Origin of the sequence: Pseudoalteromonas sp. SWN29, assembly GCF_015864465.1 — a bacterium.
Taxonomy (GTDB): domain Bacteria; phylum Pseudomonadota; class Gammaproteobacteria; order Enterobacterales; family Alteromonadaceae; genus Pseudoalteromonas.
Map to the genome: position 1 here is coordinate 1 of NZ_JADYXE010000042.1, position 46,075 is coordinate 46,075.

Genomic DNA, 46,075 nt, shown 5'->3' on the forward strand with positions numbered 1-46,075 from the left:
CATTAAGCTAACTTGTACTAATTACCCGTGAGGCTTAACCATACAACGCCAAACGCGTTTTATGTGATAGTGAAACACGCGAAGAAGTTAATATAACTAAAGTAGATATTACTTAGAAAGACTTAAAAAATATTATCAGATATTTTCCAAATTCAGTTAGTGCGTAGAAATACGAATTAACGCCCAAATTTGCTTGGTGACAATAGCGTTTTGGACCCACCTGACTCCATGCCGAACTCAGTAGTGAAACGAAACAGCGCCGATGATAGTGTAGCATTTGCTATGTGAAAGTAGGACATTACCAGGCTTCAAATTGTAGAAAGCCCGAATTTAACGATTCGGGCTTTTTTACGTCTGCAGAAAAGTGAAATGTGCGCAATTAATGCACTCTCATCCAATACCCATCACGTAGGTCGGGCGAGCGAAGCGACTCCCGACGCTTAAAATACAATAAAATCACAATAAAACCCCTCAATATTTCAGCTCTATAAAATAATAAAAACATATTCTCAATATCCCTTTTTTAAAATACGTTTTTCTAACTTTAGAATAATACCTTTATTTATCGACTCTGATTAGTTATTGCTCTAATCTCAATTTATGATCTGTTCAATTATATAGTTTATAAAATGTGACAGAGCTCGTTTAAATAAAATTAGAATAATAAGGGCTTAATAATGAGTAAAATTGAAAATCATCCACATGGGATTTTTTGTTGGTCGGAACTTTGTACGCACAATTGGAAAGAGGGTAAGGCGTTTTATACCTCATTATTTGATTGGGGATATGACGATCAGCCTATTGGGGAGGATATATATTACACTATGCTACAAAAGCAAGATGATGATATAGCCGCTATGTACGAAATGCCTGAAGAGCAAATTAGTGCAGAGATACCAAGTAATTGGTTGGCCTATATTGCAGTCGATAATATAGATGACTGTGCTGTAAAAGCGAAAGAACTGGGTGCTGAAATTATTGCAGGTCCGCATGATGTTATGAATGCAGGACGAATGTTGATGCTAAAAGATCCTGTAGGTGCAACTGTTGCACTATGGCAAGGAAATGAGCATAAAGGTTGTAAGCACTTAGGGGAGTTAAATACGCCTTATTGGCATGAATTAGCAACCAGAGATAGCAAAGTAAGTCGGGACTTTTACTGTGCTTTACTAGGGTGGGAAAGTGAAATAAAGCCTATGGATGGTATGGATTACACTTTATTTTTAGTCGATGGGCAGCCTATTGCTGGTATGCTTGAAATGACAAGCGACTGGCCTGAAGATATTCCTGCTCATTGGATGATTTATTTTGCAGTAGAGAGTTGCGATACAGCAATAAGTAAAGCAATTAGTTTAGGTGGGCAAATATGTGTCCCTGCCACAGATATCCCCGATGTTGGCCGCTTTAGTGTTATATGCGATCCACAAGGTGCTGTATTTTCGGTACTTCAATCAACGATGAATGATACACCTATAGATTGTAAATAAGGAAAGGCTTAGATAAAAAACAATTTAAAGTCTGCATTGGTTCAACCAGTGCCTTAGACTGTTCATTATGAATTAATGTTCAATTTTTCTTGCTATAATATTACAATTAAATAGTTAGTCGCACTGTGAGCACAATGGAAATCGAACAAGATAGTAATTTAACACTCCCTTTATTTCTCCTTGATGAAACATTAAATGAAAGAGATTTAGAGCAACCTGATTTTGAAATTTCTATTTCTCTAAATGATGAGTTGCTGGCCCAAATTTGCCAAAACCCTAGTGAAGATAGCAGTATTGCTATTACTTTAAGTAACTATCAGCTGTTAATCTCTGACTCTATATTCTCAAATGTATTAGAGCAAGAGCATGATGCACAAATAACGTTAACTCATGGGCCACTTTTAAGCGTTGTGCTTAATACCTCAGAGCTGCAAACGTTTGTTTCGCCACAAATGGATATGATGCCTACCTTTGATTTAGGTGATGAGGACGACGAATGAGAAAAATATTAATAAGCGCTGTAGTTCTCATTATTTTAAGTGGTTGTGCATATTTGGGAAATGCTCACTACGATGATCTTTTTGGACCTGAACAAGCACAAGAGCGAATGGTTCCTCATACTACAGGTGCAGGCGCTGATTTTTTACAAAACGTGAAACCAGTACTCGATACCCGCTGTGTTGTTTGCCACGGTTGTTACGACGCACCTTGTCAGCTTAAGCTGTCATCCCCTGAAGGTATTGACCGCGGTTTGAGTAAAGAGCTTGTTTACGATGGCACTCGTTTATTGGCAACAACCCCAAGCCGTTTATTGTTTGATGCAACAAATACTAAGCAATGGCGAGAAAAAAACTTTACCCCAGTGCTTAATGAACGCATGCAAAGTGAAGAGGCTAACTTAGCGGGCAGTGTGTTGTTTAACAGCTTGGTATTAAAGCAAAGCTATGAATTACCAGTTAATGAAGTTTTAGATGATGAATTTGATTTTTCGTTAGGGCGTTCACAAACCTGTGCAACAATGGGGGAGTTTGATAGATTAGCAGATGATCAGCCTCATGGCGGCATGCCTTATGGTTTACCAGGTGTTTCGCGTGAAGAGTTTAATCACTTACAGGAGTGGCTTAAAAATGGCGGTAAAATGTCACACATTAAGCCGCCAAGTAAATTTGATCAGAATAAAATAACGGGCTGGGAAGCATTTTTAAATCAAGATAACTTAAAGTATCAGTTATCAGCACGTTATATTTATGAACATTGGTTTTTAGCACATATTTATTTTACGTCAGAAAACCCACAAAGTTTTTTTAAACTAGTTCGCTCGAGTACGCCTCCTGGTGAAATAATAAAATTAATAAATACGCGTCGTCCATATGACGATCCTAAGGTTAGTCGTGTTTATTACCGATTTATGCAAGAGCGCACAACAATATTATCTAAAACGCATTTACCGCTAGAGCTTAATGAAGCTAAATTACTGCGCTTATACGAGCAGTTTATTGCTCCTGATTATACTGTTACTCAAATGCCAAGTTATAAACCAGAATCGGCATCTAACCCATTTAAAACTTTTGAAGTTATTCCTATTAATTCAAAATACCAATTTATGCTAGATGAAGCTGAATTGATTATTATGGGCTTTATTAAAGGACCTGTTTGTCGTGGTCAAATTGCGTTAAATGTAATTAATGATAATTTTTGGGTGGCATTTGCTGATCCAAGTAAAGTTGCTACGCCTGCTGTAGGCGAAATGCTAATGCAGCATGAAGAAGCTTTAGAACTTCCTGCCGCTGAGGAAAGTAATGCCCTACCTATTTCTAGCTGGGTTAAGTATTCAGTTCGTGAAAAAAAATATTTACAGGCAAAAGTTGAGCTTGCTAACGAAATGTTTAAAGGTGGTGAGCATCTTACAACCGACTTACTTTGGAAAGGTGATGGGCATAATAAAAATGCGGCACTAACTATCTTCCGCCACTTTGATAGTGCAACCGTTGTTAAAGGCTTTATCGGTCAAGAGCCTAAAACCACGTGGATACTTGATTATGCGTTATTTGAACGTATTCACTATTTGCTCGTGGCAGGCTTTGATGTGTATGGCAATATTGGCCATCAAATGGTTACACGGCTATACATGGATTTTTTACGTTTAGAAGGGGAGCAAAACTTTTTATCGTTACTTCCAGAAGAAAAGCGTAATCAAATTAAAAAGCAGTGGTATCGTAATTCACCACCAGACTTATCTAAATTCTTTAAAAATAATCGAGAGTTTAGTCAGCCAAGTGGTATCAATTATAAAACTGATGATCCACAACATGAACTGTATACCTTGATGAAAGAGACCTTAGCGCCAGTTTTAAGTGAACGCTACAACTACACTGAAGTGCCAAAGCCGTTAAATGTAATAAGTAAAATGCCAGCAAAAGCGGTTAACTTATTACCTCAGCTTTCTTTTGTACTTGTAAAGCAAGAAGATAATAGCCATAAGGGCTACACTATTATTCACCATAATGCGCACTATAATATATCTAGTTTATTAAACGAAGATGGCCAGCATGCTTATGATGAAGATACAGCAACAATCGTTCCTGGCTTTATCGGTGATTATCCTGCTGCCATTTGGTATTTAAGTAATGAGCAACAAGTAAATGCTTTTGCTGAGCAATTACCAATGATGCAAATTGAAGCTGATTACCGCGCTTTAAAAAGTAAATATGGTATTCGTCGTACTCACCCACAGTTTTGGCAATACAGCGATATATTGCACGAAACGGCTAAAAAATATCGAGGAATAGAATATGGAATGTTTGACTATAATCGATTAGAGAATCGTTAACGCTTACCTTTATATATGCCCAGCTTTTGCTGGGCTTTTTATTGCTTATTAACTTAAAAACATAATTACTCTGACTGATTTTTTGTTTTATAAAATTAGTCTACACTTAAATAAAAAACAGGCTTTTGCATGTTCGATATTATTAAAAGTGTTAGAAAGCGATATCGATGGGCGTTATTGACTATTGCTCTTTTAATCAGTGGTTCTGCTCTATTGTTACAATATAGTTTTTCCGTTCAAAAATATGATGCAAAAGTTATTAATATTGCTGGTAAGCAAAGAATGCTGTCGCAAAAAATAGCGTGGCATAGCAATGCCATACTCAACATTAGTAATTATTCACCACTTCATACAGAATCGCTTGAGAAATCTCTCAATACATTTAAAAAATCCCACCAAACACTATTAACAAAAAATTCTGATGATGAATACATTTATTTAGATTCAGCATTAGTTGATTTATATTTTGGTGCAACTACTGGCTTGGATAGCACAGTATTAGAATATGTAGAACAAACTGAGAGGCTTTTGTATCAAGAAGGTGAGGTAAACCAGTCTCTTTTTTCAATAGGGCATGTTGAAACGCTATTAGCTAAGCTTGATAAAGCGGTTAGCTTATTTGAGTCCCAAGCTGTTAAAAAAATTAACAGGGTCGCCAACCTAGAGATATTATGTTGGTTATTGGCAATGGTGCTGCTACTTGTTGAGCTAAGATTTGTTTTTATGCCAATGGAAAAAGAGGTTTCAGATACGCTTATAAAACTACAAAAACAAAAAGATTTTGTTCATCAAACAAGCCAAAATAAAGAGCACTTTATTGCTAGAGCAAGTCACGAATTTAGGACACCTTTGCAAGGGCTTATTACGTCTATTGAGGATCTGGAGGTTTCTGATGCTCAGCAAAGTGTTAAAATCCAAGCTAATTATTGTGCGCTTAGGTTAATAGCTATATTAGATGAGCTACAGGACTTACAGGCTTTAAGCGCAGGTAAATGGATACCGCATTTAAAAGATGAAAACCTTTTAGAGTCATGTAACAAAGTAGTAATAGCTTACGAGTATGCGTGTCAGCAAAAAGGCCTAAAACTAGTTAGTTATTTAGATGAATCGTTAAATTGTGTATGTAAATTGGATCATCAACGTTTGCAGCACACACTTACAGAATTAATTAGTAACGCTATTAAGTTTACGACAGAAGGTGAAATTACTGTCTCTGCAAAGCTTTTTAATGATGAATTTCATCTAACGGTGAGTGACACTGGCAGTGGCTTTTCGAAGAAAATTACTGATCTGGAATTTGACTCATTTAAACAAACCAATCACTTTCAAGGGTTAAGAACAGGCCTAACCCGGGTTCAATACGTTGTAAAAGCACTGCATGGTGAAATTACCTTTAAAAATAATGAAGTCCATGGTGCTTTGGTGTCTTTGTATTTACCAGTGACAATAAGTAAAGCCCTCCCAACACCTTTTAAAGTAAACGACAAGCTAACGTGTTTAGTCGTTGAAGATAATCCATTAAACACCATGTTATTAACCCGCATACTTAGTTTATTAGGTTTCAGCTATGATTGCGCAGAAAATGGAAAAGTCGCGTGTGATATGGTGAGTGAAAATCAATATGATATTATTTTTATGGACTTAAATATGCCAGTAATGGATGGGTTTGAGGCTATAAAAAAAATACGATCAGAGCTTAATAAAGTAATGCCAATTATTGTTATAACAGCAAACACCTCACAAAATGATATAGAGCGAGCTTATAAATACGGCGCTAACCTTCATATTCATAAACCAATAAGTCAGCAAGCAATTAAAGACGCATTAAATAGTATTAGCGTTGTGAGTGAAATAAATTAATTTTGCAGATAACAAGCTTGCTAAGCACTTTTAATATGCGTTAATTTACTGTTTTAAGGTCTATTAGGGAAAGTTAGTGCAGTCAATTACGCTTGAGCAATTTAATGGTTACTTACAAGGGCAAGGCAAAAGTCGTTATGATATATGCAACCTAGATTGGCAAGTGAATCTAGGAGAACATTGGTTGCTTCTAGGTGCTAATGGAGCCGGTAAATCTGCATTAACAGCGGCGTTAGTCGGCGAAGCTAAGTGCGAAAGTGGTAAGCGTACAAGTAGTATAAATAAACTTATGCTCGTGTCTTCTGATTCGCATAAACAGTTACTGGCCCAAGAATTAGAGCATGAAAAGCATAGCCTCGTTAAAGACCTTATTTTTACAAAGCATAGTAATAGTGGTGAGTTATTAGCGCAGCTAATAGAATTATTTAAATTTAGCTCATTACTGAATAGGCATTTTAGAGATCTTTCAACCGGTGAAACTCGTAAACTCCTACTTATTAAAGCACTCAGCTCCCAGAGCGAGTTAGTCGTGCTTGATGAGCCATTTGATGGACTCGACGTACAATCTTGCCAGCAGCTTAATAAAATACTGATAGCGCTTAGCCACACGGTTACTTTTGTTTTTGTACTAAACCGCCTAGACGAAATCCCTTCATTCATTACTCACTATGGTTATGTAAACCAAGGCAGCTTGTTACATACTTTAGCAAAGCCAAGTAGTGAGCAATTAAGTGACTTACTAAAACTACTCCATTTAGAACATACTTCATTAGATGTGCCATCTCCTGACGCCGAGCAAGAGCAAAAGGCATTCACTGGTAATACCTTAGTTAAATTGAGTAATGCTAAAGTTAGTTATAGTGACGTAAGCATATTCAAAAATCTTAATTGGACTATAAAAAAGCATCAGCATTGGCAGCTTAGTGGGGCGAACGGTTCAGGTAAAACCTGCCTATTAAATTTAATAACAGGTGATAACCCACAGTGTTATAACAACGACATTGAAGTATTTGGTTTTAAACGCGGAACCGGGGAGAGTATTTGGGATATAAAACAGCATATTGGTTTTATATCTAACGCGCTACACATGGATTACCGCGTAAGTATATCGGCTTTAAATACTGTTATATCTGGTTTTTATGACAGCATAGGTTTATATCAAAAGCCGAGCGACGCACAAGTTAATATTGCTCAACAGTGGCTGGCATTTATTGGTTTAAGTGACAAGCAAAATACCTCATTCACCCAGCTTTCGTACGGCGATCAACGTATGCTGTTAATTGTACGAGCTATGGTAAAGCATCCAACGTTACTTATTTTAGATGAACCTTGCTTAGGATTAGATGAAGCAAACAGGCAACGTGTACTGCTACTAATAGAGAAAATTTGTGCTGCCAATACAAGTACTGTGATTTATGTAAATCATCATGCGGCAGACAAAATTAAAGGAATAGAGAACTACTTAAAAATGGAAGACTTTAATTAAAAGCGGTGAGAACATTTGAGCGATACTTCGCTCAAATGTTCTTTATTTTAAAGACGAGTAACGCTAAACCCTTTATCTCGTAGCTGTTTAAGTAACCCGTGTTTTTCAGGCAAATGTAGCGCACCCACAGCAATAAATAGTTGCTCGTTTGCTAAACGCGGTGTGAGTTGTTTAACCCAGTTATTATTGCGATTAGTTAGCATTACTTGCTCGCTAATTTCACCGTAGTTACTGTCATCAAAACTCATGTTGTAGTAATCGGTTAGTGTGTCCATGTCACCGTTTTTCCAAGCATTAACTAGTTTGATGAAGTAAGTATTAATATCGCTTAGCTGCTCAAATGTTTCTTCAATCATTTCATTGCTAAGTAGCGCCATGCCATCAAACATCTGTAGTTGTTGCTCTAGCGTTTCAAGCTCACCTATTTTTATTTTATGCTCTTTAGCGTAAGCAAGTACTTGTTTATCTATGCCTGTTTTATCTGAATATCCTGCATTTTGAAATTCAATTTGCATCATAGTCACCATAACAGCCCATGGTTTTAAGCCATTAAACATAGCAATATCAATCGACTTTTTAGCAAAGTAGTCTTTTAGCTTGGTATAGTTTTGCTTTGAAAGCTCAGTTTGCAATGTTTTACCGTTGCCTAGCATCATAAATGGCATTGAACGCTGCTGCATTTCAAGGGGTGTAAGTTTGCTTATATCAACCTCAACAATCACTTCTTTGCTTGCGCTAATTGCTTCGGTTACATTTTTAGGTAAGCCTTTCATGCTGGCATCACCAACATGTACAGTGCCAAATAAGTAAGAGCTGAGGCCATTTTTTTCTATTTTATATAAGGCAGGAGCTGCATAGCTGTTAAGGCTAAATGTTATAAGTAGCGCCACAATAAAAAAGTGGCTAACACGGATAAGAGCATTCATGGTTTGTCCTTAAATCTCAAAATTAGTAATGTAAATACTAACCTAAATTTACTTCAGAGGTAACGTTAATATAAACGTTAGCGTATTGTTTTCGGTATTACTGGCCGTAATAGTAAAGCCATTTAAGTTGCATAAGCTCTGCACAATAGATAACCCTAAACCGTGGCGCTGGTTATTAGTTCTAGATGAATCTAGCTGATAGAGCGGGTCAAAAATAGCGGTTAGCTGTTCATTACTTAATGGTTGATTTACTTTGTTGCTAACAGAAATGGTCATGTTTGTGTTGTTATTTACCGCAGTTAATTTAATTGGCGCCTCAGGGAGTCCATAAAATAGTGCGTTATCGATTAAGTTACACAAAATGGTATTTAAACTAAATTCGTCAGCATTAAGTGTAAGTTCGTCACTTATCACATTATTTAAACGCGCTTTAATACTTGGGTGCTTAAAGGTCAGCTCATCAACAATTTGATTTACTAAGCTATTTAGAATGATATTTTGTGCATTTAATTGCATTGTACTGCTACTTGAGCGCTGCAATAATAATAGGTTGCTAACAATTGTTTTCATGCGCTGTGAAATATTAAGTACATCACTGGTATAGGTGTCGCTAATACGTTTATCGTCAGGATAACGAATAGCTACCTCTGAAAGGCTTATAAGTTCAGCAATTGGGGTTTTTAGCTCATGTGCAATGTCGCTTGTTAGGCGTTTTTCATTACTATAGAGTTGCTGATTAACGGTAATAAACTTATTTAGCTCGTTACGTATGGGTTCTATTTCATCTACTTTAAAGTCGCTTTCTATTGTTTGCGCAACACCGGTAATATCGAGTAACTTAATTTGGTCGTTTAAATTGTGTAGCGGGTGCAGGCCTTTATTTACAATACGCGTCACTAAATAGCGCACACCAAACACACCAAGCACACAGGTTAAAATAAAGACCACATCAATAATAATAAGTACTTTATTAAGTTCCGCTGTCGGCGCAGCAATCGCAAGAGTCATGGTATTAAAAACAGCAGAATGAGTGGGATTTTTATCATCTTTTTGGGCTACAAAGTGACTTATAAGTGCGCGGCCATCACGCCCGTTAGGAAGCTCGTAATCTATAATTTTAGATTCGTTTATCGGCATTTCTAAAAAAGGCAGGTTAGCATTTTTATAAAGTTCTAATGAGTCTGAGCGCTCAAACACATCACGGCCATGCCATAACTGGTAAAACTCCGTGGCATCGGCTGCTTCATACTCCGACATAAACTCACCAGCAAAATCAAATTCAACCACGTTGTTGTCATCTTCAACTAAGGTTTTTAAGTAGTTAGCTTTGTTAGTTAAAGACTGATTGAACTGATCTTCCACCCAAGTATCCACACTTAAATCAACGGTTAAAAATATGGTGAATAAAATCACCGAAAGTACCGCGCTAATATTATTAACCAGTTTACGTTTTATTGAGTGACTTTTATTTTGTTGTTGCGACATAACCAAATCCACGTTTGTTTTTTATAGGGAGCTCGCCATCAAACTGTCTTACTTTTTTTCGTATAGTAGATATGTGTGCTTCAAGCGCATTTTTAGAGAGCATATCGAACTGACCTACTACTGCTTCACTTATAAACTCTAGTCCTAACACCCGCTCAGGAGTATTAAATAAGCATTCTATTATTTTATATTCATTACGCGTGAGCTCAATGGCATGTTGCTTGTAATGAAGCGTTTTAAGCGAGAGATCTAATACGCAGTCGCCTACGGTCAGTGTATTTTGTTGGTTTTGCAGTGAACCACGGCGAAGCAATGCAAGGACACGAGCATGGAGTTCTTCAAACGAAAATGGCTTAGTTAAATAGTCGTCAGCGCCTTTCATAAGGCCGTTAATTTTATCTTGAGGTTCACTTCGTGCAGATAAAATAAGCACACGGCTTTGGCTATTACTGCTACGTAGTGCTTGTAAAATACTCATGCCATCAACACTCGGCAGCATTAAATCAAGTACGAGGAGGTCGTAGTTTCCAGTCAGTGCCATGCTTAAACCTTGTGAGCCATCACCGGTTTCATCTACGGTAAAGCCAAGGTTGCTAAGGCCAACTTGCAAGCTGCGTCTTAGTGCTTCGGAGTCTTCAATAACGAGGATTTTCATGTTTACTCGGTTTATAAAAATAGCCTTGTTACTTTAACAAGGCTTTATTATCAAGTCACTTGGTTAATGATACCAACCGTTTGTATAAGCTAAGTTACCTAAGTTCGCGTGGGCGAGAGCTTTTTTAATCAGTTGCTCATCGTTTTCACATGGTACAAGCTGATTATTACTATACGTATAGGTGGTTGCTGGTTTTTGTGGTTGCAACACCACCACTTTATTACCGTGCATATAGGCAAAGTTTTTGTCGTATTGCATCATGGCGCGTTGTTTATTGTTGCTAATTGGCTTTGATAAATCATGGCCTATCATAGGGTGCTTGCCACTTGCACCAATTAAAGACAGTAAAGTCACGGGAATATCGAGTTGGCTGGCTAGCTGGTCATCGCGTTTATGGGGAATGCCTTTACCAAAAATAACGGCGGGAATTTTAAAGTGATCAACAGGAACTAAGCTCGAGCCCGATACGCGTGAATCGTGATCTGCAATAACTATAAATACAGTGTCGTCCCAGTAGCTCGATTTTTTAGCTTTTTCGATAAACTTACCTAGTGCGTAATCGGCATACTTTGCAGCATTATTTCGGGTTTGCTTTTGCTTGTCGTACAGCGTTATTTTATCGTCTGGAAAGTCATATGGGCTGTGATTAGAGCTTGAAAATATAAGGCTCAAAAATGGTTTATTCTGTTGTTTAAGTTTAGTGAGTTCGAGATCTGCTTGGTCGTATAAGTCTTCGTCTGATGCGCCCCACGAGCCATTAAAATCTATTTTATTAAAGTTATTAGTATCTACAATATCTTTAAAGCCATTACCTAAAAAGAAGCTGCGCATGTTATCAAAGTGGCTTTCGCCACCATAAATAAATTGTGTGTTGTAATTTTTCTTCGCTAAAAAGTCAGCAATAGTAAAAAAGTCACGTTGTGATTTATCAAGCTTAACAACCGCACGCGATGGTGTGGGTGTAAATCCTGTAATTACAGCCTCAATTCCACGTACCGAGCGTGTGCCTGTTGCATATAAATTATCAAATCCCCAGCCTTGTTTATAAAGGGCGTCGATATTAGGTGTAAGCGGTAAACCGCCCAGTGTGCCTACGTAACGAGCGCCTAAACTTTCTTGTAAAATAATGACTAGGTTTTTTGGCTTACCTGTATTGCTTGCTTCATGGAACGTATTTGTTGGGGCAGCTGAGTCGCTAAATTTGGCCTGCGTATTTTGCATGTTACTGCGTACAATACTAAGCAATTCATCGGTAGGCATTTTGCCATAATACTCTTGGCTTGATTGCTCGTTAGAGAGTTGTTTTACCGCAAACGCGACGCTATAAAGTGAGTTAAGGGTTAAATCGTTAAGTAAGTGATCAGTAGAGAACGAGACCATAGCGGGGTTTAGCGGCCTGTGCCCTAATGAATTACGCGCGCCTAAAATAGTTAAGCACACTAAAACAAGCGCTAAAATTGATTGGTTTAGTCTCGTTAGTGATGACTTGCTTTGCCATTGATTGCTAAATACTTTACTTGCAAATTTACAGCTTAAAATAAGTGCTATAAAAGCAATAAGTACCTCTAACTTATAGCCCGAAAAAATCATTTTTGAGACTTCTTTAGGGTAAATTAAATACTCTATAAATAAGCGGTTAGGGCGTAAATCGTATTCGTTTATAAATGTAGGTGTAATCACTTCAAAAAAAACAAGTAAAGCCGACATAGCCACTAAGTAAATTTTAATTAGGCCGCGTACTTTATTTTGCCACCCTATGCTTTGCATAACTAAAGTCAGTAGTAATGCGGGCATAATAATGTAGCTTAAAGTGGCTATATCTACCCTTAAACCACCTATAAATATAGACAACCACGCATGCGATCCAAATACACGCTCACCTTGCCAAACACTCAAACCAAAGCGGGCAAGTGTTAAAAAACTCAGTGCCAAAATAGTAAATACAACAAAAATCCAAACAGGACCAAGTGCTTGCTTGACTGTAAAATTATTACTTTTAAGTGTTAAGCCCATAATACAGCCCACCAAATAAGAGCAGTAATTAGCATGGCTATAAACACACTGGCTGAGGCAATATCTTTAGCAAGACCCGAAAGCTCATGGTATTCGCTGCCAATCCTATCAACTACAACCTCAACGGCTGTATTTACCAGTTCAGCAAACAATACAAAAAGCAGGCTGGCTATAAGAAGTAATTTATCGCTTAGTGCAATTTCTTGTAGCCACACAAACACACCGAGTAACGAAAACAGTACTAGCTCTTGTTGAAACGCGGCTTCAAATCGGCTCATCCATTTTAAGCCGTTAAAAGAATGGCTTAAGGTAAAAATAAGGCGCATTAAGCCTTGGCGTTTTATAACGGTTTTATTACTCATAGTTGTATTTCGCTTGATGTTGTTTGACAGCTAGCAAGTAAATCGAGCGATGCCTGATACGTTTTGCTTTTAATGCCAATTAAATTTAAAAGGGTGTGAAAAATATTGTTGTGTGAGCGTGCAGCAGTGGTGTCTAAATTAGCTAAGCAGGTATTGGTAATACGCTGATTATGCTCATCAGCCCACATATAAAGGGGGACGTGTGTTTGTGTGCTAGGTGCAAAGCTATACGGAAAACCATGTAAATACGCACCGGCTTCGCCAAGTGATTCACCATGGTCAGAGACATATAAAAATTGCTTATCTATGTTGTTTGGCAGCATTTTTAATTGATCAATTACTTGGGCGTTAACAAAGTCGCTGTACGCAATTGTATTGTCGTAGGTATTAACTAATTCATCGAGAGAGCAGTTTTGAATGTCGCTTCTGTCGCACGTGGGCGTAAATTGCTTAAACTTTTCTGGGTAGCGCTTAAAGTAGGTTGGTCCGTGTGAGCCCATCATATGTAGGACGATAACGGTATTAGCTTGGCTTAAATTAGCGAGTTTGCGTTTAAGTGGAGCAATAAGTGCTTCATCAAAACAATATTTTCCATCGCAAAGCGCTGATGGGTTGGGCGGGATATCAATGTTAACAACACGGGTGCATACGTTTTTACAGCCGCTGTTATTATCAACCCACAGCACATCGCTGCCAGCTTGTTGTGCTAGGTCAATCAGGTTTTGTTGGTTGTCGGCTGCTAATCGATCAAAGTTATCTTGTGTTTGCAATGAAAACATACACGGCACAGATACAGCTGTTGCCGTACCGCACGAGGCGACATTATTAAAATACGTTACATTATGCTTTTGTGTATAAGGGTTGGTGCTGCGTTTATAACCTTGATAAGCAAAGTTTTCTGCTCGTGCGGTTTCGCCAACAACCATAACGGTTACGCTGGTGGTGTTAGGCGCAATAAGAGTGGGTGTTGCATCTATATTTTTAAACTTTATATTGGTGTACAGCAGCTGATCGCGCATATATTTATAACCGCTAGAGAGATACTGAAATGGGATAATTTCTTTTTTCAAAATGCGGTTATTACGGCCAGTAGCTGCGTAGTCGGCGTAAAAGTTCACGACCACTAAAACAATTAATGAGCAGCACGCTACAATAAGTTTTATACGGCTAATCGCTTCTTGATGGGGGCGAGTAAAGTGTATTTTCACTTTGCTTAATATAAAAACAGGTAGCGCACAAAATAGCAGTAAAAAGCCTATGAGCTGTGGATTTAAATAGCTCAGCGCTTCGCTTGAATCCGTTTCGAATGTGTTTTGAATCATTGAATAGTCAAACACGACGCCGTAATTTAATGAGCCGTAAAGCACGGCGCTAGAAATTATCAGTAAAAGGTAATTAAGTGGCTTTAGTAACCACCTAACCGACACTATCGAAAAGAAAATAATTAAAAGGCATAGCAAAAGCAGAGGCACTGAAAGTAAAAACAGCCACGAAAAAGAAGCAAGGGAGGTGATGGCACTAAACGAACCTTGAATAAAAGGAATGTTTATAACTAAGCAGTAATAACAGGCAATCATCACTACAAAGGCGTTTGCACTACAGTGAATGTAAAACCGTTTACTACGATTTGGCTTTTTTTGTGTTGGTGTTTGGCTAGTTACGTTCATATTTAGGCTCGTTTAAAATAACAACGCCATGCTATGTAACAACACTTAAGAGTCGCTTAAGAGAACCTACGCATTACCTGAAGGTGATAAATAATTTTATTTATCAAAATATTCTTAAAAATTAATCAAACCTTAAATAAGGTATATAAGAATAGTGAATTTCTGAGAATAAAATTAGAGCATAAAAAAACCACTACCAGCTTGTATAATGAATTTTAAAACCTGATAAATTGCCTTTTAGTCTTTTTGTTAGATTAACTTTGGTGTTGACTTAAAGGGCCTAGCGCGGTACTAATATAAAAAGAGAGCGAAGGAATAACCTTCGCGATAATTGAACAAAATTTGGTATTAATTACATGCTTACAAATGCACTTAACCTAGTCCTGATTATTATCGTGGTGATTATTCCCGCGAGGGCTTCGTAGTGCTTTAAAAACTTAAGCATTAAAAAAGCCCTCCGCACCTAACCGTTCGGAGGGCTTTTTAGTTTTAAGCCTAAAGTTTTAAGCGTAAAAATGTAATTGGGTTGTCACTGAGGAATGAGGGTTTTATTAATGACAGGCGCAGAACTAACAATCGACTTATTGGCCAAACACGGCGTAAATGAAGTATTTGGCTACCCAGGCGGAGCTATTATGCCAATTTACGATGCGCTGTATGGCGCGCCAGTCAAACACTACCTTACTCGTCATGAGCAAGGTGCAGGGTTTGCAGCTGTTGGTTATGCTCGCAGCACGCGTAAATTAGGTGTGTGTTTTGCAACATCGGGCCCTGGCGCAACTAACTTAATCACTGCCCTTGCTGATGCGATGATGGACTCAGTGCCATTATTGGCGATCACCGGCCAAGTGCCTACTGCAGCCATTGGTTCAGATGCATTTCAAGAAATAGATGTACTAGGTATGTCGCTTTCGTGTACTAAGCACAGCTACATGGTTGAACGAGCTGAAGACTTAGCAGAGATACTACAAGAAGCAATTCATTTAGCGCAAAGTGGCCGACCGGGTCCTGTACTTGTCGATATCCCAAAAGATATTCAAATGGCGCAAGTACCTTTTAAACCTTGGCTTGCAGCTGATGAATACTTACCACAATTAGATTTAAATCAAGTTGCTATTGCTAATCAATTACTTAGTGAAGCAAAACAGCCTGTAGCGTACGTAGGCGGTGGTGTACAAGCCGCTGATGCGCAAGACGAGCTAATGCAGTTTTTAAATAAAACGCAAATGCCGGCTGTATCAACACTTAAAGCATTGGGCAGTGTACTACCAGATTACGAACATTACTTAGGTATGCTAGGTATGCATGGTACTCAAGCGGCTAATATTGCTGTGCAAGAATGTGATGTGCTTGTATGTATAGGGGCGCGCTTTGATGACCGCGTAACGGGTAACTTAGCTAAATTTGCAGCTAAAGCCAAAGTAATCCATTTAGATATAGATGCCGCTGAAGTCGGTAAGCGAAAACCTGCTAAAGCCTCATTAATTGCTGATTTAAAAACCTCTTTACCAGCGCTTGAGTGCTTTGTAACACCTAAAGCTTGGTGTGACACAAATAAAGAAATGAATATTAAGCACGCGTGGCGTTACGACTACCCTGGTGAGAAGGTTTATGCACCTTATTTACTTAGTCAGCTTAGTGAGCGTATGCCAAAAACTGGCGTTGTGTGCTGTGATGTTGGCCAGCACCAAATGTGGGTCGCGCAGCATATGAAATTTAGTCATCCGAGTAATCATTTAAGTAGTGGTGGCGCAGGCACAATGGGCTTTGGTTTACCGGCTGCTATTGGCGCACAAGTAGCACGCCCAGATGACTTTGTAATTACCGTGTCGGGTGATGGCTCAATCATGATGAATATTCAAGAGCTTGCCACTATTCGCCGTAACAATTTACCAGTAAAAATACTAATATTAGATAACCAGCGTTTAGGTATGGTTCGCCAATGGCAAGAGCTGTTTTTTGAAGGGCGCTACTCTGAAACTAACCTTTCAGATAACCCTGACTTTGTTCAACTAGCTGCAGTGTTTGGTATTCCTGGGCAAACAATTACCCACGCTAACCAAGTTGATGATGCTATTACAGCATTAGTTAACAGCAAAGGTCCGTACATAGTACATGCCTGTATTGATGATAAAGAAAATGTTTGGCCACTTGTACCACCTGGGGCTGCTAACGACGAAATGATGACGGAGAAAGCAAAATGAAACATAGCCTAACTATTGCATTAAAAAGCCAAAGTATAGCGGTAGAGCGCTTTTTACGAGTGGTGCGTCATCGTGGTTTTAACCTAACGCATTTTCAGCTCAATATAGATGATGGTTTATATAACGTAGCCATGACGGTAGATAGTGATAAACCTATTCACCTATTAACTAGTCAGCTAAATAAGCTGGTGGATGTTAAAGAAGTCACTTTACAAAATTTACAGCACCAACAGGCTGTGTAATTACGAATTAAAAAATAATTTACGAGTAACTGAGTCACTCGGTTATTCACCAATTTTAGAATGAGGAATGCCCGCTTATATTGCGGCAAACACTGAGGTAACTATGGCTAAATTAAGAAGTGCAACAACAACTGAAGGACGTAAACGCGCAGGCGCAAGAGCATTATGGCGCGCAACAGGTATGACAGACTCTGATTTTGGTAAACCGATTATTGCCGTAGTTAACTCGTTTACACAATTTGTACCTGGGCATGTACACCTTAACCAGCTTAGTGAGCTTATGGGTGAGACTATTAAACAGGCTGGTGGCGTTCCTAAAGAATTTAATACCATTGCGATTGATGATGGGATTGCAATGGGTCACGGCGGCATGCTTTATTCATTGCCTTCGCGCGATTTAATTGCTGACTCGGTTGAGTACATGGTAAATGGCCATTGTGCTGATGCGATGATCTGTATTTCAAACTGCGACAAAATCACCCCAGGGATGATGCTTGCAGCGCTACGTTTAAACATACCGGTAATATTTGTATCGGGCGGTCCAATGGAAGCGGGTAAAACTAAACTTGCTAACATCGACATTAAACTTGATTTAGTTGATGCCATGGTTAAAGGCGCAGATGAATCGGTAAGTGATGCAGATTCAGAGCAAGTAGAGCGTTCTGCGTGTCCTACATGTGGTTCGTGCTCAGGTATGTTTACGGCAAACTCAATGAATTGTTTGTTAGAGGCAATAGGTTTAGCACTGCCGGGTAACGGCACAACGCTTGCCACTCATAAAGACCGTAAACAGCTTTATGTTGAAGCGGGTGCTCGTATTGTTGATTTATGTCGTGAGTATTATCAAAAAGATAATCAAGAAGTATTACCACGCGCTATTGCTAACAAAACAGCTTTTATGAATGCAATGGTTGTTGATATTGCAATGGGCGGCTCATCAAATACCGTATTACATTTACTTGCAGCAGCCCAAGAGGCAGGCGTTGATTTTGATATGTCGCACATTGATGCGCTTTCTCGTAAAACACCGTTTTTATGTAAAGTGGCGCCGGCAACACCAGAGTACCATATTGAAGATGTACACCGTGCTGGTGGCATGATGGCAGTTGTACGCGAGCTTGGTAAAGCGGGCTTGGTTGATATGTCAGTGAATCACGTCGCTGGATCAACAATGGCTGAGCTTGTTAAAAAATGGGATGCAACAGACCCGACTAACGAAGTAGCGCGCAAGTTTTATCGTGCGGGTCCTGCGGGTATTCGTACTACTAAAGCCATGAGCCAAGAGTGTCGTTGGGATGAAGGCGATAATGACCGCGTCAATGGTTGTATTCGAAGCGTTGAACATGCTTTTCGCCAAGACGGTGGCTTAGCTGTACTTTCGGGTAACTTAGCCGTTGATGGTTGCGTTGTTAAAAGTGCTGGCGTAGTTGACGAAATGCTACATTTTGAAGGCACCGCCATTGTATACGAATCACAAGATGATTCAGTAGAAGGGATTTTAAATAACGAAGTAAAAGCCGGCGATGTTGTTGTTATTCGTTATGAAGGCCCTAGAGGCGGCCCAGGTATGCAAGAGATGCTTTATCCAACAAGTTATTTAAAATCAAAAGGCCTAGCTGAACAATGTGCGCTTATTACTGATGGTCGCTTTTCGGGTGGTACTTCGGGTTTATCAATTGGCCACGTGTCACCAGAGGCAGCAAGTGGTGGCGCAATTGCTTATGTTGAAAATGGCGATAAAATTATTATTGATATCGCAACACGTGAAATCACATTAGCGCTAAGCGATGAAGAACTTGAGGCACGTAAGCAAAAGCAATTAGCACGCGGAAAAATGGCGTACAAGCCAGTTGATCGTGAGCGCTATGTGTCGTCTGCTTTAAAAGCTTATGCATTACTTGCAACGAGTGCTGATAAAGGCGCAGTGCGCGATTTAGCTAAATTGGAGGCGCTTAGTTAATTATGGTCTCTCAAGAGCTCGATTATTTTCGCGCTATCATTCAAGCAAACATGGAGCCTTTGGCTAAAGTTACTGAGGTCAGCGAAATGGCTGAACTCAGTAAAAAGCTAGGTAACCATGTTTGGTTAAAGCGTGAAGACCAACAGCCCGTGTACTCGTTTAAATTACGCGGTGCGTATAACAAATTAAATAAATTACCTAAAGGCTCGGTGGTTATTACGGCTTCTGCCGGTAATCATGCTCAAGGGGTTGCATTAAGTGCATCTCACTTAGGGCACCAAGCTACTATTGTAATGCCAGTTACAACGCCTGAAATAAAAGTCAGCGCAGTGCGTGCACTTGGCGGAGAGGTGGTATTACATGGGCATCACTTTGATGCTGCAAAAGCACATGCACTTGAGCTTACAGAGCAACGAAAAGGCATATTTGTTCCACCGTTTGATGACCCTGACGTAATTGTTGGTCAAGGCACTGTAGCACGCGAGCTAATGCAGCAATTAAACGAGCTTGATGCTGTGTTTATTCCTGTTGGCGGCGGCGGCTTACTGGCGGGAATGGCGGTTTATATTAAATCGCTGCGTCCAGATATAAAAGTAATTGGCGTAGAAGCCGACGAAAGTGCATGCTTACAAGCAGCGCTTAAAGCAGGTAAACCGGTAGAGCTTGATCGCGTTGGCAGTTTTGCCGATGGCGTAGCGGTTAAAATTATTGGCACCGAAACCTTTCGTTTAGCGCAAAAGTTTTGCGATGAGGTTGTTACAGTAACTAGCGATGAAATATGTGCAGCCATGCAGGATATTTTTGTATCTACCCGTGCAATTGCAGAGCCTTCAGGTGCACTTGCAACGGCAGGGCTTAAAAAGTGGAGTCAGCAGTCGGGGTTAAAAGGGTTGCATTTAGCGGCTGTGCTTTCGGGTGCTAATTTAAACTTTGATCGCCTGCGTTATGTAGCAGAGCGCACTGCGCTGGGTGAAAAAAACGAAGCGCTATTAGCCGTTACTATTAAAGAAGAAAAAGGCAGTTTTAAACAGTTTTGTGCTTCTTTAGGTGGCCGTGCTATTACTGAATTTAACTACCGTTATGCAGGGCCTGGTGAAGCACAAATATTTGTAGGTATTGCCCTGCGCCAAGGCGAGCAAGAGCTTAATGAGCTAAAACAAGATTTAACTAACAACGACTATCAATTCTGCGATCTGTCGGATAACGAACTCGCTAAATTACATGTGCGTTATATGGTTGGCGGAAAAGCACCAGAGCAATTGCATGAACGTTTACTGCGTTTTGAATTTCCTGAATATCCGGGCGCACTTGCGCGATTTTTAGATACTTTAGGCAGTAATTGGAACATTACCTTATTTCATTATCGTAATCACGGTGGGTCAATGGGGAATGTACTAGCAGGTTTTGCTATTGAGCCGAGTCAGTATGAAATGTTTAACGAGCATTTAAATCGCTTAGGTTACAGTGTACAGGATGAAACACAAAATCCGTGTTTTACCCAATTTTTAACATCAAAATCGCAAGCAGAAAAAGTCGAAAAACGAGCCTCAGTATAACCTTTCTTTAAAGGCAGGCACCTAACTAGGGTGCTTGCTTTATCACACGTTTTACATATAGTTACAGGTAATCGTCACACTTTTTGAGGTCACCTAGTTGCTATTTAAAGGATTAATCATTGGATTGTGCTTTTTTTGTAGCCATATAATGGCGCAAGAATCAGTCACATTACAGCTAAAATGGACACATCAGTTTCAGTTTGCCGGTTACTATATGGCAAAGCAAAAAGGCTTTTATAATGAAGTTGGCCTCGATGTAACCATTAAACAAGCTAATCCAATGAAACCTGACACCTTTGGTCCTGTCGCTCGTGGCGAAGCGCAATTTGGTGTAGGACATTCTGGTATTTTACAGCAACGTATTGATGGTCAGCCCTTTGTTGCAATGGCAGCTTTACTGCAGTTTTCTCCTTATTGCTGGATGGTAAAAGACACGTCTGATATTTTTCATCCACGAGATTTTGTAAATAAACGCATCACTGCTGTGAGCAAAAATGACGGCACCGAGCTACTTATTATGCTTAAACGCAGTGGTGTAGAAGTGGATAATCTTAAAGTTTACGACGGCGAAAATCCAGGCCAAGCTTGGATTGAAAACAAGCTAGATGCTATGCAAGTTTATGTTACTACAGAGCCTTATTATATGACTCAGCAAGGCATCGCTCATCGGCTTATATGCCCACAGCGTTATGGTATGGATGTATATGGAGATATTTTATTTACCAGCGAAAGTATGCTTAAAAAAAATCCGCAAACGGTCGAAAAATTCTACCAAGCGAGTCTAAAAGGCTGGCGCTATGCAATGATGAATATGGATGAAGCCATTGCAGTCACCCAGAAAATATACGCACCGAGTAAAAGCTTTCATCAGCTCGCCTTTGAGGCCGAAGTACTAAGGGATTATATAACGCCACCTACCACCAGTTTAGGGCATATGTCGATAGCAAAGTGGCGCTTAATTGCTGACTTATATGGCATACAGCAAAACGAATTTGACGAAGTGAAATCTCATTTTATTTATAAATACCAAGAGCCTGAAAAAATGCAATTATCGTGGATGCTTATAGCGGCTATTTTGGTGAGTATTATTTCAATCCCTTTGTATTTGAGGCTGATTTTTAGTAAAAATTAACTGTTTAGTGAGATCTCACTGAGCTGATATAATTAATTGTCTTTTTTATACTTTAAGCAGTTATGACTTTAGCCGAGCAATTTTTTGCACTTGATTCACTTTTAATGCGCCATCGTCAGTATTGGCAGTGCACTGCATTTGATTTTGACACTATTCCTTGGCCAGAGCTGCAAGGCATACTTAACGAACTAACTGATGATCAGGTAACCGTTCTTGATAACGATCAAAATCAGCTATACCAATTTTTTAGCCAACACATAAACCAACTTGATGAACTTGCTAAGCTATGTGAATTACCTAGCTCTGCACACTCTCGAGCTGATTATCCATTTTGGATAAGTAACGGCATTAAAGGTCGTAAGTTTGATCAGTTACAAGATTTTGTATCTGCACTACCTAATACTAAGCAACCAGTTTTAGAGTGGTGTGCGGGTAAAGGACACTTAGGGCGAATGCTTGCTTTTAATGGCGCAAGTGATGTGCATAGTATTGAACTGCAACTAAGCTTATGTGAACAAGGTCAAAAAAGTGCACAGCAACAAGGCTTGGCAATGCACTTTAGCCAAGCAGATGTATTAAAAGACGATATCACTCAATTTTTTAATGCTGATATGCATGCTTTAGCGCTCCACGCATGTGGCGGTTTGCACCAAGCATTTATGCGCCAAGCAAGTTTGGCAAAAGTACAACAAATTAGCTTTTCACCTTGTTGCTATCACTTATTTACGGCTAATGAGTACCTTGCAATGAGTGAGGTTGCAAACCAAAGTGAGCTTAACCTAACGCATCGCGATCTAAAGCTCGCCTTGCAAGAAACCGTTACAGCGCCTTCTCGTCTGGAAAAAGTACGTAAAACAGAACTTGAATGGCGACTCGGTTTTGATGCACTTAGAAAATCGATTACTGGCGAGCAATATTATGTAAGCGTACCTTCGGTTAACAAAGCTATATTCTCAGATTCGTTTAAATCATTTTGTGTATGGGCTGCAGACAAAAAGGCAATAAACCTACCCCAAGATACTGATTATAATAAATATTTAGATGTTGGTGTTGCTCGAAAAGAAATAACTGACCGAGTTGAACTGGTTCGACATGTGTTCAGAAGAGCAATTGAAGTTTGGCTTGTGCTCGATCGTGCTTTATATTTGCAACAGCAAGGCTATCAAGTAAGCGTTAAAACATTTTGTGAAAAGCAGTTAACGCCTCGTAATATATTGATTCTCGCTAATATCCATTAAATTTCCGTCCTCGACTTAATAAGAGATGCAATGAGAAAGTTAAAAAATTTATTCGATAACAATAAACGTTGGGCTGCTCGCACAAGTGAAGCTGATCCTGAGTTTTTTAAAATTTTATCTATGCAACAAAATCCAGAGTATTTATGGATTGGTTGTTCAGACTCTCGTGTACCTGCTAATCAAATAGTTGATTTATTACCAGGCGAATTATTTGTGCATCGTAACGTTGCCAACGTGGTTGTACACACTGACCATAACTGTTTGTCGGTTATGCAGTACGCTGTAGAGGTTTTAAAAGTAAAACATATCATGGTAGTTGGTCACTATGGTTGTGGTGGCGTACAAGCCGTTTTAAACAATGCAAAATTTGGCTTTATTGATAACTGGCTACGCCATGTAGGTGATGTAAAAGAAAAGCATCTTGAACAACTTGATGCAATGCCAGAAAGCGAACGTTTAAGCCGCCTTATTGAGCTAAATGTCATTGAGCAAGTACGTAATGTATGCCGTACTAACATTGTGCAAGATGCGTGGGAACGCGGCCAAGAGCTAAGCGTTCATGGTTGGGTTTATGGTTTAGAAAACGGCCACCTTCATGATTTAGAATCTGTAGTAACGTGCGCGAGTGAAGAAACGCAAAGCTACAAAAAAGCAGTGCAGCACGTACTTAATAAAGTGGGCGAGAATAAATAAATTTATGACTAAAACGGCGATATTAATAGGTGCTACAGGTTTGGTCGGTAATGAGTTGCTACATAAGCTACTTAATAGCGATCGTTATACCAAAGTGGTTACGTTAAGTCGTCGGGCTTTGTCTATTACACACGCAAAGTTAGTTAATCACGTTATTGATTTTGAAAAATTAACTCAATACGTTGAGCTTTTTAAAGGCGACGTATTGTTTTCGTGTTTGGGCACAACCCGTAAACGCGCGGGCTCTACACAAGCTCAGCGTAAAGTAGATTTTGATTATCAGTTTATAGCAGCGCAGTTAGCGGCATGTAATGGTGTTACGCATTACTGCTTAGTGTCATCAAGCGGGGCGAACACGCACAGTAATAGTGCTTATTTAAAAATGAAGGGTGAGCTTGAGCAACATATTAAAGCACTCCCTTTTGGTAAAATAAGTATTTTACAACCGTCTTTATTATTAGGTGATCGTGAGCAATTTAGAGTGGCAGAAAAGATAGGCAGTATTATTTTTCCAGTTATTACACGATTTGCGTTTTTAAAGCGTTACAAACCAATAACTGGCGAGCAAGTTGCACAAAAAATGCTGAGTGTGAGCGCAGAGCAACAGGCTAAGTTATCTTATTATGTACTAGATGAGTTATTTGAATAAATCCAGCTCAAAATTACATAGTAAAAAGGCAGCTTAAGCTGCCTTTTTTGTACACTAAATTAATACCAATTTTATTAAAAAAATAATCATTCTAGCGTATTAAATAACTCACTAACTACGTTAAAAATTATTTATATAGAACAACTATGTACCATAATTTTAGCCTTGTTATTGAGCTATTTTCTTATCGCTATAATAGAACACTAATTTAATGCAATTGGTATAATTATTCAGCGTCAGTTTTAGCGCTGAGTTGTTGCTCAAGCAAGGCAACTTTAGCTTCAAGTTCGGTTAGTTTTTCGCGAGTACGAATAAGTACTTGGCTTTGCACATCAAATTCTTCACGGCTCACAAAGTCCATCTCAGCAAGCTTGTTTTGTAAAACTTGCTTTGTTTTACCTTCGAGTGTGTCTGCTAGGTTTTTTACACCTTGTGGCATATTGCTAGTAATTTGCTTAGCAATTTCTTCAAGTTTTGCTGGGTTGATCATATTTGTCCCTTCGATGCGGCCTAAAATAATAATAACTAATATTACCTTATACCTATGGTATTTAACACATGATCATCTTTACCTTAATTAATTAAGGCAATTGCTATGCTCGCTGTAATGGTTACGTTAAAATTACGCGTCTTTTAAATTTCTTTGGTCGTTATGAAACTCAATCCTAAACAAGATGAAGCCGTAAAATATATTAGTGGTCCATGCTTAGTACTCGCTGGCGCAGGCTCTGGTAAAACCCGTGTTATTACTAATAAAATCGCTTATTTGGTAAAAAAATGTGAGTACAAAGCGCGAAATATAGCTGCCGTTACCTTCACCAATAAAGCCGCTAAAGAAATGCGTGAACGAGTACTGCAAACACTTGGTAAACAAGACGCTAAAGGGTTATGGGTATCAACGTTTCATACACTCGGTTTAGAAATAATAAAAAAAGAGTTAAGCACATTAGGATTTAAACCCGGCTTTTCGTTATTTGATGATCAAGATACCAATCAGCTTCTTAGTGAGCTGACCGAAGATGAACTAAAAAAAGACAAAGACTTACTCAAACTACTTAAAATGGAAATTGGTAGTTGGAAAAACGAATTAGTACTGCCAGAGCAAGCAATACGAGAAGCCCGCGATGCGCAAAAGGCGTTGTTTGCACAGCTTTATGCTCGTTATCAAAATCAGCTGCGCGCTTATAACGCATTGGATTTTGATGATTTAATTATGATCCCTACTTTGCTACTTACTAATAACGCAACGTCGCGTGAGCGCTGGCAGCAGCGCTTTAAATATTTGCTGGTGGATGAGTATCAAGATACCAATACGAGCCAATATCAACTTGTTAAATTACTTGTTGGTGAGCGTGCCCGTTTTACCGTGGTAGGTGATGACGATCAATCAATTTATTCTTGGCGTGGTGCTCGCCCACAAAACTTAGTGTTGTTAGGTAAAGACTACCCAGGGCTTAGGCTAATAAAGCTTGAGCAGAACTATCGAAGTGCAGGGCGAATACTAAAAGCCGCTAATATTTTGATAGCAAATAACCCGCATGATATTGAGAAAAAGCTATTCAGTGAGCTTGGTTACGGTGAGCCAATTAAAGTAATAGGGTGCCGCGACGAAGAACATGAATCTGAGCGCGTAGTTGCCGAGATAATTTCCCATAAGTTTATGAAGCGAACTAGCTATAAAGACTACGCTATTTTATATCGTGGTAATCACCAAGCTCGTGGCTTTGAAAAATCACTAATGAGTAACCGTATCCCCTATAAAATTAGTGGCGGTATGTCATTTTTTGCTCGCTCAGAAATTAAAGATATTATGGCGTATTTGCGCTTGTTAGTTAATCAAGACGATGACAATGCATTTTTACGTATTGTAAATACACCGCGCCGCGAAATAGGCACGGTTACACTTGAAAAGCTGGGTACGCTGGCTAATGAAAAGCACGCGAGCTTGTTTGCCACCTGTTTTGATAACGATTTAGGCTACAGACTAAAAGGGCGTGGCTTTAATGCGCTTGCTGGGTTTGCACGCTGGGTTGTTGAGCTATCTGATAACGCAGTACGCGGTGATACGCTTGAAGCTGTTAAAGACTTAGTGCGTAATATTAATTACGAGGCATATTTGTACGAGTCGTCACCGAGTGCTAAAGCCGCTGAAATGCGTATGAAAAACGTTTCTGAATTGTATCGCTGGATCACCGATATGTTGACCGGTGATGCCGACAACGAACCAATGACATTAGCCGAGGTTGTTAGCAAGCTAACCCTTCGCGATATGCTTGAGCGTAACGAAGAAGAGGATGAAACCGATGCGGTGCACTTATCAACACTGCATGCATCAAAGGGCTTAGAGTACCCATACGTATTTATGGTGGGTATGGAGGAGGGCTTACTTCCGCATCAGGTAAGTATTGATGAAGATAACGTAGATGAAGAACGCCGTTTAGCTTACGTTGGAATTACTCGTGCACAGCAGGAGTTAACACTTACTTATGCAAAAATACGTCGTCAATTTGGTGAGACCTCACAAACTGAGTTAAGCCGATTTGTACAAGAGTTACCGCAGGACGATTTAGCGATTGAAAACAAAAAAGCGCCAAATACGCAAGCAGAGCGAATGGAAAAAGGCCAAGCAAGAGTCGCGAATCTTCGCGCAATGTTTAAAAAGCCTGAGTAATACCTCAGGCTAATTTTATAAAGACTGAGTTGCTTGTATTTCAGGTAGCTCAGCGCACACTAAAGCGTGTTGTTTCCCCACAAAAAAAGCCAAGCCATGCTTGTCTAACAAAGCCCTAAAATTAAGTATTGATGGGCCTTTAGCAATGACTTTCATTGCTTTAAGTTTTGTAATGGCTAGTACACCTTGTAGCTGAAAATCGTAACTTTCTTGTTGTAAAATACGTTTACTAAAGGTCGAGCTAAGTAGCAGATAATCAAAGTTAATATCGGTTAGTAAATTCAGCTCGCATCTGTCTTTAGCAAAATTATTTAAACCAATTGAATAGCCTAGTTGCGGTAGCTTTTTGAGGTTTTCTATTTGTGTTGCACTTGCATGGCGAATTTCTTGTTCATCAAATAATAAACAGAGCTGGCTTTGTCCTTGTTGTTTATTTAGCGTATCTGTAAATAAAACAAATTCATGCTCTTTGAGTAGCAAACCAGAGCAAGGAACCAGCGCCATAGTTACATTTGCAGTAATTGCTTGTGCATAAGCGCGTTGTAATAGTTGTAACTCCACTTGCAGGTGCTGCTCTTTATCTGATGCAAACTTTTTCAAAATATCAAAGCTAGTAAAGCCAAGTATTGGGTGCTCACCAAATGCTTCAAATAAAGATTCAGAATGATGTTGCTCATCAAGCGTAATTATTTCTGAGCTTCTAAAACTCATAGGGAGTATATCAAGGTGATGTTGTGCTTTTAGTGCCTGCGCAGGTATTGATTGTGTTAGTAGCGGATGAAATAGCTCGTAGCGATTTTTTCCTGAATTTTTAGCGTGATACATTGCGGCATCAGCATCACGAATAATTTCATCCGTATGCATATAGCTTTTCTTTGAATAGGTTATCCCTATACTTGCACCACTTTGTAAATATTCCCCTTTAAGGCAAAAAGGCTTTTCCATTAAATCGATAATTCGATTAGCAACATCTTCTGCTTGTTGAGGCTCAGTTAAATGCGTTAATAAAATTACAAACTCATCGCCACCTAGGCGTGCAAGTAAATCATGCTCGCGTATACACTGGGCAAATAATTCACTCACGTTAATCAAAAACTGATCGCCAGCATGATGGCCAAGCTGGTCGTTAATATCTTTAAACTTATCTAAATCGATAAACAAAACAGCAAAGTGATGTTCAGGAAAGCGCTGATAATGTTGTAGCGTTTTTTCAAGCTGAGTTAAAAATAGGCTGCGATTAGGTAAGCTAGTAAGAGAGTCATGATGTGCATCATGATAAAGCTGCTGCTCTATTTTTTTACGCTCATCTATTTGCATTTGTAAATGCAGATTAGTTTGACGCAACTCTTTGGTTTTTTCGTTTACTCTAAATTCAAGTTCTTGATGGCTTTTTGCAATCGCTTGATTAGCGAGTTTGGTTTGTAATACAGCTGCAATTTGATGCGATACAAAGGTCATTAATTCGCAATCATCTTGGCTAAAAATATGTTTGTTATCGTAAGCTTGGCAAACAAGAAGGCCGATAACACCTTGAGCTGTTTTAAGTGGAGCGCCTAGCCAACTAGTGGCCATTTGCTCTTTAGGCACAGGAGCGGAGCGCTGTACTACACCATTTTCTATCAATTCTTTTGCTCTATACGGGTGTATAAGCTGTGTTTCTTCTGTACTTATTACCAGCTCACTATAGCCTTTAGCAAAGCGCCTGGGTTGTGTGTTTTCTTTAAATTCATCAACGCAATAGGGGAAGCTAATCCAACCAGATTCTTTATCATAAAGTGCAATATATAAGTTTTCTGCGTAGGTAATTGTTTTTATTATTTGATGTATCTTAAAGTAAGCATCTTCAAGGTTTTTAGCTTGCGTTGCTATTTCAGATATTTTAAACAGAATCTGCTGGCGTTGAAGCGCACGTTTACGCTGCTCTATTTCAAGATTTAACGCGTCGTTACTTTGAGTGAGTGCTCGGGTACGAATTTTAACTTCTGACTCAAGGAGCTCTCGTTTTTTTACACGCTCTATTGCAGTCGCTAAGTAAAGCGACATAAACTCAAGTAATTGTATTTGTTGTGAGCTATAGCCTTGTTTTGTATCGTAACTTTGCGCTGCTAATACACCAATAATGTTATGTTCTTGGTAAACTGGTACACCTACCCAATGCTCTGCTGGAGTGCCTAATGCTTTAAATAAGCCTTCTGCTGCAGCGTCTTGCATTTGTTTTTTGGTAAAGCATGTTGTTTTACCTTGCTTAAATACATAACCAGTGGCGCCTTCATCAAAGCTATTTGATTGATTAAGAGCAACAGCAATACCGTCTTTCTCATCTGAAAAGTAAGAAAGCTCTAACGATTGACTATGTTGATTTAATAGCACCACGTAAAAGCTTTTACTCGGTACATACTTTTGTAAAATATCGTGGATGGCAGGATATAATAGGGTTAGCTCGGCAACAGTACTAGCTTGCTCTGATAATTGGATCAGGGCATTTTGCAAATGATGTGATTGTTTGTATTTTTCGAGTAGCGTTTTAAGACGTTTATTTTGATACGCTAATTTACTCGATACGGGGTGTTTATCTTCCAATGATCTAACCGGCTATTTTTATTGTATAGTTATTAGCCTTATAATTTCACTTTTAGTGCTTATCGTCAAGTTGATATTCCTACTAAAATAGCGGCTATAAACACTATTCTATGCATTAAAAAAGGCTTACCGAAGTAAACCTTTTTTGTGTATTTCAATTGTATTTATTTAGATGTCATGAAATCGATAGCAGCGCTAATTTCATCGTCAGAACAATCCATACATGTGCCTTTTGGAGGCATGGCATTAAAGCCATTTAGTGCATGCTCAAGTAAAGTGTCTTTACCTTTTGCAATGCGTGGAGCCCAATCGTCAGCCGATTTAGGCGCGCCTAGTGCACCAGTACCGTGACATGCAAAACACGCACCTTGATACACTTGCTCACCAGAACGAGGGCCTGTAGGCGCCGCTGCAACAGCAGCTTTATCGCCTTCAAGATATACAGCACCAACCGGCGCGAGACGTGCTTTAATTGCATCTTCAGTCATAGAGTTATCATATGGCTGTGCGTATGCGGTGGTTGCTAGCATTAATAATGCTGCAGCTGTTAATTTTTTCATTTTGCCTTGCTCACTTCGATTTGAACGTGATCAATCACGATTAAAGATGACGGAAATTAAACCGATTATAACTCTCTGAGCCAATTTATAAAATGCTAAGAGGCGTTTTTATTAATAAAACTGACTACTTTTTGCGTTAACGCAATAAAAATTAATTATTTACTGACTTTTGTTAAGTAATTTAATAAGCGCAATCAGTTAGATAATTAACTTTTTGGAGCTTAAAACTATAATCAGTGTATTGATAATACGCTACTAACGAGCTTTGCGATCCCCGCATCCGCATCAAGAATCGATTCTGCCAACATGTAAGCTGGTGTGGTAACGAGCTTATTTGCTTCATCAATAACTATATCATTTACTGCGCAGTTTATATGTTTAGCGCCTAATGCGTTAAGTGCTTGTGCTGTATCTGCATCGTTGCCAATAGTAAGTACGGCGTTATCATAAATAAACGGGATCAAAGCGGGTGCAATACACATATAACCAGCAGGCTTATTTGCTTTTGCGAATGACTTACAAGCATTGAGTACATCTTCATTAATATTTGCTTGTGCGCCTTTAATTGCAAAGTCGCATAAGTTTTTTGCCGCACCAAAACCGCCAGGTACAATTAATGCGTCAAACTGAGTTACGTCTAGTTCAATTAAGGATTTAATGTCACCTCGTGCAATACGAGCCGCTTCGGTTAATACATTGCGTTTATCAGGCATTACTTCGCCTGTTAAATGGTTAATGGTATGAAGTTGTTCAATATTCGGTGCAAAACACTGATAAGTCGCGTCATTTTTGGCTATGTGTAATAAAGTTAAAATTACTTCATTTATTTCACTACCATCGTATACGCCACAACCTGCTAATATTACCGCTACGTTTTTCATGCTTTTGTGCCCCTAAAGTCTTTTTTATAAGTCTATCGTATGAAGTTTAACATGCTCAAAATTTCTCGCGAAAATAAATTTACTGTACAAGAATCATTCGCTGTGCAAGTCGTATTGCGGTTTATGCCATTTGCGATCACTTTGCCTATAAAAAAATTATAAAGGATCGCTATGATCTTCGATCCATTGTGCTAGAATACTCCTCCGGTTATTTAAATGGACGCGAATAATCAAAGTGAATAACAACACAAGCAGTCGTTAGAAAACCTTTTTCCACATTGGTTTAAAATAATAAAAAAAGAACCTCGTATTATCTTTTTTAAATTAAAACATACAGTTAAAGTATTTTCTAGGCATTTTAAAATGCTTTGGAAGAATAGCTCGTGGCTGTTATCTACACACTTACCCACAGCTTGCTCTAGTTTTAATAACACGATAAGCAGTAATTCACTGTCGTTTTATTAACTACCTTATGGCATGCTTATAATTACCTTAATTTTTTGTATTTAGGATCCAAATTCACCATGGCTCAGATCCCCGAAAACCCACTTATTTTAGTTGATGGCTCGTCATATTTATTTCGTGCTTATCATTCTCCGCCGCATTTAACTAATTCTAAAGGTGAGGCTACGGGCGCTATTTATGGCGTGATCAACATGCTTAAAAGCTTGATCAGACAATACGATCCCTCACATATGGTGGTTATATTTGATGCTAAAGGCAAAACGTTCCGTAACGATATGTATAGCGAATATAAGGCAAATCGTCCGCCAATGCCGGATGACTTGCGCACTCAAATAGCACCAATTCACAGTATTATCAAAGCGATGGGCTTTCCGCTAATTAGTATTGAAGGCGTTGAAGCTGATGATGTTATTGGTACATTTGCACGTATAGCGTCAGAGCAAAAGCGACATGTACTCGTCTCTACCGGCGATAAAGACATGGCGCAGCTTGTTAATGAACACGTTACGCTAATAAACACGATGACCGACAGTATTTCAGATCCCCTTACTGTGGTTGAAAAGTTTGGTGTAGGCCCAGAGCTTATTATTGATTACCTTGCGCTTATGGGCGACAAGGTTGATAACATCCCGGGTGTTGAAGGCTGTGGCCCTAAAACTGCGGTTAAATGGTTAGAAAAGTATGGCTCGCTTCAAGGTGTAATGGATCATGCCAGTGAGATTAAAGGTAAAATAGGTGAAAAGTTAGCAATTGCTCTTGATCATCTGCCTTTGAGCTACGAACTTGCGACAATTAAGTGTGATGTTGAAGTCGAATCTGATCTTGATACATTCAAACTTCAAGAACCTAACAAAGACGAATTAATTGCATTATATGGTGAGTGCGAATTCCGTCGTTGGTTAGCTGAGTTACTTGATAATCCTAAAGATGCAGAAACACACCTAGCGGTACCTACCGAAGCGACAGAATTACCAAAAGTAGAAGACGCTCATTACGAAACTATTTTAACTGAGGCGCAATTTGATACGCTGATCAATCAATTAAACAGTGCTGATCTATTTGCATTTGATACAGAAACAACCAGCCTTGATTACATGAAAGCGCAATTAGTGGGTATGAGCTTTGCTGTCAAAACGGGTGAAGCTGCGTATTTACCGATAGCGCATGATTACCCCGGTGCGCCTGATCAATTAAGCCTTGAATTTGTAATGCAAAAGCTGGGTCCAATTTTGGCAGATGAAAACAAAGCTAAAGTAGGGCAAAACCTTAAATATGATAAAAGCGTATTAGCGAATGCAGGCTTTGCGTTAAATGGTATTAAGTTTGACACCATGCTTGAGTCGTACGTATTTAATAGTGTGGGCACGCGTCACGATATGGACTCGCTAGCACTTAAGTATCTAGGTCATAAAAATATTAGCTTTGAAGATATTGCTGGCAAAGGTAAAAAGCAACTTACCTTTAACCAAATTGAACTTGAGAAAGCAGCGCCTTACGCCGCAGAAGATGCCGATATTACGTTGCGTTTACACGAAGTACTTTGGCCAAAAATAGCAGCGGATGAAAAACTAAAATCGGTATTTTTAGATATAGAAATGCCACTTGTTAGTGTTATTTCTGATATTGAACGCACTGGTGTTGCAATAGATAGCAATATGCTTGCAGCGCATAGCCAACGCTTAGGTGAGCGTTTAATTGAGCTTGAAAAAGAAGCGTTTGAAATAGCAGGCGAACCATTTAATTTAAGTTCTCCGAAGCAACTACAAGTATTGTTGTTTGAAAAGCTTGGGCTGCCAATTATCAAAAAAACGCCAAAAGGTGCACCTTCTACCGCAGAAGAAGTACTGCAAGAACTTGCGCATGATTATCCGCTACCTAAAGTAATTATAGAGCACCGTGGTTTATCAAAGCTTAAATCAACGTATACCGATAAGTTACCATTAATGGTGAACGAGAAAACACAGCGCGTGCATACCTCTTACCATCAGGCAATTACAGCAACAGGGCGCTTAAGCTCAACCGATCCTAATTTACAAAATATTCCTATTCGCTCAGAAGAAGGGCGTCGTATTCGTGAAGCCTTTATAGCTGCAGATGGTTATAAAATTGTCGCTGCCGATTATAGCCAAATTGAGCTGCGTATTATGGCGCATCTTTCACAAGATAAAGGCCTATTAAATGCCTTTGCTAACGGCTTAGATGTGCATAGTGCAACTGCTGCTGAAGTATTTGGTGTAGAGCTTGATGATGTAACCACCGACATGCGCCGTAAAGCGAAAGCAGTAAACTTTGGCTTAATTTACGGTATGTCGGCATTTGGTTTAGCACGTCAACTAGATGTGCCACGCCATGAAGCGCAGCATTATATAGATAAATATTTTGAGCGTTTTCCAGGTGTACTAGAGTACATGGAAACAACACGCGAAAAAGCGGCTGAAAATGGCTACGTTGAAACTATTTTTGGACGTCGTTTGCATTTACCAGAAATAAACGCACGTAATGGTGCGCGCAGAAAAGGAGCCGAACGTGCTGCTATTAACGCGCCAATGCAAGGTACTGCCGCTGATATTATTAAAAAGGCAATGCTGAGCGTCAATCGTTGGGTACACGAACAAGCACCAAATACGATTAAGTTACTTATGCAAGTACACGATGAATTAGTATTTGAAATTAAAACAGACTGCGCAGAACAATACACAAAACATATTTGTGAGCTGATGTCGCAAGCTGCAGCGCTTGATGTACCACTTATAGTTGAAGCCGATGAAGGCGATAACTGGGAACAAGCCCATTAATGCAATTTGAGCATTTTAATTAAAGCGCCTTTTGGCGCTTTTTTTATGTTTAATAAAAATGGCGAATAACAGCTATTTAATTTGCTACATGCAAGCTTTAGTTAAAATAAGGTTAATTTAAGCAACTATTTGTATTAAATAGTTATATGTTCGTCAATTCGAGCTGTTTTACAGGAATATGATTGTATTTTAATGCGTGCTTTTGTTAAAGTCCCGCCTGTCCTATCCTGTAGGACATCCTGTTGATGATGCATCTGAAAGGGTGCAACAAATTGATAGCTTCTCCCCAGTTTGCTATACCGGCCTACCAACTTGTTTGGTGGGCCGTTTTTTATTCTATCTTTGAAAATTCTACTATATTGATGCTTTTTGTTGTGCTATTCATTCGTCACTTTGTGGTGGTTTGGGTACATTGCAGGTGATACCATCAAAGCGCTATTATTTTTCATTTTTATTATTTTTCAATTTATCACTAAGGAGTGCGTTATGTTTAAAGCATTAGCTATTGCAGGTTTTTCTTTATCAAGTTTAGTTATCTCTAATGTTGCCCAGGCTAATTGGCAGTTAGTGAATGATAAAAGCCAATTAAGCTTTGTCTCTATAAAAAAGGACTCTGTTGCCGAAGCTCACCACTTTACCAATCTTGAAGGTATGCTTTCTGATAAAGGCGAGTTTAGCGTTAATGTTGATTTAACATCAGCTGAAACCCTAATTCCTATTCGAAATGAGCGTTTAACGGCATTGTTGTTTGAAGCGGCTAAATTCCCCAATGCTGTTTTAACTGCCAATTTAGCTAAAGAGCTGAATAATATTAAAAAGCCTGGTCAATATGTATTGAAAGGCATTAAAGCTGAGCTTGATTTTCATGGTAATAAAAAACCACTGGCTATTGATGTACTTGTTAATAGCACACAAAGTGGCGATTTAACTGTGTCATCATTTACACCTATTATTATTAATAGTGCTGATTTTGGTGTAACGGAAGGTGTTAAACAGCTGCAAAAATTAGCAGGCCTACCTTCAATCGCAACAGCGGTGCCTGTTACGTTTGCAATTACACTTAAAAAGCAGTGATTTCTTTAAGTGAGCTTAGCAAGCAATTAAGCGAGCCAAGCAAACCTTTTGATAGTTGGCAGCCTAACCATTGTGGGGAACTGCCGATTGTCATCAATCATGACGGTAAATGGTTTTACGATGGCAGCGAAATAACACGCCCAGCCATGGTGAAGCTGTTTGCTTCTGTTCTATGTAAAGAAGGTGAGCAATTTTATTTAAAAACACCTGTCGAAAAAATAACAATAACGGTTGATGATGCGCCGTTTATTATTGTTGATTGGCGTTTTGAAAATACAGCGCAAGGGCAGGTGTTGTGTTGTATTGATAATTTAGCTAGACAGTGGTTGGTGAGCGCCCAGCAGCCTTTAGTTATAAAAGACTATAAAGGGTCAAAAGTACCTTATTTAAAGTTACCTTATGGCTGTAGTGCGCGTGTTGCGCGAAGTGTGTTTTATCAGTGGGCTGAAAAAGCCGAGTCTGATAAGCTCGGCTATTTTATTAAATCTGCAGGAAAGCAGTTTTATTTATCGTAACACCAGAAGCTTAAGCTTCTGGGTTAGTTTCGTCTGTGACTACTTCATCAGTAGGTGGTACAGCAATAACTGGCCCTAAAAACCATTCATCTAGCTTTTTAGCAACTTCTGGTAAGCCCGTGCCTTTTAATGATGAAAACGCATGAACTGTAATATCACCATCAAGCGTGCTTAATTCACGACGAACTTGCAGCACTTGTGATTTACGAGGACCTTGCTTTAATTTGTCGGCCTTAGTTAATAGTGCTAATACTGGAATTTCACTACCAATAGCCCAATTAATTAAATCGCGGTCTAAATCTTTTAACGGATGACGAATATCCATTAAAATAACAATACCTTTTAAGCTTTGACGCTTTTGCAGATATTCTCCTAGCGACTTCTGCCATTTCTTTTTCATTTCGATTGGCACTTTAGCAAAACCATAGCCTGGTAAATCGATAAGGCGCATATCGTCAACATCAGCTAAATCAAATGTATTAATTAGCTGAGTACGTCCAGGTGTTTTACTTGTGCGTGCTAGTTTTTGATCGGTTAATGCATTTAATGCACTCGACTTACCTGCGTTGGAGCGACCGGCAAACGCAACTTCAATTCCCGTATCAGCAGGTAATTTAGTAATGTCGGGAGCGCTTGTTACGAAAGACGCAGTATTATATTTGATACGAGATTTGAGCACAGGCTCTCCTAAAACTTAAAAAAATAACGTTGAGTAAACCAAATTCACTCAGGGCGCGTATTTTATACTATAAAGGATGTATTAAAAAGCGTATTTAACCACCTAAAAACAGCACCTATGGTACATTTAAAACATGTTAAAGCTTAATCTAAGTCAAAACCCTGTAAATTATAAGCTTAATATGTGTAGAAAACGTGCCAGAGAATTTATTATCGTGTAGAATATATGTATTACAGCATCACGATTGTAGATGATACAGGGTCGGAAACAGAGAATTCACCATGAAAAAAATAGCACTATCTTTAACAATATTGCTTGGTGCGTTGTCAGCAAGCAACGCAACAGCATTTGATGGCGATGTAAACGCAGGTAAAGAAAAATCAGCAACGTGTGCGGCTTGTCACGGCCCAGACGGTAATGCGCCGGTTAATATTTACCCTAAAATTGCAGGTCAACATCCAGATTATATCCTTAAGCAACTTCAGGATTTAAAATTAGGTATGACGTCAGGCGGCAAAGAAGGGCGTATGGATCCAGTAATGAGCGCTATGGCTATGCCACTAAGCGAGCAAGACATGAAAGATCTAGCTGCTTATTTTTCTTCAATGAACATGTCTGAAGGTGCTACACCTAAAGATGTTGTTGAAGTAGGCGAAATGCTTTTTAAAGCAGGCGACGCAGAGCGTGGAATTCCATCATGTGCAGCATGTCATGGCCCACGTGGTAATGGCTCGTCACTGGCTAAATTTCCAAAGATTTCTTTTCAGCATCCTGGATACATCAAGTCTCAACTTGAAAAGTTCCGTGATGGCACTCGCCACAATGACTTAAATGGCATGATGGGCGACATTGCAAAGAAATTAACAGATAAAGACATTGAAGTACTTTCTCAGTACTTAGGTGGTCTACACTAAAGTCGTATTTATTTAGCAGTTGATAATAAATACACTACAATGTGTTACAAAAAGCAGCTTAGGCTGCTTTTTTTGTGCCTGTAATTAACGATATCACCCTTTTGTATGTAAGACATTGACTATGCTCCGCTGTGAGAAAAGTCTTCTTTTATTTTTAAATTATAAGCTAAGTTATTGTAATTTATTGTTTATGTGTTTTTCCAATGTAATAATTATAATAAAAGTTATATAAATCAGTTGTAACAAAATTATTAACGAGTAAATTAACCCCTGTCGCAAAAACAATAACAAAACGGAAACAGCTATAAGGAAAGTAGCGCGGCATGACTACATAGCACAAGATTGGTGCTACTAAAGGAAATAATAAAAAAGTGTCAGGATGACCGAAAATAATAAAAAACTCATGGAAGTTTAATAATAAAAACAAAATGGAATGTAACAAGGAACGTAAAAATAATAACAATACGGACTGATAATAATAAAAATAATAAAGACTAAAAAAAGTCGAAGGGAGAAGTGTCCAGATAATGGCGCTCAGATTAGCAGGCGGTAGAGATGTTTTCTCTACCGCCTTTTTATTTGTCCTGTTACAATACCCACCGTTTAAAATTAGCGATTAATTAGCTAAGGCGCTTTTAAATGGGAAACCCAACCTCTATAGCGCAAACTGAATTCTTCTGGCTAGGCCAGCACTGCGATGCCCATTAATTTGCGCTTCGCTCAAAACCTCTTAAGTGAGATGATCAAGATATGAGTAGAACTAAAAAGTCACGCAAAAGCCCAGCAAATGGACCTGTTCGTTTAAGCCAAGATAAGCTTAAAGAAATGCGCGCATTAAAAGAGCAGCGAGTTAAAAAAACCAAAGGCGCTAAGCCGGGTTCTCGTAACGCGCCAGATTTACTAGATAGCGAAAGCCATAATGCTGGTCACGCGCCTAAAGATAAGCGTGTGGGCAGTAAAAAGCCAGTGCCATTGATTGCAACTGCGCCAGAACCTAAAGTTGAAATGAAACGCAACTTAAAGCCAACTATTGAGCTTAAAAAAGTAATTGAGCCACAGTTTACACCTGAACAAGAGCTAGAAGCGCTTGAAAATGACGAACGTCTACTTAAATTAGTAGAGCGTCATGAAGAAGGTGAAATGCTAACAGGTAAAGATGCGAAGTACTTTAATAGCCGAATTGCTCGCCATCAGGCGTTATGTGAAATTCTTGGTATTGAAGATGAAGATGAAGATGAAGACGAGTTTGAAGATGATATTGAAAGCAAGGGCAGCTCTGATTTCGATCAATACTTATCTGACGATTTAGCTAACGAATGGCTAGATGAAGACGACAAATAGTAAGGGCCAATAATGAGTACTGCGGTAATTTTAGCCTTACTTTTAGGTGCTGCTATAATAGTTGGTTTGGCATTTTATGCGGGTCAGTTGCTGTATAAGTTAAATGCGCAAAAAAAGTTAATTGCTAAAACGCAGGCTGAACAAAAGCAAAAGCTTGAAAAGTCGCGTTTAAAGCGAAATGCTAAACTAGCCGATAGTATTCATTTAATTGCGCGTGCAATGAATGAAGAGCAGTGTGAGTTTTCTGAAGGCTGTTTACGTATTTGGGTACTTATGTCTCAATATGGCTTTGAGAGTGAGCGTGATTTAACGACGCAATATCCTGGCATTTATAAAATGTACCAGGTAGTTAAAGAAATGCCGACACACGATGCACGAAAAAAATACGCTAAAAAAGAGATTTTTAAGCTTGATACAGCTCGCTGGCAAGCTGAAGAAACACTTAAAGATGAAGTTAAAGCCGATTGCGCTAAAATTATCATCGAATTTAAAGCAGCCCCTGGCAGCGATAAAGTAGTTTTTAACTAGCTTTAATTTTTCGAGTACTAAGAAAAAGCAGACCTTGGTCTGCTTTTTTTATGCCGAACAAATTTTAGCTAAATCACTCGTGAAAAACGCGTCGCATTTATTTGTTTTTGTAAATGAGCGTCAAAGCACATACATATAATGCGGATAAATAAGTTGCCTCGCGGTGTTACACTAATTTTATTATTAGTAATAGTTACTAACTCATCTTTAATAAGTGGTACAAGCGCTAATAACGCATCCTCAAAGTAGTCATTAAATATAAGCGCATGCTTTTCGCTAAAGTCTTGTATATCTAACTCAAATTGGCAAATGAGCTGTTTAATTGCATCAGCACGAATAACATCATCATGTGTTAAGTGCATACCTTTATTAAGAGCACAGCCGCTTTGTGTTTCTACGTTATGATAATAATGTTTTAACTCTTTTTGATTTTGTAAAATGGCGGTGCCAATTTGCGAAATTGATGAAACTCCCAAACCTAATAAATCACAATTACCATGGGTTGTATAACCCTGGAAATTACGATGTAGCTTACCTTCATTTTGGGCAACAGCTAGTTCGTTATCGGTTTTTGCAAAGTGGTCCATACCAATAAATTGATAGCCTGCTTGCGTCATCTGCTCCAGCGTATTTTTAAACATGGTGAGCTTATTATGCGCACTGGGTAAATCGGCATCTTTAATTTTACGTTGTGCGGCAAAGCGCTCTGGTAAATGCGCATAGTTAAACACTGATACACGATCAGGGCTTAACTCAATAAGTTGCTCTATAGTTTGCTTAAAGCTCTCTGGCGTTTGTAGAGGCAGACCGTAAATCATATCTGCATTAATAGATTGAAATCCCAGATCGCGAGCTTGTGTAATTAATTGCTTAACCGTATCTGCATTTTGAGGGCGATTAACAGCAAGTTGTACGTCGTCGTTAAAGTCTTGAATCCCAAACGAGACACGGTTAAAACCAAGCATTCTTAAATCAACAAGCATATTATCGGCAAGTGAACGTGGGTCTATTTCAATGCCGCGCTCTGTGGTGCTTGTAAAATTAAAGTGCTGCTCTAAAAGCTTAATTAGACGAGTCATTTGTTTTGCGGTTAAAAAAGTGGGAGTACCTCCACCTAAATGTAATTGCTCAACCGTGTAGCTTTTAAATAAGTGTGCTTGGGCAGTAATTTCTTTTGCTAAAAAGTCGAGATACGTATCTGCTTTAGATTGATGGCGGGTAATTATTTTATTGCAACCACAGTAGTAGCAAAGTTGGCTACAAAACGGAATATGAATATATAACGAAAGTGAGCGACTCGTTGATGATTCTACAGCGCTTAATAGGTCTTGTTGTTGATATCCATCACGCAGTGATAGAGCTGTGGGATACGAGGTATAACGCGGGCCAGACACATTATATTTGTTTATTAGGGTTTGATCCCATTGTGGAAGTTTAATCATCACGCGCACCTAAGTATTTATTTAGGGGGTGATTATAAAAAAGTACGCAGTAAGGCGGTTTGATCTATAACAAAAAAGGTGCCGAAGCACCTTTTTTAATAAAATATCAATTAATGCGGTCTAATTAATACGTAATGGTATGGGCATCTTTGAGATATTGAAATAACTCTTTATAACCTTTACCCGGCTTTTCAGCTTTCGCTTCTTTTGCCGCATTACGAACCAATTGACGCATTTGCTGACGATCAAGAGACGGGAACTGCTCAATGGTCTCATTGATAAGGTCATCGCCTTGTTCAATTAGGTCTGAACGTAGTTGCTCAATTTTTTTGACCAATACTTCAGCTTGGTTATTTTTATTAAGCATTACATCGATAATCGCTCTAATAGCGTCAATGTTTTCTACAGTACGCAACGTTTTAGCGATGTAGTTTAAGTGACGGCGGTACGCGTCACTTTTATTACTTATTTTATCAGCAACCACCATTGCGGCTTTTAAATCGTCATTTAATGGCAGGCGTTCGCGCTGTTTTTTACCCATTTTGGCAATTTCAGTACCTAACTGATGAAACTCTTGCGCTTCGCGCTTAAGCTCTGTTCTTGATACATATTCAATTTCTTCTTCAATTTCAGCAGGCTTGCCTTTTTTCTTTGCCATGGGGTGCTCTTAAATAAAAATAACTTTTGCCATTATACATGAATATGATACTTAGGAATATTAGCTGATGTGATGCATTGAGTGTGTTAGCATTTAAATATAAGAAATGCGTGCATTATGCCTCTAAGGCTCAGGACTTAATTTATGAAAAGCCAACAAAACGATCCAATTTATTCTCAAATATCGCAAGTTAAAGATGCGGTAGCAGAAGTACTCGAACATGCTAAAAAATTAGGCGCTACAGCTGCAGAAGCGGCTATGTCTAGCACGTCTGGGTTATCGGTTAGTACACGAATGGGTGAAGTAGAAACCATTGAGTTTAACCAAGACGGCGGCTTAGGCATTAGTGTATACGTTGGTAATAATAAAGGTTCGGCATCAACCGCTGATTTAAATCCAAAAACATTGCGCATGGTAGTAGAAAAAGCGATTGATATAGCCAAATTTACATCGGATGATCCATTTAACGGCGTTGCTGATAAAGAATTACTGGAATTTAATCCTAAAGATTTAGATTTATATCATCCTTGGGATGTAAGTCCTGAGGAAGGCATTGAGCTTTGTCATGCTGCTGAGCAAGCTGCACTAAATGCTGATGAGCGTATTGTTAACTCAGATGGCGCAAGCTTTTCATCGCATCAGGGGCTACGTGTTTATGGTAACAGCCATGGTTTGATAACGGGCTTTCCGCGTACTCGTCATAGCATTAGTACAATGGTAATAGGTCAAGATGGCGAGCAGATGCAACGCGACTCTGCTTATACTGTTGCGCGCGACCAAGCGGGTTTAAATGACGCAGCGGCAGTTGGGCTTGAAGCCGCAGCTGAAACGCTCGCTAAATTAAATAGTCAAAAGCTAGGCACAATGAAAGTACCTGTTATTTTTAGAGCCGATATTGCAAATTCATTATTTGGGCACTTAGTATCGGCAATTGGTGGTGGCGCACTTTATCGTAAATCAAGTTTTTTACTTGATAGCTTAGGCACACAAGTATTTAGTAATTGTGTGAATATTGCCGAGCGCCCACATATTTTAAAAGGGTTGGCATCATCACCGTTTGATAGCGAAGGTGTTAAAACATTCGATAGAGAAATTATTCAAGGCGGCGAGCTACAAACGTATTTATTAGCAAGTTATGCTGCGCGTAAAATGAATATGACCCCTACAGGGCATGCCGGCGGTATACATAACTGGTTAGTTGAGCAAACTCATAACGATTTAACAGCGCTATTAAAAACGATGGGCACTGGCTTGTTAGTGACCGAGCTAATGGGGCAGGGTGTAAATACAGTAACGGGTGATTACTCTCGTGGCGCTGCTGGTTTTTGGGTCGAAAATGGTGAAATTCAATATCCTGTAAGCGAAATTACCATTGCTGGTAATTTAAAAGATATGTTTAAAGGCATATCTGCTATTGGTGGTGACATAGAGCGCCGTGGTGGTATTCAAACCGGCTCAGTATTAATAGAGCAAATGCAAATAGCCGGCGCTTAATATAAAAGCGACTTTTTAAGCCAAGCATTAAAGCGCTTGGCTTAAGTATGCTTTATTTAAATTTACGAGGTGTAAAATGGCAAAAGATAGATATGCACCAAAACCGCTAACCGATATTATGGCGGGGTTAAATAATCGTTTATCGGCTTATGCAGGCAAAAGCCAAGCACTTGATACACAGCAAACACTACTTAAAGATTTTTTAGGTCCTAAGTTAGGCGATAAATGCCGAGTAAGTAATTACCGAGACGGTACGCTAATGATAGAGGCGGTGTCTGCACCTATCGCGCTTAGGCTTAATTATTTAAAAATGGATATGCTTTCACATTTTAGAGCTGCCGGAATGGCAGAGCTCGGGCAAATAAAAATCACAGCAAATCCGCAAGCAACTCAACGATTAAGTACTGCGAATAAGTCGGGCAGTCCTGCAGTTACCAACTCTCGTAAAATGAGTGAGCAAACAGCTGATTACTTAAACGCGATAGCATCTTCGGCCCCTCCTTCTTTAAAAGAAAAACTAGAGCGTTTAGCGCTTCACGGAAAAAATAAAAGTTAGCCTTAACTACCCACCATTTTGTCATTGGTAGGGCTATTTTTGCAGCTCACCGCATTCAAAATACTTTGTTACATATTCCATTTTATTGTTGGCCTAATGAGGTTTATGATACTGCGTAGGCTTTATATTGATTGAAGCTCTTTGATACCCATTCCATTAAGTAAAAGCGTGTAGGCAGTGCTATTTTTATTCCTGCTATATTCAAGAATTTAATGGAGTTGGTATTAAGTTCTAACTAACAAACGGAATCATTATGAATAAAGTAACAATGGCCGCTGCGAGCATTGCGCTTGCACTTGGTTTAGTAGGTTGTGGTGAAAAACAACAAGAAGCTAAAGTAACCGACGCTCCAGTAGTAACAGCACCTGCTGAAAAACCACTAGAGCTTGGTATTGAATTAGCCAATATGGATAGTTCAGTACGTGCACAAGACGATTTTTACTACCATGTAAACGGTGAGTGGCTAGCAAAAACTGAAATACCGGGTGATAAATCTAACTACGGTTCTTTCTCGCAGTTATATGATGAGTCGCAAAAAGCGATGAAAATAGCCCTTGAAAGTGCAGCCGCTAACAAAGCCGCTGCAAAAGGCAGCGATGAGTACAAAATCGGTGCATTTTATAAAAGCTACATGAATCAAGCTGCTCGTAATGAGCTAGGTATTACGCCATTACAACCGTCATTAGATACAATTGATAGCGTTAAATCTAAAGCTGATTTAGTGGGTTTAATGGCTAAAATTCAAAAACAAGGCGGTACTTTACCGTTTGGTTGGTTTGTAAATAATGATGCTAAAAACTCAAGCGAGTATGCACTGTACTTATCTCAGTCTGGCCTTGGTTTACCAGATCGTGATTATTACTTAAAAGATGACGAAAAATTCACTAAAATTCGAGCTTCTTACGAGCAATATATTACTGATGTTTTAGCAAAGTCAGGCGTTAAAAATGCAGCAGAAGCTGCTAAGAGCGTACTTGCATTTGAAAAAACACTAGCTGATGCACAGTGGAGCCGCGTGCAAAGCCGTGATGCAACTAAGTCTTATAACAAGATGACAGTAGCAGATGCAAGCAAGTTGATGGGTGACCTTGATTTAGCTGCATTCTTTAAAGATGCTGGTGTGAGTGCAAGTGACATTATTGTACGCCAACCTAGCTATTTAGAAGCGCTTGCTACTATTTACAAAGACACTGATTTAGCAACGTGGAAAAACTACTTAAAATTCCATTTTGTAAGTGGTTATGCAGAGCTACTTAGCGAAGATTTAGTTAATCTTAATTTTGACTTTTACAGCACAACACTTCGTGGCGTAGAAGAACAAGCACCTCTTTGGAAGCAAGCGGTTGATGCATCTAACAGTGTACTTGGTGAAATTTTAGGTAAGGTATACGTTAAAGATAACTTCCCGCCAGAAGCTAAAGCACGCATGGAAGAGTTGGTTGATAACGTAATTAAAGGTTACGGTGTTGCTATTGAAAACCTTGAGTGGATGAGCCCTGAAACAAAGCTTGCAGCGAAAGAAAAACTAGACAAATTCACACCTAAAATTGGTTACCCAGATACGTGGAAAGACTACTCTGAGCTAGAGATTAGCTCAGATGAGTTAGTAGGTAATTACATCCGTTATAGCGAATGGGCATACGCAGACATGATCGCAAAATTGGGCAAACCAGTTGATCGTTCTGAGTGGCACATGACTCCGCAAACAGTAAATGCGTATTACAACCCAGTAAACAATGAAATTGTATTTCCAGCCGCAATTTTACAACCGCCATTCTTTAATTTAGAAGCGGATGATGCAGTAAACTACGGTGCAATTGGCGCAGTAATTGGGCATGAGCTTGGTCATGGTTTTGACGACCAAGGCGCTAAATACGACGGTGACGGTAACTTACGTAACTGGTGGAGTGAGACTGACCTTAAGCAATTTGAAGAGCGTACAGCGGCTTTAGTTGCACAGTATAACGAATATAAACCTTTTGAAGATGCAAGTGTTAATGGCGAGCTAACGCTTGGCGAAAACATTGGTGACTTAGGTGGCTTAACCGTTGCGCATAAAGCATATATGCTGTCTTTAGGTGATAAAAAATCACCAGTGATTGATGGTTACACAGGCGATCAACGCTTCTTTATGGGTTGGTCACAAATTTGGCGTCGTAACTATCGCGATGAAGAGTTACGTAATCGTTTATTAACAGACCCTCATTCACCAAGCCACTACCGTGTAATCGGTATCTTGTCGAATATGCCTGAATTTTACGAAGCGTTTGACGTAAAAGAAGGCGACAAAATGTATATCAAACCAGAAGACCGTGTAAAAATCTGGTAATTACATTTTATAAATAACAAAAACCAGTAATTTTTTAGCTTACTGGTTTTTTTGTATCTTGAATTTGTTAGTAACCTGATGTAATGGTCTCCTCCCTATACGGCATCTATGTGCCATGATTAAAGTAGTTACAATAATCAAAGGGAGA

At 39.1% G+C, this 46,075-nt stretch carries 36 protein-coding genes and 1 rRNA gene; 24 read left to right on the forward strand and 13 right to left on the reverse strand.

Features of this window, described 5'->3' with window-relative positions; translation table 11 throughout:
• Positions 1-192: 192 nt before the first annotated feature.
• From rrf to I6F53_RS15260, 6 genes are all read left to right on the forward strand, one after another.
• Positions 193-307: ribosomal RNA gene (gene rrf, locus I6F53_RS15235) — 5S ribosomal RNA — on the forward strand.
• A gap of 370 nt (positions 308-677) precedes the next feature.
• Positions 678-1,487, forward strand: coding sequence for a VOC family protein (locus I6F53_RS15240; protein ID WP_197240126.1), 810 nt, complete (start codon positions 678-680; stop codon positions 1,485-1,487).
• 134 nt (positions 1,488-1,621) lie between these two features.
• Positions 1,622-1,987 (forward strand): hypothetical protein, encoded by a 366-nt coding sequence (locus I6F53_RS15245; RefSeq protein WP_166419883.1) that lies wholly within the window; start codon positions 1,622-1,624, stop codon positions 1,985-1,987.
• Positions 1,984-4,317 (forward strand): fatty acid cis/trans isomerase, encoded by a 2,334-nt coding sequence (locus I6F53_RS15250; RefSeq protein WP_197240128.1) that lies wholly within the window; start codon positions 1,984-1,986, stop codon positions 4,315-4,317. The genes I6F53_RS15245 and I6F53_RS15250 overlap by 4 nt, the downstream gene beginning before the upstream one ends.
• Before the next feature lie 129 nt (positions 4,318-4,446).
• Positions 4,447-6,177: a response regulator gene (locus I6F53_RS15255; protein ID WP_197240130.1), complete on the forward strand. Its 1,731-nt coding sequence runs from the start codon at positions 4,447-4,449 to the stop codon at positions 6,175-6,177.
• A 76-nt stretch (positions 6,178-6,253) separates the two neighbouring features.
• Positions 6,254-7,663 (forward strand): ATP-binding cassette domain-containing protein, encoded by a 1,410-nt coding sequence (locus tag I6F53_RS15260; protein ID WP_197240134.1) that lies wholly within the window; start codon positions 6,254-6,256, stop codon positions 7,661-7,663.
• A gap of 47 nt (positions 7,664-7,710) precedes the next feature.
• On the opposite strand, the gene I6F53_RS15265 is transcribed toward I6F53_RS15260, so the two are convergent.
• The 6 genes from I6F53_RS15265 to I6F53_RS15290 form a co-directional block, all read right to left on the reverse strand.
• Positions 7,711-8,589 (reverse strand): TraB/GumN family protein, encoded by an 879-nt coding sequence (locus tag I6F53_RS15265; protein WP_197240136.1) that lies wholly within the window; start codon positions 8,587-8,589, stop codon positions 7,711-7,713.
• A 48-nt stretch (positions 8,590-8,637) separates the two neighbouring features.
• Positions 8,638-10,074: a sensor histidine kinase gene (locus I6F53_RS15270; RefSeq protein ID WP_197193067.1), complete on the reverse strand. Its 1,437-nt coding sequence runs from the start codon at positions 10,072-10,074 to the stop codon at positions 8,638-8,640.
• Positions 10,055-10,729 (reverse strand): response regulator transcription factor, encoded by a 675-nt coding sequence (locus tag I6F53_RS15275; protein ID WP_197240138.1) that lies wholly within the window; start codon positions 10,727-10,729, stop codon positions 10,055-10,057. The genes I6F53_RS15270 and I6F53_RS15275 overlap by 20 nt, the downstream gene beginning before the upstream one ends.
• A gap of 63 nt (positions 10,730-10,792) precedes the next feature.
• On the reverse strand, positions 10,793-12,742 hold the full coding sequence (locus I6F53_RS15280) for an LTA synthase family protein (protein WP_166419889.1): 1,950 nt from the start codon (positions 12,740-12,742) through the stop codon (positions 10,793-10,795).
• A complete protein-coding gene (locus I6F53_RS15285) occupies positions 12,733-13,104 on the reverse strand; it encodes a diacylglycerol kinase (protein ID WP_197181291.1) in 372 nt (123 codons plus the stop codon). The genes I6F53_RS15280 and I6F53_RS15285 overlap by 10 nt, the downstream gene beginning before the upstream one ends.
• On the reverse strand, positions 13,101-14,771 hold the full coding sequence (locus I6F53_RS15290; RefSeq protein WP_197181292.1) for a phosphoethanolamine transferase: 1,671 nt from the start codon (positions 14,769-14,771) through the stop codon (positions 13,101-13,103). Before I6F53_RS15290 ends, I6F53_RS15285 begins: the two co-directional genes overlap by 4 nt.
• Positions 14,772-15,325: 554 nt before the next feature.
• On the opposite strand from I6F53_RS15290, the gene ilvG reads away from it, so the two are divergent.
• The 8 genes from ilvG to I6F53_RS15330 all read left to right on the forward strand — a co-directional run bounded on the left by ilvG (position 15,326) and on the right by I6F53_RS15330 (position 24,445).
• Positions 15,326-16,975, forward strand: a complete 1,650-nt coding sequence (gene ilvG / locus I6F53_RS15295; RefSeq protein WP_165728086.1) for an acetolactate synthase 2 catalytic subunit — start codon at positions 15,326-15,328, stop codon at positions 16,973-16,975.
• Positions 16,972-17,217 carry an acetolactate synthase 2 small subunit gene (gene ilvM / locus I6F53_RS15300; RefSeq protein ID WP_165728087.1) on the forward strand — a complete coding sequence of 82 codons (246 nt, stop codon included), beginning with the start codon at positions 16,972-16,974 and terminating at the stop codon, positions 17,215-17,217. The genes ilvG and ilvM overlap by 4 nt, the downstream gene beginning before the upstream one ends.
• Positions 17,218-17,320: 103 nt before the next feature.
• Positions 17,321-19,177 (forward strand): dihydroxy-acid dehydratase, encoded by a 1,857-nt coding sequence (gene ilvD / locus I6F53_RS15305; RefSeq protein ID WP_166419891.1) that lies wholly within the window; start codon positions 17,321-17,323, stop codon positions 19,175-19,177.
• A 2-nt stretch (positions 19,178-19,179) separates the two neighbouring features.
• Positions 19,180-20,733 carry a threonine ammonia-lyase, biosynthetic gene (gene ilvA, locus I6F53_RS15310; RefSeq protein ID WP_197240139.1) on the forward strand — a complete coding sequence of 518 codons (1,554 nt, stop codon included), beginning with the start codon at positions 19,180-19,182 and terminating at the stop codon, positions 20,731-20,733.
• A gap of 148 nt (positions 20,734-20,881) precedes the next feature.
• On the forward strand, positions 20,882-21,865 hold the full coding sequence (locus I6F53_RS15315) for an ABC transporter substrate-binding protein (protein ID WP_197240141.1): 984 nt from the start codon (positions 20,882-20,884) through the stop codon (positions 21,863-21,865).
• A gap of 62 nt (positions 21,866-21,927) precedes the next feature.
• The gene (locus I6F53_RS15320) at positions 21,928-23,103 is read left to right on the forward strand and encodes a methyltransferase (protein WP_197240143.1); all 1,176 of its coding nucleotides are present in this window, start codon (positions 21,928-21,930) and stop codon (positions 23,101-23,103) included.
• Positions 23,104-23,133: 30 nt separating this feature from the next.
• Positions 23,134-23,796, forward strand: coding sequence for a carbonate dehydratase (gene can, locus I6F53_RS15325; protein WP_007582103.1), 663 nt, complete (start codon positions 23,134-23,136; stop codon positions 23,794-23,796).
• Between the two features lie 4 nt (positions 23,797-23,800).
• Positions 23,801-24,445 carry an NAD(P)H-binding protein gene (locus I6F53_RS15330; RefSeq protein WP_197240144.1) on the forward strand — a complete coding sequence of 215 codons (645 nt, stop codon included), beginning with the start codon at positions 23,801-23,803 and terminating at the stop codon, positions 24,443-24,445.
• A 226-nt stretch (positions 24,446-24,671) separates the two neighbouring features.
• On the opposite strand, the gene ubiK is transcribed toward I6F53_RS15330, so the two are convergent.
• The gene (ubiK, locus tag I6F53_RS15335) at positions 24,672-24,935 is read right to left on the reverse strand and encodes a ubiquinone biosynthesis accessory factor UbiK (protein ID WP_138682595.1); all 264 of its coding nucleotides are present in this window, start codon (positions 24,933-24,935) and stop codon (positions 24,672-24,674) included.
• A 162-nt stretch (positions 24,936-25,097) separates the two neighbouring features.
• Here ubiK and rep point away from each other — a divergent pair, with 162 nt between their 5' ends.
• The gene (rep, locus tag I6F53_RS15340) at positions 25,098-27,116 is read left to right on the forward strand and encodes a DNA helicase Rep (RefSeq protein ID WP_197119293.1); all 2,019 of its coding nucleotides are present in this window, start codon (positions 25,098-25,100) and stop codon (positions 27,114-27,116) included.
• Between the two features lie 15 nt (positions 27,117-27,131).
• Here the strand turns inward: rep and I6F53_RS15345 are convergent, their stop codons facing one another.
• The 3 genes from I6F53_RS15345 to elbB all read right to left on the reverse strand — a co-directional run bounded on the left by I6F53_RS15345 (position 27,132) and on the right by elbB (position 31,137).
• Positions 27,132-29,696: a sensor domain-containing diguanylate cyclase gene (locus tag I6F53_RS15345; RefSeq protein ID WP_197240150.1), complete on the reverse strand. Its 2,565-nt coding sequence runs from the start codon at positions 29,694-29,696 to the stop codon at positions 27,132-27,134.
• A 164-nt stretch (positions 29,697-29,860) separates the two neighbouring features.
• On the reverse strand, positions 29,861-30,256 hold the full coding sequence (locus I6F53_RS15350; RefSeq protein WP_149593319.1) for a c-type cytochrome: 396 nt from the start codon (positions 30,254-30,256) through the stop codon (positions 29,861-29,863).
• 233 nt (positions 30,257-30,489) lie between these two features.
• Positions 30,490-31,137, reverse strand: coding sequence for an isoprenoid biosynthesis glyoxalase ElbB (gene elbB, locus I6F53_RS15355; RefSeq protein WP_166419899.1), 648 nt, complete (start codon positions 31,135-31,137; stop codon positions 30,490-30,492).
• A gap of 524 nt (positions 31,138-31,661) precedes the next feature.
• Between elbB and polA the strand changes: the two genes are divergently transcribed.
• The 3 genes from polA (at position 31,662) to I6F53_RS15370 (ending at position 35,986) form a co-directional block, all read left to right on the forward strand.
• Positions 31,662-34,397, forward strand: a complete 2,736-nt coding sequence (gene polA / locus I6F53_RS15360; RefSeq protein ID WP_197181301.1) for a DNA polymerase I — start codon at positions 31,662-31,664, stop codon at positions 34,395-34,397.
• Between the two features lie 486 nt (positions 34,398-34,883).
• The gene (locus I6F53_RS15365; RefSeq protein ID WP_166419901.1) at positions 34,884-35,471 is read left to right on the forward strand and encodes a YceI family protein; all 588 of its coding nucleotides are present in this window, start codon (positions 34,884-34,886) and stop codon (positions 35,469-35,471) included.
• A complete protein-coding gene (locus I6F53_RS15370) occupies positions 35,468-35,986 on the forward strand; it encodes a DUF1285 domain-containing protein (protein WP_166419902.1) in 519 nt (172 codons plus the stop codon). The genes I6F53_RS15365 and I6F53_RS15370 overlap by 4 nt, the downstream gene beginning before the upstream one ends.
• A gap of 10 nt (positions 35,987-35,996) precedes the next feature.
• Here the strand turns inward: I6F53_RS15370 and yihA are convergent, their stop codons facing one another.
• Positions 35,997-36,665 carry a ribosome biogenesis GTP-binding protein YihA/YsxC gene (gene yihA / locus I6F53_RS15375; protein ID WP_008165591.1) on the reverse strand — a complete coding sequence of 223 codons (669 nt, stop codon included), beginning with the start codon at positions 36,663-36,665 and terminating at the stop codon, positions 35,997-35,999.
• 281 nt (positions 36,666-36,946) lie between these two features.
• Here yihA and I6F53_RS15380 point away from each other — a divergent pair, with 281 nt between their 5' ends.
• From I6F53_RS15380 to I6F53_RS15390, 3 genes are all read left to right on the forward strand, one after another.
• Positions 36,947-37,579, forward strand: a complete 633-nt coding sequence (locus I6F53_RS15380) for a c-type cytochrome (RefSeq protein WP_024600405.1) — start codon at positions 36,947-36,949, stop codon at positions 37,577-37,579.
• Positions 37,580-38,329: 750 nt separating this feature from the next.
• Positions 38,330-38,920 (forward strand): Der GTPase-activating protein YihI, encoded by a 591-nt coding sequence (gene yihI / locus I6F53_RS15385; RefSeq protein WP_197240151.1) that lies wholly within the window; start codon positions 38,330-38,332, stop codon positions 38,918-38,920.
• A gap of 12 nt (positions 38,921-38,932) precedes the next feature.
• The gene (locus I6F53_RS15390) at positions 38,933-39,448 is read left to right on the forward strand and encodes a DUF2489 domain-containing protein (protein WP_166419904.1); all 516 of its coding nucleotides are present in this window, start codon (positions 38,933-38,935) and stop codon (positions 39,446-39,448) included.
• Positions 39,449-39,516: 68 nt separating this feature from the next.
• Here I6F53_RS15390 and hemN read toward each other — a convergent pair whose 3' ends face one another.
• A complete protein-coding gene (gene hemN / locus I6F53_RS15395) occupies positions 39,517-40,890 on the reverse strand; it encodes an oxygen-independent coproporphyrinogen III oxidase (RefSeq protein WP_166419905.1) in 1,374 nt (457 codons plus the stop codon).
• Positions 40,891-41,014: 124 nt separating this feature from the next.
• Complete coding sequence (gene yjgA / locus I6F53_RS15400) at positions 41,015-41,548, reverse strand: ribosome biogenesis factor YjgA (RefSeq protein ID WP_166419906.1); 534 nt, start codon at positions 41,546-41,548, stop codon at positions 41,015-41,017.
• Positions 41,549-41,692: 144 nt separating this feature from the next.
• On the opposite strand from yjgA, the gene pmbA reads away from it, so the two are divergent.
• The 3 genes from pmbA to I6F53_RS15415 all read left to right on the forward strand — a co-directional run bounded on the left by pmbA (position 41,693) and on the right by I6F53_RS15415 (position 45,927).
• A complete protein-coding gene (gene pmbA / locus I6F53_RS15405; protein ID WP_007582066.1) occupies positions 41,693-43,042 on the forward strand; it encodes a metalloprotease PmbA in 1,350 nt (449 codons plus the stop codon).
• Positions 43,043-43,118: 76 nt separating this feature from the next.
• Complete coding sequence (locus I6F53_RS15410) at positions 43,119-43,598, forward strand: DUF721 domain-containing protein (RefSeq protein ID WP_166419907.1); 480 nt, start codon at positions 43,119-43,121, stop codon at positions 43,596-43,598.
• Between the two features lie 253 nt (positions 43,599-43,851).
• The gene (locus I6F53_RS15415) at positions 43,852-45,927 is read left to right on the forward strand and encodes a M13 family metallopeptidase (RefSeq protein ID WP_166419908.1); all 2,076 of its coding nucleotides are present in this window, start codon (positions 43,852-43,854) and stop codon (positions 45,925-45,927) included.
• The last annotated feature ends 148 nt before the right edge of the window (positions 45,928-46,075 follow it).

Coding starts and splice junctions, on each gene's coding strand:
- I6F53_RS15240 (WP_197240126.1), top strand. CDS start 678: ATGAGTAAAATTGAAAATCATCCACATGGGATTTTTTGTTGGTCGGAA.
- I6F53_RS15245 (WP_166419883.1), top strand. CDS start 1,622: ATGGAAATCGAACAAGATAGTAATTTAACACTCCCTTTATTTCTCCTT.
- I6F53_RS15250 (WP_197240128.1), top strand. CDS start 1,984: ATGAGAAAAATATTAATAAGCGCTGTAGTTCTCATTATTTTAAGTGGT.
- I6F53_RS15255 (WP_197240130.1), top strand. CDS start 4,447: ATGTTCGATATTATTAAAAGTGTTAGAAAGCGATATCGATGGGCGTTA.
- I6F53_RS15265 (WP_197240136.1), bottom strand. CDS start 8,589: ATGAATGCTCTTATCCGTGTTAGCCACTTTTTTATTGTGGCGCTACTT.
- I6F53_RS15270 (WP_197193067.1), bottom strand. CDS start 10,074: ATGTCGCAACAACAAAATAAAAGTCACTCAATAAAACGTAAACTGGTT.
- I6F53_RS15275 (WP_197240138.1), bottom strand. CDS start 10,729: ATGAAAATCCTCGTTATTGAAGACTCCGAAGCACTAAGACGCAGCTTG.
- I6F53_RS15280 (WP_166419889.1), bottom strand. CDS start 12,742: ATGGGCTTAACACTTAAAAGTAATAATTTTACAGTCAAGCAAGCACTT.
- I6F53_RS15285 (WP_197181291.1), bottom strand. CDS start 13,104: ATGAGTAATAAAACCGTTATAAAACGCCAAGGCTTAATGCGCCTTATT.
- I6F53_RS15290 (WP_197181292.1), bottom strand. CDS start 14,771: ATGAACGTAACTAGCCAAACACCAACACAAAAAAAGCCAAATCGTAGT.
- ilvG (WP_165728086.1), top strand. CDS start 15,326: ATGACAGGCGCAGAACTAACAATCGACTTATTGGCCAAACACGGCGTA.
- ilvM (WP_165728087.1), top strand. CDS start 16,972: ATGAAACATAGCCTAACTATTGCATTAAAAAGCCAAAGTATAGCGGTA.
- ilvD (WP_166419891.1), top strand. CDS start 17,321: ATGGCTAAATTAAGAAGTGCAACAACAACTGAAGGACGTAAACGCGCA.
- ilvA (WP_197240139.1), top strand. CDS start 19,180: ATGGTCTCTCAAGAGCTCGATTATTTTCGCGCTATCATTCAAGCAAAC.
- I6F53_RS15315 (WP_197240141.1), top strand. CDS start 20,882: ATGGCGCAAGAATCAGTCACATTACAGCTAAAATGGACACATCAGTTT.
- I6F53_RS15320 (WP_197240143.1), top strand. CDS start 21,928: ATGACTTTAGCCGAGCAATTTTTTGCACTTGATTCACTTTTAATGCGC.
- can (WP_007582103.1), top strand. CDS start 23,134: ATGAGAAAGTTAAAAAATTTATTCGATAACAATAAACGTTGGGCTGCT.
- I6F53_RS15330 (WP_197240144.1), top strand. CDS start 23,801: ATGACTAAAACGGCGATATTAATAGGTGCTACAGGTTTGGTCGGTAAT.
- ubiK (WP_138682595.1), bottom strand. CDS start 24,935: ATGATCAACCCAGCAAAACTTGAAGAAATTGCTAAGCAAATTACTAGC.
- rep (WP_197119293.1), top strand. CDS start 25,098: ATGAAACTCAATCCTAAACAAGATGAAGCCGTAAAATATATTAGTGGT.
- I6F53_RS15350 (WP_149593319.1), bottom strand. CDS start 30,256: ATGAAAAAATTAACAGCTGCAGCATTATTAATGCTAGCAACCACCGCA.
- elbB (WP_166419899.1), bottom strand. CDS start 31,137: ATGAAAAACGTAGCGGTAATATTAGCAGGTTGTGGCGTATACGATGGT.
- polA (WP_197181301.1), top strand. CDS start 31,662: ATGGCTCAGATCCCCGAAAACCCACTTATTTTAGTTGATGGCTCGTCA.
- I6F53_RS15365 (WP_166419901.1), top strand. CDS start 34,884: ATGTTTAAAGCATTAGCTATTGCAGGTTTTTCTTTATCAAGTTTAGTT.
- I6F53_RS15380 (WP_024600405.1), top strand. CDS start 36,947: ATGAAAAAAATAGCACTATCTTTAACAATATTGCTTGGTGCGTTGTCA.
- yihI (WP_197240151.1), top strand. CDS start 38,330: ATGAGTAGAACTAAAAAGTCACGCAAAAGCCCAGCAAATGGACCTGTT.
- I6F53_RS15390 (WP_166419904.1), top strand. CDS start 38,933: ATGAGTACTGCGGTAATTTTAGCCTTACTTTTAGGTGCTGCTATAATA.
- hemN (WP_166419905.1), bottom strand. CDS start 40,890: ATGATTAAACTTCCACAATGGGATCAAACCCTAATAAACAAATATAAT.
- yjgA (WP_166419906.1), bottom strand. CDS start 41,548: ATGGCAAAGAAAAAAGGCAAGCCTGCTGAAATTGAAGAAGAAATTGAA.
- pmbA (WP_007582066.1), top strand. CDS start 41,693: ATGAAAAGCCAACAAAACGATCCAATTTATTCTCAAATATCGCAAGTT.
- I6F53_RS15410 (WP_166419907.1), top strand. CDS start 43,119: ATGGCAAAAGATAGATATGCACCAAAACCGCTAACCGATATTATGGCG.
- I6F53_RS15415 (WP_166419908.1), top strand. CDS start 43,852: ATGAATAAAGTAACAATGGCCGCTGCGAGCATTGCGCTTGCACTTGGT.